Source organism: Streptomyces sp. NBC_01012, assembly GCF_045162755.1.
GTDB lineage: Bacteria > Actinomycetota > Actinomycetes > Streptomycetales > Streptomycetaceae > Streptomyces.
Map to the genome: position 1 here is coordinate 745987 of NZ_CP108688.1, position 56593 is coordinate 802579.

The following is a 56593-nucleotide window of genomic DNA, read 5'->3' on the forward strand; positions in this document are numbered from 1 at the left end:
CGCTGATCAGCACGATGGCGTTGCGCACCGACCGGCCCACGGCCACGCCGACGCCGGCCGGACCGCCGGTGGCGTGGAAGCCGTAGTAGCAGTGGGCGAGGATCACCAGCACGCTGAAGATCAGCACCTTGAGCACCGACAGGAGCACGTCCTCCGGGGAGAGGAAGAGATTGAAGTAGTGGTCGTAGGTGCCCGCCGACTGCCCGTTGAACAGGACGGTGATGTAGCGGGACGCCAGGTAGGAGGAGAGCAGGCCGATGGCGTACAGCGGGATGATGGCGACGACACCGGCGATGATCCGGGTGGTGACGAGGTAGGGCATGGAGCGCACGCCCATCGCTTCGAGTGCGTCGACCTCCTCGTTGATCCGCATCGCGCCGAGCTGGGCGGTGAAGCCGGCGCCGACGGTCGCGGAGAGCGCGAGCCCCGCGACGAGCGGGGCGATCTCCCGGGTGTTGAAGTAGGCGGAGATGAAGCCGGTGAAGGCGGAGGTGCCTATCTGGTCGAGGGCGGCGTACCCCTGGAGTCCGACGACCGAGCCGGTGGCCAGCGTCATCGCGATCATCACGCCGATGGTTCCGCCGATGACACCGAGGCCGCCGCTGCCGAAGGCGACCTCGGCGAGCAGCCGCTGCACCTCCTTGAGGTAGCGGCGCAGGGTCCGGGGGATCCAGATCAGCGCCCGTACGTAGAAGGTGAGTTGCTCCCCCGAGCGGTCGAGCCAGCCGAGCATCGACATCGGTCAGCCGCCCTTCGGGGGGACGATCTGGAGGTAGATCGCGGTGAGGATCATGTTCACCGCGAACAGGAGCATGAAGGTGATGACGACGGACTGGTTGACGGCGTCACCCACGCCCTTGGGCCCGCCGCGGGGGTTGAGGCCCCGGTAGGCGGCGACGATGCCCGCGATGAAGCCGAAGATCAGCGCCTTGAGTTCGCCGATGTAGAGGTCGGGCAGCTGGGCGAGTGCGGAGAAGCTGGCGAGGTAGGCGCCCGGTGTGCCGTCCTGCATGATCACGTTGAAGAAGTAGCCGCCGAGCGTGCCGACCACGGACACCAGGCCGTTGAGCAGGACGGCGACGGACATGGTGGCCAGCACCCGGGGGACGACGAGGCGCTGGACGGGTGAGATGCCCATGACCTCCATGGCGTCGAGCTCCTCGCGGATCTTGCGCGAGCCGAGGTCGGCGCAGATGGCGGATCCCGCCGCCCCCGCGATGAGCAGCGCCACGATGAGCGGGCTGGCCTGCTGGATCACCGCGAGGACGCTGGCGCCGCCGGTGAAGGACTGGGCGCCGAGCTGCTCGGTGAGGGAGCCCACCTGGAGGGCGATGACCGCGCCGAACGGGATGGACACCAGCGCGGCCGGCAGGATCGTGACACTGGCGACGAACCAGAACTGTTCGATGAACTCCCGCACCTGGAAGGGGCGTCGGAAGACGGCACGGACGACGGCCAGTGCGAGGGCGAAGAGCTGCCCGGTCTGCCGCAGCGGGGCGAGCAGCCGCGAGGGCGGTCTCCTCCGTCGCGCCTTCTCCCCCGGCTCCCGGGGGGCCTCGTGGGGTGGCCGTACGGGCGGCGGCGCCGTCATCGGCGCCCACCGTCCAAGGTCGGCGTGTAGCTGTTCACGATGGCCGTACGGGCGGCCTCCGGCAGCCCGCCCATCATGGAGACGACCCGCTCCCTGCGGCGCAGGGCGGCCTGCCGTGCGGGCATTCCGGGCGAGGGCTCAAGCTGCGCCGGCAAGCTGGTCGGGACGGTGTACACGTGGTCGCCACCGTTGGTCTGCTCGGCCGCGAGCGTCGCCGCGTCCTTCTCCTCCGACATGCCGATGGGGCCCTCCTTCCGGCCGGAGAGGAACTGGGCGATGACGGGTGTGTCGCTGGTGAGCAGCACCTCGCGCGGTCCGAAGGTGACGAGGTTGCGGCAGAAGAGCATGCCCATGTTGTCGGGGACGGTGGCCGCGATGTCGAGGTTGTGGGTGACGATGAGCATGGTCGCGTCGCTCTGTGCGTTGAGATCGATGAGCAGCTGCGAGATGAAGGCGGTGCGCACCGGGTCGAGCCCGGAGTCCGGCTCGTCGATGAGGATGATCTGCGGATCGAGGACGAGAGCACGGGCGAGACCGGCGCGCTTGCGCATACCACCGGATATCTCGCCCGGCAGTTTCTCCTCCGCGCCGAGCAGACCCACGATGTCGATCCGCTCCATGACGATGCGCCGGATCTCGGATTCCTTCTTGCGCGTGTGTTCACGCAAGGGGAAGGCGATGTTGTCGAAGAGTGACATCGATCCGAAGAGCGCACCGTCCTGGAACATGAGGCCGAAGAGCTTCCGGGTCTCCATGATCTCCCGCTCGGGGCTGTTCACCATGTCGACACCGTTGATGAGGACGCGGCCCTCCTCCGGTTTCAGTAATCCGATGAGGGATTTCAGGAAAACGGTCTTTCCGGTGCCTGAAGGGCCGAGCATCACGCTCACCTCACCGGCCGGAAGTGTGAGGCTGACGTCCTGCCAGATGTTCTGCCTGCCGAAGGATTTCGTCAGGCCCTCGACGACTACTTCGATTCCCATCCGGCCCCCCTTCGAAGTGATGGTGAACGGCACACGTGCACCAGGAGGCGCACGTTATGTCCGCAGAAACCGCCCGGACAAGCCGTTGAACAGCGGGAATCGCAGGACATCGATCTCTGGACGGATCACTTGTCACCGAATGACAAACCCGTTCCCAGGCCTTGTCTGTTTCTGCGCAAGCTTCCGGGTGCGAACGCCGGGACGGCTAGTCCGCCGCGGAGTGCCAGTACTCCGAGAGCACCTTTCCTGCGTTCGGCAGGACGAGTCCGGGCGCGGTGAGGCCGCCGCTGTACGTCGAGGCGTTGTTCAGCACCAGGTTGTTGTTCCCCGCGGCCGACGGCAGGCCCGTCTTGAGGTTCACGGCCCAGCTCAGGCTGCCGAACGGACCGCAGCCGGTGGCCTTGGGCACCGCGAAGGCGCTGTCGCCCTGGTCGTTCCCGGTGAGGGCGAATCTGAGCATCGCGCCGGCGGCGTCGCGCGTGCCGTCCACGTCGAAGCGCTGCACCTCGACGGCCGGCGGTGTGGTGTTCTGCGGCCGCAGGACCACCGGGTCGCTCTCGGATCCGATGTAGCACGTGGAGCCGAGGAGCGGGTTCTCCAGGCGTATACGGATGGGCAGCTTCACGATCTGCCGGCCGGTGACGAGTCCCGAGGTGAGGTTGAACTCGGTGGGGGTGCCCGCCGATTCCACCGTGGCCGTGACCTTGTTCAGCGTGGCGTCGGTGATGCTCTCGCACAGATCGCTGATCACCGGGATGTCGTCGTCCGGGCACATCAGCCCCAGCAGACCGCCGGGGATCTCGGTCGGCTCGCCGACCAGCGCGCCGCCGTCCGGCGGTACGACGGTGAACGTACCGGCGGCGGTGTCCTGGACGACACCGAACTGCATGTCGTTGGCCCCGGTCGTGGCCTCGGTGCTGCCCAGCTTGATCGAGCCGCTGGGCGAGTGCGAGGACACACAGGTGGCGACCAGCACCTCGCCGTCCGCCGCGAGCATGGCGGGATCGTCGACGGGGCACCGCGAGAAGGGGGCCCAGTCACCGTTGAGCTCCGCCCGGGCCGTGGCCGCGGAGGCGGCGGGGCCGGTGCTGAGGGGGACGGCGACCATGGCGGCGGCCACGGCCAGACCTGCGTACCGTCTCTTCGGGACAGCTCTCATCGCATCCTCAATTCCTGTCCGATACCGGGGTTTTCCTTCGTCGTTCAGCGTTCAGCCGTCGGCACGTCGGCGGGTTCCAGCGCGGGTGTGCACTTGATCTGCGGCTTGGGAGGAAGCTCACGCTCGGGGACGCACACGGCCCCCTGCATCTGCTTCACATAGCCGGACTCCCCGGAGATGGAGGCGGTGAAGAGGTCGTCGAGATCCTCACCGGCACCGCACCCTTCGAACGGGGGAATCGTGGCCTGCCCCGTGAGGGGGCCTCCGGTCGTCAGCTGGTATCCGGAGAACCCCGTCGCCGTCTGGACCACTTCACCGCGCATGGCGAGGGGAAAGTAGCCGGCCGTACGGCAGTCGGGTCCGACGTCCAGCGGCACGCCGTTCACTTTCACGTCGTAGAGACGGAGACTGAATTGCATGGAGATGGCCGTGTATCCGTGCTGCGGCGGGGGCGAGAGCACGAGATCGGAATGGATGTTCATGTCCGGGAGCCCGTCGTCGCCCACCGGGGGCGCCTTCTGGCTCATTTCCATTTTCGCGGTCGTCGGCATGAAACCGAAGGTCAGGAATGTCGCGGTGGACGGCGGGAGCTGCGGACGCCCCTCGTAGTCGACCACGACGCTCGAGTCCTGGTACAGGTGCAGCTGCCCGTCGACCAGCTCCGTGCGCTGGGGTCCTTGGGTGATCTGCGCGCAGGCGACCGGGAACTTCGATGCGCCGTTCAGCTTGGTGACGTTCGCGTAGCCCGTGACGTAGGCGACCATGCTGCGGTAGTCGGTGGGGTCGCCCGCGCAGGGCGGAGCCTCGCCGGCCGCGGGTGCCTGCGCCCCGGGTTCGACCTGGGGTGCCGCCGCGTCACGTGGTTCCCCTCCGGCTTCCTCGTCCTGCGCCGTCGGCGACGGCCATGGCTCGGTCTCCGGCGCTTCACCCTGGATGTCCACCGATCCCAGCTTCGGATCCTGGCCGTCCTGCGGGGTGCACGTCAGTTCCGGAGCCGCCTCTCCGGCCGGGCTCCCGTCCTCCTTCGTACTGTTCAGCACAACGGCCAGCTTCGCCGCGGCGAAGGTCAGTTCGCCGGGCCCCGAGGCCGTCACCTGGGGGACGTCGCCCGAGACGGCGAGTGCGAGATCCCCTTCGTCGGGCAGGGGGACCGCGTGCTCGGTCCTGCCGTTCCATTCGGCTTCGGCCGCGTGACCGTCCTGCGCCACATCGACCGCCAGCCGCGTCTCCGCCTCGACACGTACGGCATCCGGCCCCGTCAGCTCGGCCAGGACGGCTTCGGGCAGCACCAGCTCGATGCCGACCGCGCCGAGCCGCACCGCCTCGCCCGTCCTGCCCCGCTCCGGGAAGGTGGCCGAGACCCGGGCCTTCACCGGCCGCTCCCCCGAAGGGAAGTCACAGGTGAGGCCGAGCTCCGTGTCGATGTCCCGGTTGCCGACGGACGCCTGGGCTCCGGGGATCATGCCGGCCATGAGGACCGCGGCCAGAACCGCCGCGCTCCGTGCGGTGGCCCGCCCACGTCGCCCTTCCGGTACGCCGCGCATCGTCATCCTCCTGATTCCCTTCCGTCGGGCGTGCGGGCCGTCCGGCGGGCCGTCCGCCGCACGGCCCGACCGGGGCGCGGCCGTCCGGGCCGCGTCAGCTGCCGACGATGCCGTCCACGCCGTCCACGGCGTAGTCACCGGTGAACGACGGGTTCATGCCGTCCTGGATGAGACCCGCGCAGCCCGCCGTCGCGTCGGAGACGGTCAGCACGTGGTCGCCGCCGGCCTCCACCGACAGCACGTCGGTGTCGTTGGTGTAGGTCGCGTTGACCTCGCCGCTGACCGAGAAGGTGCAGGAGAGCACGGTGACTTCCGCGCTGATGTTGTCGATGTAGCCGGTGGTCACGCCTGACGCGTCGTCGTAGTCCACGGCCTGGATCCGCCAGGGCGGAGAGGTGCTCGTGACGGGTGCCACGGGGCCGAGGATGCTGGTGCAGGGTGCGGCCGATGTGCCGAAGTACGCCGATTCGATGTCGGCGACATGGCCCGGGTTGCCGGTCGCGCTGAACGCGGTACCGCCGGCACCGGCCTCGGGACAGGTCATCGGGATGCCGCCGGCCTCCAGGACCGTGTTGGTCGACACGGCCGTGAACGGCGCGGGGTCGGGCGAGACGGTCCAGGTGGTGGCCGGGACGGCCATGGCCTGGGTGGTGCCGAGCACGAGGGCGGCGGACGCCACGCCCGTGGCGATGGCGATCTTTCTGAGGGTGTTGCGCACAGTGAGTTCCTCCGATTCGACAATGCGGGTGCACTGTTGCGGGGATTCGCGCGCCGAACCCTGCATAGACGCAGGGAGCGCGACGATGAACCGAGTGGTGTGGGGGACCGTGCTGCCGATTCAGCCACACACGTTCTGTGACAGGGCGTGACGTTACTTGCGGGAAACTTGGAGCACAATCCCGGAGTCGAAATTGCCCACCGGCATTCTTTTTCCTCATCCGGAGGTCACTAATCGACGCACCGCACTTGTCACTTGGTGCGCAAATTCATCGCCACGGAGCCCGGCGGGTCCTGGCCACCGCCGCGGCTTCACCCCTCGGGCCGGGGCGGAACGCACGTACGGGGCACGGCGGCCCGTCTCCCGGTGAGCCGGCGTCCGAAAATATTGTCCGGAAGTGAGCAACAGCGTCCTCACCTGCACCGGAGCACCACAATGCAACCCTCATGTGTGCCCCTTGCACCTGAGTCCTGTCCAAGTAGTGGGCAGTTCGAGCGACTTGGTCTACCTTCGTCGCCGAAGCAAGGGGGGACAGCATGCCGAGACTCATACAGCCGCTGGACACCGGGGATCCGCTGGGGCCGCTCCCGCAGGAATTCGCCGCGATCATGCGGCCCGAACTGCCCAGCCTGATCAAAGAGATCGGCATGGAAGTCACACGTGCCTATCCGGAATACGCGCGACTGCTGAACGGCCCCAACGGCCAGACCATCAGGGTCGGTGTCGAACAGAGCCTGTCCTCCTTCGTCGACCTGGTCGCCGAGCCGACCACATCGACGACGCTCCGCGACGACATGTGCCGAAGATTCGGGCGCTTCGAGGCGTACGAGGGGCGTGGCATGGACACCCTCCAGGGCGCCTACCGGCTGGGAGCGCGGGTCGCCCTGCGCCGGGCGAAGAAGGTCGGCCGGAGCTACAACTTCTCGCCGACCCTGATGCTCAGCTTCGCCGACGCGCTGTTCGCCTATGTCGACGAGCTGGAGTCGCTGTCCCGCGAGGGGTATCTGGAGGTGCAGGCCAGATCCGACCAGCAGAGCGAGGCCATGCGCCGCCGGCTCCTGCATCTGATCCTGTCCGGCCGCCCGGTGCCGAGCACCGCGATCTCGGAGCTGTGCGAGCAGACCGGCTGGGCGCTGCCCGAACAGGTGACCCTGATCGCCTTACGCGCGCCCGCGGTCGTGGACCCCGCCGACCTCGCCCGTGACGTACTGGCCGATCTCGGCGGACCGCAGCCGCACATGCTGATGCCCGGGCCGCTGGACGACGCACGACGGCAGATGCTGGAGCGCGCGCTGACCGGCACCCGTGCGGTCGTCGGACTGACCGTGCCGACCCCGCTCGCCGCGGACTCGGTCCGCTGGGCCCGCCGGGTACTCGAACTCGTCGACGCGGGAGTCGTCGACGACGCGCCCGTCATCCTCTGCGAGGACCACCTCGTCACCCTGTGGCTGCTCTCCGACCCCGCCCTTCTGGACCAGCTCGCCGAGCGTGAACTGGCCGCGGTCTCCGGCATCAGCACCGCACGGCGCGAGCGGCTGATCGAGACCCTGCGCATCTGGCTGGACACCCGCGGCACGGCCGCCCAGATGGGCGAGCTGCTGGATGTCCACCCCCAGACGGTCCGCTACCGGATGCGCAGTCTGGAGGCCATCTTCGGTGATCAGCTCACGGACCCCGAGAGCCGCTTCTCGACCGAGGCCGTGCTGCGCGCCGCGCGACTGCGGGCCCGCGGCGGCCAGTCACTGAACTGATCGCGCATCACATCAGCCCGCGCGGAGTCAACTTACCTCCAGGTAACGCGAAATAGACGGTCAGTCCCAAACGGTTGCGACACGGAGACGTTCTCAACGAGAAACCCGGAACTGCGTCCCGTTACATAGGGAGGAGCGGCGGCCCACCGGCCGTCGGCGAGCACCGCCTCCTGGCCGACCATCCGAGAGGGAACCCCCATGACCGCTTCGCACCTCCTCGTCCCCGTGCCGATCCCGGACCGGGTCGCCGCGCTGATCGGGTCCTGCACCCCGCCGCACATTCTTCAGGCGGAGTTCGACGCCGACTGCGCCGCCCGCGAGGTGCGCAGGTTCCGCGGACCGAGGCTCTGCGTCGAGGACCAGGCCGACCGCGAGCAGGCCCTGTCCGAGCTCGCACGGGCCAACAAGGTGCTGTCCGCCCATCACCCGCGACTCGCGGTGCACCCCGACGGCAGCTGGTGACGTCTGCTTGCTTGCGCCGGGGCGACGACCGCCTTACCTTACTCAGAAGTAAGTTTACTCTGGAGTAAGGATCTGGCGTGGCCGACAACAGCAGCGGCAACCTCACCGACGAACTGTCCGGGCTCGACTTCGCGGCGGTCTCCCCGGCGGAGTTCGCGCGGATCGTCAAGGGCCTGTCGGCCAAGCAGCTCGGCGAGGTCATGCACGGTGACCTGCGCACCCGGGTGCTGGGCGAGGTCTTCGGCCGGATGCGGCAGCAGTTCCGCCCGGAAGCGGCCGGCGGGCTGGAGGCCCTGATCCGCTGGAAGATCACCGGTGAGAGCGACGAGGTCTACGAGACCTCCATAGCGAACGGCGCCTGCACGGTGCACCAGGGCCGCTCCGACGCCGAGCCCCGCACGACGCTGGTGATGGGCGACGCCGAGTTCCTCAAGCTGGTCTCGGGCAACGGCAATCCCGTGACGATGTTCATGATGCGCAAGCTGAAGGTCGCCGGCGACGTCGGCCTGGCCTCGGGCCTGACCCGTTACTTCGACATCCCGAAGGCCTGAGCCCATGAGCTACTTCTCCCTCGCCCTGACCGAGGAACAGCAGGATCTGCGCAACTGGGTGCACGGCTTCGCCGCCCAGGTGGTACGCCCCGCGGCCGCCGAGTGGGACGAGCGCGAAGAGACACCGTGGCCGGTCATCCAGGAGGCGGCGAAGATCGGCCTCTACGGCTTCGAGTCGCTCGCCGACATGTACGGGGACCCCAGCGGGCTCTCCCTCCAGATCGCCAACGAGGAGCTCTTCTGGGGCGACGCCGGGATCGGCATGGCCCTGTTCGGCACCTCGCTCGCGGTCGCCGGCATCTTCGCCTCGGGCACCCCCGACCAGCTGGCCGAGTGGGTCCCCCAGTGCTACGGCGACCAGGACGACCCCAAGGTCGCGGCGTTCTGCGTCTCCGAACCGCAGGCCGGCTCCGATGTCTCCGCGATGGCCACCAGGGCCAGGTACGACGAGGCCAAGGACGAGTGGGTGCTCTCCGGCCAGAAGGCGTGGATCACCAACGGCGGGATCGCCGAGATCCATGTGGTCGTCGCCTCGGTCGACCCCGCGCTGGGCGCGCGCGGACAGGCCGCGTTCATCGTCCCGCCCGGCACACCAGGTCTCGCGTCGAGCCGCACCATCAAGAAGCTCGGCCTGCGCGCCTCGCACACGGCGGACGTCTTCCTCGACGAGGTACGCGTACCCGGGCACTGCCTGCTGGGCGGGAAGGAGAAGCTGGACGCGCGGCTCGCCAGGGCCCGTGAGGGCGGCACCGCCAAGGGCCAGGCGGCCATGGCGACCTTCGAGGTCAGCCGCCCCACCGTGGGCGCGCAGGCGCTGGGCATCGCACGCGCCGCGTACGAGTACGCGCTGGAATACGCGGGAGAGCGCGAGGCGTTCGGCCGGCCGGTCATCGAGAACCAGTCGATCGCGTTCGCCCTCGCCGACATCCGTACCGAGATCGAGGCCGTACGCCTGCTGATCTGGCAGGCGGCCTGGATGGCCCGCAACGACCGGACCTTCGACGCGGGGCAGGGCTCCATGTCGAAGCTGCGCGCGGGCGAACTCGCCGTCGCCGCCACGGAGAAGGCGGTCCAGATCCTCGGCGGCGCCGGGTACAGCAGGGAACACCCGGTGGAGCGGATGTACCGCGACGCCAAGATCTACACCATCTTCGAGGGTACGAGCGAGATCCAGCGGCTGGTCATCGCCCGGGCCATCTCGGGGCGTCACATCCGCTGACAGCGCGGGCCGGACACGGCACGATCGTGCAGTGCGGCGGACCGTACGGGGAGGCGGGTCCGCCGCGCCGCCCCCGCCTCCCCCGACGGAGGTCCCATGCGACGCGCGTTCCCTGCGGCAACCGCTCTCGTAGCCCTGGCTCTGGCGACGTCCCCCGCGGCCGCGTCGTCAGCGGCCGCGCCCGGGCCCGGCGGATGGGAGCCGGCCCCCACTCCCCCGTACGACATGCCCGCCGGTTCCCGCTGCGATGTCCCCGTCCACAGCGAGCCCGTGGTGGACGAGGTGGTGCAACGCGTCCTGGACCGGCGGGCGGACGGCACCCCCTCCCGGGTCGCCTACCGCGGCGACCTCGTCGTCCGTGTCACCAACACGGACACCGGCGCCTTCCACGACGCGGACGTCAGCGGCAGCGCCGTCGTCGACTACCACGCGGACGGCTCGCAGAAGTGGTACGTCGCCGGTCCCGTGCTGGCGGGCATCGGCGAGAACGCCGGGAACCTGGCACGGGGTCTCTATGTGCTGGACGGCGTGTACACCATGGACATCAGCGCCACCGGCTACAAGACGGTGCACCTGGTCCACGGGTCCGCCGACGACCTCTGCGCACGGATCGGCTGAGGCTCCTCCACCCCTGCCCCGGTAGCACCTCCACATCGACTCCCGGGTAGGACGCCAGGCCCGCCACCGTCGCCGCACACTCCGACCCGATCGGCTCCCGGCCGCGGTGAAGACAGCGACGATGGTGGCGATGCCCCCGAAGGAACCGCCGATCCCGAAGAGCGTCTCCTTGCCGTAGGCCGGGCCCGGCCCCGAACGGCTTTCGGCCGACCCCAACCCGGGCGGCGCTGTTCCCGCCCAGCCCCCGTACAGTCGTCCCATGCCGATATCCTCCGCGGAGCCCGCGCCGGCCCGTTCGCTCACCGAGCTGAACGCGGCGATCCGGGCGCTCGTGCACGGTGGCCTGGGTTCCCCCGAGGCACGCCGGGAGTACGAGCGGCTCCTCGTCGAGTGGGCGACCGCGGTGCGGACGGACATGAAGGACGCGGCCTGAGGGCTGTCGCGTCATCCCTGGTGGGCACCCGGCCTTCAGGCCCCGACGGGTGTGAACCGCACCGGGAGCGATGCCGGGCCCCGGGTGAAGACGCCCTCCTCGACCGGGCTGAAGCCGTCGGCGAGCCGCAGATCCGGCATCGCGTCGAGCAGTTGGTTCACCCCGGTCTCGATCTCCGCGCGGGCCAGCAGCGCGCCCACGCAGAAGTGCCGGCCCAGGGCGAAGGCCAGGTGGTCGGCGGCGGCGGAGAACGCCGTGGTGCTGGTCAGGTCGTCACGGAACAGGTCGAAGCGGTCCGGGTCGGTGTAGCGGGCACCGTCCCGGTTGGCCGAGCCGATCAGACAGGTGACGGTGGCACCGGCCGGGACGGTGCCACCGGACAGCTCCACCTCGCCCGCGGTCTGGCGCATGATCATGTGGACCGGCGGGGTGTAGCGCAGGGTCTCGGCGAAGGCCCGGTCGATCAGGGACCTGTCCCGCCGGACGGCGGCGAGCTGATCGGGGTGTGCCAGCAGATTGGCGAAGACCGAGGCGATGGCCTTGTCGGTCGTCTCACCGCCGGCTGCGAGCAGCAGGCTGCAGAACGCCTTGATGTCCTCGTCGCTCATGCGCACGCCGTCGACCTCGGCGGCGCAGAGTGCGGAGAGCAGGTCGTCCCCGGGCCGCTCCCGGCGCCGCTGGATGACCGGGATCATGTACTCGGCGAATTCCTGACGGGTCCGCTCCCCCGCCGCCGCGACCGCCGGGTCGCCCGCCAGGTTGCCGAGGAAGGCGATGACGTTCGTGTACCAGCCGTGGAAGCTCTGGTGGTCCGCCCTGTCCAGGCCGAGCATGTCGGCGATGACCAGGACGGGGAAGCGGGTCGCGAACGCCCCGACGAGATCGGCCTCCCCGGTGTGCCGGAAGGTGTCGATGAGCTCGCGGGCATTGCGCTCGATGACGGGCAGGAACTTCTCCTGGAGGTCCGCACCGCGGAAGGCCGGGGCGACGAGGGCCCGGCGTACGGCGTGTTCCCTGCCGCCGAGCTGGAGGATCGTCCGGCCGTGTACGGGCTCCAGCTGCCAGTCGTAGTTCTCGGTGGTGAACTCCTGGGCCCGGTCCTTGAAGATCCGCTCGACGTCCTCGTAGCGGGAGACGAGATAACTCCCCGTCGCCTCGTGGTGGATGAGGGGTGCGGACTCCCGCATCGTCCGGTAGGCCCCGTAGGGATCGGCGGCGAAGGCGGGCGAGAGAATGTCGGGCGGTGAGGACGCCTGGGACACGGGTGACTCCTGTGGGGGCAGAGTTCAGGATGGCGCGGACGTGCTGCACCCAAGGCTATTGACCCTCCGTCCGCTGTCCTACCCCCTTGGGAGCATCTCTTGACCGTCACGCCGGGCGCCGCCGTACGTACGTCCGTCCTCTTCGTCACCGACCTCGCCTACGAGGCGCGTGGACGGCGCTACTGCGACGAGGACATCTTCCTGACGGCCCGGCTGCGCGAGGACTTCGACGTCGCGCTCTGCCACCCGGGGGACGCGGCCGCGCTGCTGGACGGGTTCGACGTGGTCGTCGTCCGCAACAGCGGACCGGTCCTGTACCACCAGGAGGCGTACGACGCCTTCCGGGTCCGGGCGCGGGAGACGGGGACACGCGTCTACAACTCGCTCGACGGGCGTGGGGACATGGCCGGCAAGCAGTATCTCGTCGATCTCGACCGGGCCGGCTTCCCGGTGATCCCGACCGTGGACCGTGCGGCGGATCTCGGGCTGCTCCCCCGCTCGACGGGGTACGTCGTCAAGCCGAAGCTCGGCGCGGACTCGGTGGGGCTGAGGTTCACCGACGAGCCGGAGTACGGGGGTACGGACGGCACGCTGCTCGTCCAGCCCCGGATCGACTTCCGTTACGAGGTGTCCTTCTACTTCGTCGACCACGACTTCCAGTACGCCCTCCACGCACCGCGTCCGGACAGGCGCTGGATGCTCGAACCGTATGCGCCGAGCCCCGAAGACCTGGACTTCGCGCGCCGCTTCGTGGAGTGGAACACCCTGGCACACGGGATCCAGCGGGTGGACGCCTGCCGGACGCCGGAGGGCGGCCTGCTGCTCGTCGAGCTGGAGGACCTCAATCCGTATCTGTCGCTCGACCTCGTCACGGAGAGGGTGCGTGACGTGTTCGTGGCCCGGATGAAGGACTCCCTGCGGGCGCTGCCGGCCTGACCCGTCCGGCTCGTTCCCGCATGCGCGGGGCAGGCCCGGGTGTGAGGGTGCGAAGGTGACCACTGCCAGCGAGACCGCCCCCGCCACGCAGAGTGCCGCAGCGCCACCCGTCCTCGACCCGGGACGCCGCAACATCGTCTTCGCCACGATCGTGCTGGGGATCCTGCTCGCCGCGCTGGACCAGACGATCGTGGGCACGGCACTCCCCACCATCGTCTCGGATCTCGGCGGTGCGGAGCACATGTCGTGGGTCGTGACGGCCTATCTGCTGGCGGAGACCGTGGCGACGGTGCTGGTCGGCAAGTTCGGTGACCTCTTCGGCCGGAAGCTGATCTTCCAGATCTCGGCGGTCATCTTCATCACCGGTTCGTTCCTCTGCGGCCTCGCGTCCAACATGCTGCTGCTGATCATCTGGCGCGGTCTGCAGGGCATCGGCGCGGGCGGGCTCATGGTCACCGCCATGGCGCTGATCGCCGATGTCATCCCGCTGCGCGAGCGGGGCAAGTACCAGGGGGCCATCGGCGCGGTCTTCGGCGTCGCCACGGTGGTCGGACCGCTGCTGGGCGGGCTGTTCACCGACCATCTGACCTGGCGTTGGGCGTTCTACGTCAATGTGCCGATCGCGATCGTGGTGGTCATCGCGGCCGCCCGCACGATCCCCTCCGTGCGCGCGGCCGGACGCCCCGTCATCGACTATCTGGGCATCGCGCTCGTCGCCGTGGGCGCCAGCGCGCTGATCCTCGGCACGAGCTGGGGCGGCAACGAGTACGCCTGGGGCTCACCGGTCATCATCGGTCTGTTCATCGGCGGGCTGGTCGCCCTGGCCCTCTTCTGCGTCGTGGAGACACGGGCGAAGGAGCCGATGCTGCCGATGCGGCTGTTCCGCAACCCGGTGTTCGCGGTCTGCTCCATCCTGAGCTTCATCGTGGGCTTCGCCATGCTCGGCGCGATGATCTATCTGCCGACCTACCTCCAGTACGTCGACGGGGACTCGGCCACCCTGTCCGGGGTGCGGACCCTGCCCCTGGTGGTGGGCCTGCTGGCGGCCTCGATCTTCAGCGGCAACGTGGTGAGCAAGACCGGCCACTACCGCTTCTTCCCCGTCGCGGGTTCGCTGGTGATGGCACTGGGTCTCTATCTCCTCTCCAGGATGGGACCGGGCACCGGCACCTGGCTGGAGTCGCTGTACATGCTGGTGCTGGGCATCGGAATCGGCCTGTCGATGCAGGTGCTGACGATCGCCGTGCAGAACACGGTGGACTACTCGGACCTGGGGACCGCGACATCCGGTGTGACGTTCTTCCGTACGCTGGGCAGCTCGTTCGGCACGGCGGTCTTCGGCACGATCTACGCGAACTCCCTGCGGCCGAATCTGGCGCAGGGGGTCGAACAGGCGGCGCGGGCCGGCGGCGATCCGGCCACGCTCGCCCGGGTGGCGGAGAACCCGAAGGCCGTGCACGCCCTGCCGGCGGGACAGACCGCGCCTCTGGCCCAGGCGTACGCGGACACCCTGCACACGGTCTTCCTCTGGACGGTGCCGGTGGCTCTGCTGGGGTTCGTCGTCGCACTCTTCCTGAAGGAGGTGAAGCTGCGCGACAGCGCCAGGGCCGGCTCGACGGACATGGGTGAGGGCTTCGCCCAGCCGAAGACCGGGGACGCGGCGAACGTGCTCGAATCCGCCGTGGCCAGGATCCTGCACCAGGCCGGACCCGACACGGCCCGGCGGATCGTCGCGGAGTCCGACACCCGGCTCGACACGGCGGGGGCCTGGGCCGTGATGCAGGTGGACCTCTTCACCCGGATGGTCGGCCACGCGGGCCTCCGGCTGATCGCGGCCAGGCACCGGATCCCGCCGGAGGTGCTGGTGCCCGTCTTCGACCGGATGATCGAGGAGGGGTATCTCACCGGGGACGGCCGGATCTTCACGCACACGGCTGCGGGCAGCCGTGAGGCGGCGACGATCTCGGCCGCCTGGGGCCGCTGGCTGGAGGAGCGGCTGGCCGAGGACGGCGCCCGGCCGGACGACCGTGAGCTGCGCGCCGCGGTGGACATGATCGCCAAACGGCTGCTCGCCGAGGACCTGCAACAGGAGCTGGCCCCGCCCGAGCGCACACTGACCTCGGCCTGATCCGGTCGGCGGGGCCCGGCCGCTATTCGACGAAGACCGCGGCCTCGTACACCCAGGCGCCCTGCTCACGGACGAAGCGGCTCTTCTCGTGGAGCGAGTCGGGCCTGCCGTCGTCGGTGTAGTGGGCGCGGAAGGTGACCGTACCGGTGGAGTGGAAGGCGCTGCCCTCGGTGGTGTCGAGGATCTCCAGCCCCGTCCAGCGCATCGCCGGGTCGAAGTCGACGGCGGGCGGCCGGGACGCCGGGTGCCAGGTGCGCAGCAGATATCCGGCGTCCCGGACCACGAAGGCCGCGTACCGCGAGCGCATCAGCGCCTCGCACGTCGGGGCCGCGAAGGTCCCGGCGTGCATCCGGCCGCAGCAGTCCCCGTAGGCCGCGGGCAGACCGCACGGGCACGGTGCCTCCGGGGTGATCCGCGGGGGCCCCGCCTGGGGAGCGGCAGGCCGGCGGGGTCGTGAGGTGCGTCGTGACATGCGTCCATTGTGGACGAGGCCGATCGGCGCAGGCCCATCGGCTCAGGCGGGCCCATCGGCTCGGTTCCATCGGCTCAGACCTCGAGCGCCTTGCCCCTGACCTGGCCCGACCGGTAGAGGACGAGCGTGGCGAGGGCACCGAGGGCGAACACCCCGGCCGCCCACCAGTAGGCGGTGGTGTAGCCGTGGACGCCCGCTTCGGCGATGACCTGCGGTGTGGGCCCCGGATGGTCCGCCAGGTAGGCGCTGACGGCGGTGGTCGCCATGGTGTTGAACAGGGCGGTCCCGACCGACCCGCCGATCTGCTGCATGACGTTGACAGCGGCGGACGCCACTCCGGCGTCGCGCTCGCTCACCCCGTGCGTGGGCAGGCTGATGGCGGGAGCGATGGCCAGCCCGGTGCCGAGTCCGGCCAGCAGCAGGGGCGGCAGCACATCGGCCGCGTAGGTGCTGTGGACGCCGAGGGCGGTCATCCAGATCAGGCTCGCCGCTGACAGGGCGAGGCCGAGCGGGACCAGGGGCCGGGGACCGACGCGCGGCATCAGCACGGTCGTGGTGACAATCGAGATGACCATCATGACGACGACCATGGGCAGGAACGCGAGCCCCGTACGGATCGGGCTGTAGCCCAGGGTCTGTTGCAGGTAGTAGGTGAGGAAGAGGAACACACCGAACGTGCCGGCGCCGATCACCATCATCGTCAGGTACGAGGCGCCCCGCGTGCGGTCGACGATGATGCGCAGCGGCAGGAGGGGCTGGCGCGCCCGGGTCTGCCACCGGGCGAACACGGCGAGGAGCACGACCCCGGCCACGAGCGGCAGCCAGGTCTCGGGGGCGCCCCAGGAGTGGGAGTCGGCGTTGCCGAGGCCGTAGACGATGCCGAACAGGCCGCTGGAGACGAGCAGGGTGCCGGGCACGTCCAGGCGGACCGAGCGGTCCCGGACGCCGGGGCGCAGCAGGGTCAGCGCTCCGGCCAGTGCGACGACGGCGAAGCCCACGTTGATGTACATGGTCCAGCGCCAGTCGAGCTGCTGGGTGAGGACGCCGCCGAGCAGCAGGCCGATGGCTCCGCCGGCGCCCGCGACGGCCCCGAACACTCCGAACGCCTTGGCCCGCTCGGCGGGTTCGGTGAAGGTGGTGACGAGCAGCGAGCGGGCGGCCGGTGCGAGCAGGGCGGCGAAGGCACCCTGGAGGACGCGCGCCGCGATCAGATACCCGAAGGTGTGCGCGGCGCCGCCCAGTGCGGAGGCGGCAGCGAAGCCGATCAGGCCGGTCATCATGGCGGCGCGGCGGCCGAACATGTCGGAGATGCGTCCGCCGAGCAGGAGCAGGCTGCCGAAGGCGAGCGCGTAGGCGGTGATCACCCACTGCCGGCTGCTGTCGGCGAACCCCAGGTCGGTCTGGGCGGACGGCAGCGCGATGTTCACGACGGTGGCGTCGAGCATGACCATCAGCTGGGCCAGGGCGATGACGGTGAGGACCCACCATCGGCTCCTGTGCGACTGATCTGCCGGTCGAGCGGTGTCGAGGGTGGGCGTGAGGGCCATGGCGGGCTGCCTTTCAGGGGAACGCGAGTCCCTAATGCATACTGGGTTGCGTTATCAATGTATGCGCCGCCGGGTCATTAATGCAATCCTGGATGCATTAACGCTCGACGTAACGCAATCTCCGGAGCGTTAAGATGTATGTATGACTGCGACCAAGGAGCCCAGGCGGCGCCCCGGGGGTCGGACGGCGCGCACCACGGAAGCCGTCCACGGGGCGGTGCTCGCCCTCATCGCCGAGGGCGGCGCCGCGCGCGTCCAGGTTCCCGATGTCGCCGAGCGTTCCGGGGTGCACGCCTCGACGATCTACCGCCGCTGGGGCAGTCCCGTGAGCCTCGTGCTCGATGTGGCGCTGGACCGGCTCGGCGCCGCGGCCGAGGTGCCCGCGACGGGCAGCCTGCGGGGGGATCTGCTCGCCTACGCGCGCCGGACACGCGCGGCGACCGAGGGACCCGAGGGATTCGCGCTGCTGCACGCCGTCGTCTCCGCGTGCGATCTGACCGGGAAGTCCGAGGGCGCGGGAATGCGGCATCTGCACCGCCGCGGCACGGAGATCCAGGCCATGCTGGACCGTCACCCCGGCGACGCGCCGACGCTGGAGGACGTACTCGACGGGGTGCTGGCGCCCGTCTATCTACGTGTGCTGTTCAACGCCGGCGGCATGGACGACGCCTATGTCGAGAAGCTCGTCGACCGTCTGCTGCTCGCCGGGGGCTGACCTGCGGCGGTCAGCGCTTGCGCGCCACGCCTCGATGAGCTCCAGGCTGCGGAAGAAGGTGGTGGGCCATCCGTTCGTCGACCGGGTAGTTGTCCTTACCACCGAGGAACCGGTCGTACATCCGTGCCGGATCAGGTGAGAAGGAAATCGGCCTGGCCGGACTTGGCGCCCTGGATGAAGGCGGCGATCTCGCGGTTGGAGTAGATGAGCGCGGGGCCGTCGGGGTCCGCGGACTGACGGACCGCCACCCTGCCGTCGGCCAGCTTCATGGCCTCGATGCAGTTACCCCCGTTACCACCGCTCCACGGCTTGTACCAGCCTTCGGTGCCGAGGTCGGCGGACGGCATGCCGTTGTATATGTGGTTCATCACAGCTCCTTGCGGAAGTCCCTGAGGATTTCCTTCGTGCGTTGTGCAGTTGCGGCCTGAGCCGCCATTCGGTCCATGACCTCGAGATAGGAGGCCACCTCCGGACGCGCGTCGAAGTACACCGCGCCCGTGAGGTACTCGCTGTAGACCATGTCGGGCAGCTCGGGGACCGCGAAGCGGAAGAGGACGAACGGGCCGTACGTGCCCGGGTGATGACCGGTCGCGAACTCCGCGATCTGGAGCGTCACATTGGGCAGGTCGGTCGCTTCGAGCAGCCGGTCGACCTGGGCCCGCATGGCGTCCGGGCTGCCGACGGGACGGCGCAGGACGGTCTCGTCCATCACCACCCAGAGCTTCGGCGCGTCCGCCTTGGTGAGCAGCGCCTGGCGTTCCATCCGCAGCGCCACATGGCGTTCGATGTCCGCGGGCCGGGTCTGGCCGACCGCGCCGGTACGCATGACGGAACGCGCGTAGTCCTCGGTCTGGAGCAGGCCGGGGACGAAGTGCGGCTCGTACATGCGCAGGAGGCCGGCGGCGCCCTCCAGGCTGACGTACATGCTGAACCAGTCGGGCAGCACATCGTGGAAGCGCTGCCACCAGCCCGGCTTGTTGGCCTCTTCCGCCAGTTCGACGAAGGCGTCGGTCTCGTCCTCGGCGATGCCGTAGGCCTTGAGGAGGAGCTGGACGTACGGGATCTTCAGACCGACCTCGGCGGTCTCCATCCTGCGTATGGTGCCCGGGGCGACACGGAGCACTTTCGCCGCCTGGTCACGGCTCAGGCCGACACGCTCCCGCAGATCCTGCAGGCGCTTACCGAGAACGACCTGACCCACGGTCGGGGCTGACCGCGGTTCGCTCACTTCAGACCTCCCGATGCGCTATGTGCGAGCAGTGTGCCATGCGCACGGCTCCAGGAACACAGCCACTCTGAATTTTTCAGAGTGCCCCTTGCCAAGTGTTCTTGTCAGAGGGAGAGTTGGTATCCGAACCAAGTTCGCGTGATCCTGTCCCGCCAGATGCGGGCCGGTGCGAAGCGTGACGCAGCCCCCACTGTGAGGAATTGGTCGTGGCACCTGGCAGTGCGCTCATCCCCCGGCTCATGGACCTCAGCCCCGGGGCTGAAGCGCTCCGTTACTGCTTCGCGCTGCCGGCGCACCCCGAGTCGGTGGCCGGCGCCCGCCGTCTCACGCGGGCCTGGCTGGCGGACTGGCGGCAGGCCGGGGACGCCCGGGACGCCGCGGTGCTGATCGTCTCCGAGCTGGTGACCAACGCCGTGGTGCACACGGCCAGCGCCCGCGTCGTCTGCGAACTCCGGTGCGCCGAGAGCCGGCTGCGCATATCGGTGCAGGACCAGGGGCATCAGCCCGGCGGTCCCCGGCTGTCCCTGACCGCCGAGGGGGAGCACGGACGTGGGCTGCTGCTCGTGGACTCCATGAGCAGCGCCTGGGGATCCCACGACGCCGGGAACCACTCGGGACGCATCGTATGGGCGGAGCTGCCGTACGGCTCGGAGCAGCCATGCTGAAGAACGCGCTGTCGCAGCTCCTCGGCGCCCGCCGCCCCCGCCCGGTGGGTGACGGCCTCGCAGCCGGCCGGGTCAGGCTTCCGCTGCCGCCCGCGCTGTCGGCGAGCCTCGGCTGCGACGCGGTGGGTGTGCCCGCGCGGTACGGCTTCCGGCTGATGTCTCATCTGCCGCGCGCCGGATGCGTGTTCGCCGACGCCGACCAGTGGTGGTGGATCGTGCCCTCCGGTTCGGATCTCGACCTGGACTGGCCGCAGCAGGCGTCGTACGCCGCCGGGGCCTACGTCCCCGCGGGACGCCCCCGGCTGATCCACGCGCCGGACAGCCGTACGCCCTACACACCGCCCATTCCGCTCTTCCTCATGGTGTGCCAGGTCACCGGCGTCGTGCCGTCCTGGGGTCCGTCCGGCCGGCCAAGGGCCGTACCCGCCCCCTGAGGGCGCCTCCCGGGGGACCTCCGGGTCAGGGCCGGTCGAGGTAGGCGAGTCCGGGGTGGGCATTCGTGTATCCGTCGACCAGCCGACGGGCCACGGAGACGGAGTCGACCAGCGGATGCAGGGCGAAGGCCCGCACGGCGGCCGCCCGTGAGCCGCTCTCCGCCGCTTCGAGCACCGCCCGTTCCACGGCCTTCACCGCGGTGACCAGGCCGACCGCGTGGTACGGGAGCGGATCGACGGCCACGGGATGTGCGCCGTTGGCGTCGACCAGGCAGGGCACCTCGATGACGGCGTCCTCGTCGAGCACCGGCAGGGTGCCCCGGTTGCGGACGTCGAGGATCAGCGAGGTGCGTTCGTCACGGGCGACGGCGCGCATCAGGGCGAGCGCCACCTGCTCGTACCCCCCGGACTCCAGATCGCTCTCCTCGCGCTCGCCGGCTCCGGCGACGTCCCGGTTCTCCGCCATGTACGTCGCCTCACGTTCGGCACGCGTACGGTCCCAGGTGGCCAGGGGTGGTGCGTCCGGGTCCTTCATCCGGGCGTAGAAGCCCTCCTGCTGGTCGCGGAGGAAGGCGCCACGGGTCTGCTCGGCGTCCTGGTAGGCGCGGACCGCCTCCCGGTTGAAGTAGTAGTAGTGCAGGTACTCGTTGGGGATCGCGCCCAGCGACCGCAGCCAGTCGGGGCCGAAGAGCCTGCCCTCCTCGAAGGAACCGAGCAGCGCCGGGTCGGCGAGCAGCCGCGGGAGTTCGTCGCGGCCGTCCACGCGCAGGCCACGGACCCAGCCGAGGTGGTTGAGCCCGACGTAGTCGATCCATGCCTTCTCCGGGTCCGCGCCCAGGACCCTGGCGATCCTGCGGCCGAGCCCCACCGGCGAGTCGCAGATGCCGATGACCCGGTCGCCGAGGTGCCGGGCCATGGCCTCGGTGACGAGGCCCGCCGGGTTGGTGAAGTTGATGACCCAGGCGTCGGGGGCGAGCCGGGCGATGCGACGGGCGATGTCCGTGGCGACCGGGACGGTGCGCAGCCCGTAGGCGATACCGCCGGCCCCGACCGTCTCCTGGCCGAGTACGCCTTCGTCGAGCGCGACCCGTTCGTCGGCGGCGCGGCCTGCCAGGCCGCCCACCCGGATGGCGGAGAAGACGAAGTCCGCGCCCCGCAGCGCCTCGTCGAGATCGCCGGTGGCGAGGACGGCGGGCGCGTCGTCGATGCCGGCGGCCTGCTCGGCCAGCACCCGGGCCACGGCGGTCAGCCGGTCCGCGTCCGTGTCGTACAGGGTCACCCGCGAGACGCGGCCTTCGGCGTGATCACCGAGCAGCGCCCCGTACACGAGAGGGACCCGGAATCCGCCGCCACCAAGAATTGTCAGCTTCACGCTGCTCGATGGTACGGGGCGGACGGCCGGGTGCCCCGGCCCCGGAGGCCGGGGCACCCGTAACGGTGAACGCCGACGGGGTCAGTGGCCGTTCCACCAGCGCACGACGGCCTGCCAGAGTGTCGGCCGGCCCCGCTGCGCCGGAATGGCGGGGCCGTCCCCTGCTTCCGCGTACGGCCCGGCGGCTCCGGCCGGGAGATGGCCCGCCGGTGAGGGCACGGTGCTCCGGGGGGCCGCGGGCGACGACACCTGCCAGTCGGCCTGCGCGTTCGACCGTGCCACCGCGGGCAGCGGCTCGGCGTCGATCTCCTGCTGCGGGGTGGGCGCGAAGGCGGCCGGCAGGTCCACCAGGTGCCTCGACATGAAGTTCCCCGCCCAGTGCAGCTTCTCCTCGTCGACGCCGAGCTCCAGGTCGGGCAGGCGCATCAGCAGGGCGTCGACCCCGACATCGGCGATGGCGCGGCCGATGTCCTGGCCGGGACACTCGTGGGGGCCACTGCTGAACGCCAGGTGGGCGCGGTTGCCCTCCATGCTGACGGAGAGATCGGGCCGCACCGCGGGGTCGGTGTTGGCCGGCGCGATGCCGACGATCAGGGCGTCCCCCGCCTTGATCTGCTGCCCGCCGAGCTCGGTGTCGCCCACCGCCCAGCGGCCGAGTACCGAGGTGAACGGCGGCTCGTCCCACAGCGTCTGCTCGACGGCCTCGGGCACGGTCATGTGCCCGCCGCTGAGCCTGGCCCGGAACCGGGGGTCCGTGAGGACCATGCGCAGCACGTTGGCGATCAGGTTGGTGGTCGTCTCGTAGGCGACGATCAGCACCACCCGCAGATGCTCGCTGATCTCCTTGTCGGTGAGCTGGGCGGGGTGTTCGACCAGCCAGGTCGCGAAGTCCTCGGCGGGTGCCTCGCGGCGGCGCTGGACCAGCCGGTCGAGTGCGCCGATCACGTACGCGTTGCTCGCGACCGCGGTCTCCGAGCCCCGGGTCATGTCACGGGCGGCCTGCACCAGACGGTCGTTGTACTCCTCCGGCATCCCGATGATCGCGCACATCACCATCATGGGGAGCCGCTCGGCGAACTGGGTGACCAGCTCGGCACGGCCGTCCCGGCAGAAGTCGTTGACGAGCCGGTTGGAGTACCGGTTGATGTGGCGGCGCACACCGCGGGTGTCGATGCGCGCCATGCTGTCGGTGACCGCGCCGCGCAGCCGTTCGTGTTCGGCGCCCTCGGCGAAGGAGCACACCGGCTGCCAGGTGAAGAGCGGGGCGAGGGGATGGTCGGGGGCCACACTGCCGTCCTGGAGTCCGCGCCACCGCCGGGAGTCGCGGGAGAACTGCGAGGGGGTGCGGGTCATATGGAGGTTCTCGCTGTGTCCGAGTACCAGCCAGGCGGGGACGTCGTGGTGCAGCAGGACGGGCGCCACCGTGCCGTGTTCGGCGCGCAGCTTCTCGTAGAGGCCCTCGGGATCCGCCTCGGCCTCGGGGCCGTACAGCCGGCGCAGTCCGCCGGGGCCGATCCCCATGCCGTGGGCGGGGCACTGCGGGGGCGGGACCGGTCCGGTGGCCGATCCGGGTTCGTGCTGGAAGGGGGTTGTCACAGTGGCTCCAGATAGGAGGGTCCGGGCCGGTTGGGGGACAAGGCCCGTTCAAGAGGCAGGTGCGTGCCGCCGTCAGGCGAGCGGCACGGCGAGGCTGTGCAGGTAGCGCATCAGGGTCATCAGCACATCGCGGCTCGAGGTACGCAGCCGGGCGTCGCAGTCGATCATCGGCACCTCGTCCGGCAGGTCCATGGCACTGCGGAGCGCCTCGACGGGGTGGTACGGCGCGTCGGGGAAGGTGTTGACGGCGACGACGAACGGTACGCCGCGCTCCTCCAGCCTCCCGATGACGTCGAAGCTGACCTGGAGCCGTCGTGTGTCGATGAGGACGACCGCTCCGAGCGCTCCTTCGAAGAGCCCGTTCCACAGGAACCAGAAGCGTTCCTGGCCGGGGGTGCCGAACAGATAGAGGATCAGTTCCTCGCTGAGGCTGATCCTGCCGAAGTCCATGGCCACGGTGGTGGCGGTCTTGGTCTCCACACCCACGTTGTCGTCCACGCCGACGCCGGCCTGGGTCATGGTCTCTTCGGTCGTCAGGGGCCGGATCTCGCTCACCGAGCCGACCATGGTGGTCTTGCCGACCCCGAACCCGCCGACGACGACGACCTTCACCGCGGCCGTGGCCGTGCTGGGGAGGACGTCCTCACTGCGGGGGCCCGTGATCGTGTCAGAGCTTCTGAAGTCCATGCATCACCGCTTCGAGGAGGGACCGGTCCGGGAGCGAGGCGCGGACGATGGGCGCGCGCGATTCGACCAGTTCGGTCGCCAGGAGTTCTGTCAGGAGCGAGGTGACCACGCTGAAGGGCAGGCTCAGATAGGCCGAGATCTCGGCCACCGACAGCGGCGCCCTGCAGAGCCGCAGGATCGCGGCCTGCTCGGGCTGGACCGTGGGCGACGGCTCGGCCTGCGCCACGACCATCGTGACGAGGTCGAGTGCCGCTCGCTCGCCGTCGGGAGCCCCGGTGATCACATACAGCCGTTCCGGGTCGCTCAGCTCCGGGTCGGCCTTGCGGCGTTCTCGTCGGGGAGGACTCATCCGGCCTGCCCGTCGTGGCGCGGAGGACTCGTCAGGTGCGCGCCGATCCGGACGACCATGTCACGCATCCGCGCGCCCACGAGCCCCGCGTCGACCGTCTCGCCGGCCAGGACTGCGAGGTAGGCGCCGGAGCCGGCCGCCATCAGATAGAAGAAGCCCCCGGTGACCTCGATGACGACGAGCTTCATCAGGCCGTCGCTGTAGGGGATTTCGGTGGCCACCGCGGCGGCCAGGCTCTGCAGTCCCGCGCAGGCCGCCGCGAGACGGTCGGCGACGTCGGGGTCGCCGCCGTGCCGGGCGATGCGGAGGCCGTCGGCGGAGAGCACCACGATCTGATGGATGCTCGGTACGTCGTCGGCCAGTTCCTTGAGCATCCAGTCCATGTTTCCCCGCTGCTGGATCACTTCTCGTCTCCCTTGTCCCACGCGTCATCGGACTCTGTGTCGTGCTGCGTTCCCTTGGGCACACCGTTGACGGCCTGGGTGAAGGCCTCGAGCCAGAGACCGGGAGGTGCCGAACCGCCGCCGCCCTGTCCGTTGTGACCGTTGCGCGCCACGGGTTCGGCGGCCGGCGCCGACTGCTGCGGGAGGTTGTGCGAGCCGAGGGGCGCGCGCCCCCTGCTGCGGCGCTGCGGGAGTCCGCCCTCGGTCCACTCGGTGACGACGATCTCGTCGTCACCCATGGCCGCTGCGGGGGGCGCGGACCGCGCGGCGGACGGCGCCGGGGCGGGTACGGGCGCCGGCGGGGCCGCGGACGACGTCGGCGAAGAGACGGGGCCGGTCGCGGCGGGACGCGCCTTGTGCTTGCCACGCGGCGGCACGACGTGCTGCATCTGCGACATGTCCAGCGAGCTCTGCGGCCGCGAGGTGGCGCCGATGCCGTGCGCGATGCCCGGTGCGGGCCCTGTGGTGATCATGTCGCGCGGCACGATGAGGACGGCGCGGACCCCTCCGTACGCGGACTGGCGCAGGGAGACCTGGAGTTGGTACATGCGGGCGAGCCGGCCGACCACGGCCATACCGAGGCGCGGGGACTCCCCCAGGTCGTTCATGTTGATGCCGGCCTGAGCCTGGGCGAGCATGTTCTCGGCCCGCACCCGGGCCTCCTCGCTCAGGCTGACGCCGCCGTCCTCGATCTCGATGGCGATGCCGGTCTGCACCTCGACCGCGGTGACGTGCACCCGGGTCTGGGGCGGCGAGTAACGCGTGGCGTTGTCGAGGAGTTCGGCGCAGGCGTGGATGAGCGGTTCGACCGCGGTGCCGACGATGGCGACCTTGGCGATCGAGTGCAGATCGACGCGCTGGTACTCCAGGATCCGCGACATGGCACCGCGCAGCACGCTGAACAGCGGTACGGCCTTGGGCCACTGGCGGCTGGGCCGGGCGCCGCCGAGCACGGCGATGGAGTCGGCGAGCCGCCCGATCAGCGCGGTGCCGTGGTCGATGCGCAGCAGGTCGTCGAACACATCGGGGTTGCGACCGTGGTGGTCCTCCATCTCCCGGAGTTCACTGGCCTGTCGGTGGACGATGGCCTGGACCCGGCGGGCGACGCTGACGAAGGCGCGCTGCGCGGAGTCACGCATGGCCTCCTCGTTGTCGATGATGTCGAGGACCTGGAGGACCAGGGCGCGCTGCGCCTTGGGGAGGTTGCGGTAGGACGCGTCGGCGTCGACGACGTCACGCATCACCTCCTGCGGCGAGTTGCTGGCGCGGAGCCTGCGGATCGCGGTGGGCAGGAGTTCCTTGCTGAGCCGTTCGGTCTCCTGGTCGTACGACGCGATGCGGTGTTCCAGGTAGGCGATGCGCCGTTCGTACTCGGCGCGTTGGATACGCGTCGCGCGGCGACGGCGGTTCAGTACGACGGCGAGCGTGGCGACCACGACTGTGGCGATCGCCCCGCACCAGATGACTGCCGCCCGTGTGGCTCCGGTGACCGGCACGGCGCCGGCGGCGGTCGCGGCGGCCATCAGCACAACGGGCAGGAGCGCGGCGCGCACTACGGGGATGTCTCTGTTGGTCGGCGGTGATTCAACACGGACCATCTAAACCCTCTGGCGGTTGATTCGGGAAGGTATTCGGGAGGTACACGCACTTGTGCGCATAGTTATGAACAAGTGCTCGGATTCTTCTCAACTCGACTTCACTGCGCGTGAGCCTAACCAGATCAGAACAGTGCCTCGGCATATTCGCCCAACCACCTGCGCGAGCACGCCGGCGGTAATACACTCGCCAGTTTTCGCACTCAGCGCCGTCAGACGTGCGCGGGGAGTGACGTGATGCGGGAACCGGGAGAAAGTGGACCCTTGTGTCCGACTCTGCGGGACAGCGGTTCTCCGTGGTCGCTCAGGAAGGCCGGTGAATTCCCAGCAGGAATAGGAAATAGTGCGCACACGCGAGCGATCGCGGCTGCTCCATGCGAACGAATCCGTACCTCAGAACGGGACGAGGGCACATGTGATCGAATCGGATCGAAAGTCGCAGATTCCTGAGCGACGGACGGATGTGCGACTGCTGCGGCGCGGGGTTCGCACCGACCGGCACCGCCGGGCAGCGCGTGAGAATGCCCCGCCCTGTCGTCCTCACGGTCGGTGAGGACGACAGGGCGGGGCAGGCGAGGACGGCAGGAGCGGTGGGGACGTCAGAGGCGGCCGCCGAGCCGGCCCTCCAGCTGCACCAGCAGCTCGCCGAGCTGTTCGCCGAGCTCGTTCCTGGTCTTCTCGTCGAGCCCGGAGAGCACCGACCGCTCGTAGGCGAGCTGTTCGGGCAGCAGCCGGTCGACGAGCTCCCGCCCGGCCTCGGTCAGTCCGACGTGCGCGACCCTGCGGTCCCTGGCGTCGCTGCGGCGAGCGATCAGGCCGGACTCCTGGAGGGCACGCAGCCGCTTCGTGACGGCGGCCCCGGACGAGAAGGTCTCGCGGGCCAGCTCGCCCGGGGTGAGCTCACGGTCGGTGCGCCGCATCGCGCCGAGCAGGTCGAATTCGGCACGGGTGAGTCCGGCGGCCCGCAGTGGGGCGTCCTCGGCCTGCTGAAGAAGGGCCGAGCACCGGTTGATACGGCCGATGAGTGCCATCGGCTCCGTGTCGAGCCCCGGGCTGACGGCCTGCCACTGCCGTACCACCGAGGCCACGATGTCGTCGGTCACACCGCTCCACTCGTCGGGGGCAGGGTGATCAGCCCCTGCCGCTGTGCTGTCGCCGCGAGCGTACGGTGTCCTGCCTGCTCGGCGGCCAGCAGCTCCTGCTCGGGCAGGGCGCGCTGCCACCATTCGCCCGACGCGACATCACTGGCGTCGCGCAGCTCGACGAGGCAGGCGGTCAGTCTCCTGCGCGCCGTTTCGAGCACCAGGGCGTCGGCCGTCGGGTCGGCGACCGCACGCTCGGCCCGGCGCCGGGCGTCCGCCGCCGCGGCGATGGCCAGTTCGACGCGTCCCGACGCCCGGCGGTTGGTGACGGCGATCGCGACGAGGAAGCCGACCGCGACGCCCACGAGAGTGTCCAGGGCACGGTCCCCGATGAGCCGCCCCGCCGGCTGGAACCCGCCGAATTCGAGGATCAGCAGGGCCATCGGGGTGACCGCGATGGAGCCGAGCCAGTAGTTGCGGGTGATCAGGGCCTCGGCGGCGAAGCTGAAGAACAGGACACACAGGACGAGCGCCAGCGAGCCGACCCGGGCGAGCGGGATGACCGCGGCGAAGACCAGCACCCCGAGGAGGTTGCCCACGGTCCGCTGCACGGCCCTGCTCCAGGAGAGGGCGAGGTTGGGCTGGTAGACGGCCGCCGCCGTGACGATGGCCCAGTACGGGTGGCCCACCCCGAGCGCGGCCGACACATAGCCGGCCAGTGCGCAGCCGAGGAGGGTGCGGAAGGCGACCGGCAGCACGGGCGAGCCGGGGCCGAGGGCGCGCAGCAGTCTGCGCCGGGCCTCGCGCCGGCCCCTGCGCATGCGCTGCCCGGCCCGCTCGGCATCGATCCCGAAGAGCTGCTCGACGGTGCCGGGTGCGAGGGGCGGGCTGGGGACGGGGCCACGGGAACGGGTGTCGGCCGCCCACCGGCGCAGCTCGTCCGGGTCCACGTCGGGGACATGGCCGACGGTGGGGACGTGGCCGACGGTAGGGACATGGCCGACGGCGGGGACACGGCTGTCGGTCGCGACGGTGGCGAGGGTCCGTTCGGCGTGGACGACGAGCCGTTCGAGTTCCTGGCGTACGGGGGTGGGGCGCCCGGCGGCCAGCAGGGACTGCCAGGCGGCCTGGACCGCGGTGGCGACGGCGTGCCGGGTCCGGGAGTCGGGAGCCGTCGCGTACGCCGCGGCGGCGTCGAGCGCGCGGGCGGTGGCGAGGCGCTCGGGCCCCTCCCTGCGCCACAGGACCGGTCCGGTACTGACCAGCCAGGAGAAGGCACCCGCGGCCAGCATCAGGGCCATATGACCGGGCACCTGCCCGATCTCCTGCGGCGCGAAGAGCGCGGCCGATGTGACGAAGGTGAAGATCACATTGCCGGGCGGGCCGATGCGCGTGGCGTCGCAGAAGGTCTTCTGCACGGCCGCGAGCAGCGCGCCGACCGCGATCAGCACCGGCGTCGATTCGGTGAACGAGGCGGTGACCAGCGCGACGGCGAAGCCCGCGGCCATGCCCAGGACCACGCGGAGGACGGTGTGGACCCTGCGGGCGTACGGCAGGTTGTGCCCGTAGAGCGCACAGAGTGAACCCGCCATCGTGTACATGACGAGGTCGAGGCGGTCGAGGGAGTACAGCAGCAGGTTCGGGACGGCGGAGGCGACCACCACACTCAGCGCGGGCTTGTACCAGATCTCCGCGGGACTGTTCAGCCGCAGGACACCGGTGACCGGCAGTTTGTGGACGGATGGCTTCCGGGGTCGCACGGCTGTATCACTCACTCATTTACTTTAGCAGGTGTTACACACGTAAATTACTTCCCGCGGTCCCGCCCTGCGCTCCGGTAGCCGCCGCCCACACACCGCCCTGGCATGCTGCACAACAGCGTAGGAATATGACAGCTGGTGCGCCTCGGGAGGAAACCGCCTGAAGCTCACCGAACCGGTAGCGGGCGGCCCTGCTGGGTCGAGCTGAGCACCTCGGACGTGCGGGCGGCCCCGGTGACCGTCCGGCCTACTCAGACACCCGGAAGTCCTCCACGGCGTCCGCCACCCGGCTCATCAGGCCGAAGAGCGTCTGCTGCTCCGCCGCCGAGAGCGGGCCGAGGAAGACCTGGTTCATCCCGACCGTGCGCAGCGCGAGCCGCCGGTGGGTGCGCGCCCCCTCGTCCGTGAGGCGGAGCAGGAAGCGCCGTCCGTCGTCGGGGTCACGCACCTTGTCCAGCAGCTCCCGGCGCAGCAGCCGGCTGATCACCTCGGCGACGGTGGACCGGTCGAGCCCGACCCGCTCCCCCACCGTCCGCTGGTCGAGGCCGGGCTCGGCGGTCAGGGCGTTGAGCACGGCGAACTGGGGCGAGGTGATCTCCTGCGAGACCATCGTGTTCCAGAGCAGATGGTGCGCCTGCTGAAGGCGCCGGGCCAGATGCCCCGGGTGGGTACTCAGGTCGACCGCCTGCACGGCACCGCCCTCTCTTCGTCGGCTGTCGGCCGTCCGGCCGACCGTAGGGCCGAAGATACACAGTGTACTGAGGGTCTTGACCACAACAGCGCGCCATGGGTAGCTTCATGACCATCACACTTTACTCAGTGCACTGAGCATTTCCGTTGAGCACATGCCCACCCACCGGGCATTTCCACTGAGCGTTTCAGCAATTCACGGAGCCGTGACATGACCGCACGTGACCTTCCCGCACCCCCGCTGCCCGACGGCATGAGCCAGCGGGAGATCGACGCCGAGGTGGCCAGGGCCCAGGCGGCCGCCGAGCCCGGCGCGCACCACCCGCCGCGCGACTACCCCGCCTACCGCAGCAGTCACTTCCGCCACCCGCACCGCTCGCTCATCCCCGTACGCGACCCGGAGGCGGTCGAGCTGTCGGGGCCCGCCTTCGGCGTCAGCGATGTGACCGCCCTGGACCGCGACCTCACCGCCCAGCACATCGGCGAGCCGCTCGGCGAGCGGATCACCGTCACCGGACGGGTGCTCGACCGCGCCGGGCAGCCGGTGCGGGGACAGCTCGTCGAGGTCTGGCAGGCCAACGCCTCCGGGCGGTACGCCCACCAGCTCGACCAGCACCCGGCCCCGCTCGACCCGAACTTCACCGGATTCGGGCGCTGCCTGACCGACGACGACGGCGGTTACGCGTTCACGACGATCAAGCCCGGCGCCTATCCGTGGCGCAACCACACCAACGCCTGGCGCCCCGCGCACATCCACTTCTCGCTGTTCGGCACGGCGTTCAGCCAGCGCCTGGTCACCCAGATGTACTTCCCCGGCGACCCACTCCTCCCCTACGACCCGGTGATCAGGTCGGTCACCGACCAGGGCGCGCGCGAGCGGCTCATATCGACGTACGACCACGACCTGTCCGTTCCCGAGTTCTCCCTCGGCTACCGCTGGGACATCGTCCTGGACGGACCGTGCGCCACCTGGACCGAGGAAGAAGGCGACGCCTGATGTCCATCGCACCGACCCCCTCCCAGACCGTCGGCCCCTTCTACGGCTACGCGCTGCCCTTCCCCGGCGGCAGCGAGGTCGCCCCGGCCGGGCACCCCGACACGCTCACGGTGCACGGCCATGTGCTCGACGGCCGTGGCGACCCGGTGCCCGACGCCATCGTGGAGACCTGGCAGCCCGCACCCGACGGCTCACGCACCGGCCTGCCCGGATCGCTGCGCCACGACCCCGCGACGGGCCAGGTGATCGGACGCGACGGGGTGGACTTCACCGGGTTCGGCCGGGCGCCCACGGACGCGGCCGGGCGCTGGTTCGTGCGTACGCTGCCGCCGGGCGGTGTCCCGTACCTCAGTGCCGCCGTGTTCGCCCGCGGCCTGGTCCACCACCTCTACACCCGGGTGTATCTCCCCGATCTGCTCGACGCGGCCTCCACCGCGGGCGATCCGCTGCTGGAGTCGCTGGACGCGGAGCGGCGCGCCACACTGATCGCGACACCGGCGGGCCCTCGCGCCTACCGCTTCGACATCCGTCTCCAGGGCGACGACGAGACGGTCTTCCTGGAGTTCAGCTGATGCACGAGAGCGATGCCGGCCTCCTCGCCCCCGGGCGGGCCGGCTCCCCCGCCGAGGCCGCCACAGGCGACCACGCCTTCCTGCGGGCGATGCTGGACGCCGAGGCCGCGCTGACCCGGGCGCGGTCCGCCACCGGGCTCGCCCCCGACCGGGCGGGTCCCGCGGTGACCGCGGCGGCGGACGCCGGCCGCTTCGACGTACGGGAGCTGGCGCTGCGGGCGCGGTCCGGCGGCAACCCGGTGATCCCGCTGGTCGCCGCGCTCTCCGCGGCCGTCGACGAGGAGCTGCGGCCCTTCGTGCACCGGGGCGCGACCAGCCAGGACATCCTGGACACGGCGGCGATGCTGATGGCGTCCAGGACCCTGGCGCTCGTCCTCGACGACCTGGGGCTGACCGCCGACGCGCTGGAGCGGCTGGCGGCCGGGCATCGTGACAGCCCGATGCCCGGCCGCACCCTGACCCAGCACGCCGTGCCGACGACCTTCGGCCTCAAGGCGGCCGGGTGGCGGGCTCTGGTGCTGGACGCGCGGGACCGGCTGCGGGCGGTGCGCGCCTCGCTCCCCGTCCAGCTCGGCGGCGCGGCGGGCACACTGGCGGCCTTCACCGCCGACGCCGGCCAGGCCGCGGGTCCCCGTCTCGTCGCCGCCTACGCCCGGGACCTCGGGCTGGCCGAACCGTCGCTGCCCTGGCACACCCTGCGTACGCCGGTCGCGGACCTGGCCGGTGCGCTCGCCTTCACGGCGGGGGCGCTCGGCAAGACGGCGGCCGATGTGCTGACGCTGTCCCGTACCGAGCTCGGCGAGCTCGCCGAGGGTTCCGGCGGCGGCTCCTCCGCGATGCCGCACAAGGCCAACCCGGTGCGGGCCACCCTGATCGCCGCCGCGGCCCGCCGCGCACCGGGCCAGGCGGCCACGCTGTACGGCTCGCTCACCGCCGAGGACGAGCGTCCTGCGGGGGCCTGGCACGCCGAGTGGGAGCCGCTGCGCGATCTGCTGCGCCTGGTCGGCGGCGCCGCGCGGGACGCGGCGGAACTCACCGCTGGACTCCAGGTGTTCCCCGCGGTCATGCGGAGCCATCTGGGGCTGACGGGCGGGCTGATCGTCTCGGAGCGGCTGGCCGCCGTCGCCGCCGGCCGGGTCGGGCCTGCCCGTGCCACCGAGATCCTCACCGAGGCCGCGGTCCTGGCACGCGAGGAGGGCCGGCCGCTGGCCGACGTCCTCGCGAGTGAGCCCGCGTTCGACGGCCTCGATCTCGCGGAACTGACCGACCCCGCCCGGTACACCGGCTGCGCCGGGCTCCTCACCGACCGCGCTCTGGAGCGCCGATGACCACGACACCCGACCGTCTCCTCCACCATCGCGCCGAAGGGCCGGCGAGCGGTCCCCCGCTGCTGCTCGGCCCGTCGCTCGGCACCTCCACCGCCCTCTGGGACGCGGTCGCCCCGGAGTTGTCCGCCACCCACCGGGTCCTGCGGTGGGACCTTCCCGGGCACGGCGGCTCCCCCGCCGCCCTGATCGGCCCCGGGGCGCGGGTCGACGATCTGGGCGCCCTGGTCCTGGACCTCGCCGACTCGCTGTCCCTGGACCGGTTCTCGTACGCCGGGGTGTCGCTGGGCGGGGCGGTGGGCCTCTGGCTCGCCGTCCATCACCCGGAGCGCGTGGACCGACTGGCCGTCGTCTGTTCGTCCGCCCACTTCGGCGACCCGGGACCCTGGCGGGAGCGCGCCGCGCTCGTACGCGCCGAGGGGCTCGGCAAGGTCGCGGAGAGCGCCGCGGGACGCTGGTTCACGCCGGGCTTCACCGAACCCCGGCTGCTCGACGATCTCCTGGGCACGGATCCCGACGCGTACGCCGCGTGCTGCGACGCGCTCGCCGAGTGCGATCTACGGCCCGGTCTCGCCGGGGTGCGCGCGCCGACGCTGGTCGTCGCGGGCCGCCAGGATCCGGCGACGCCACCGGCGCACGCCCGCGAGATCGCGGACGGGATCCCGGACGCCGCGCTGACCGAACTGCCGGGCGCCTCCCATCTGGCTCCCGCCGAACGCCCGGAGCCCGTGCGGGAGGCGCTGCGCGCCCACTTCGCGCCCCGGGAGCGCGGGAGCGGGACGGTGGTGCGCCGGGAGGTACTCGGCGATGCGCACGTGGACCGCGCCCAGGCGGCGACCTCGGAATTCACCGCGCCCTTCCAGGACTTCATCTCCCGCTACGCCTGGGGCGAGATCTGGAGCGACCCGACGCTCTCGCGACGGGAACGCAGCCTGATCACCATGACCGCCCTGGTCGCGCACGGCCATGACGGCGAGCTCGCGATGCATGTCAGGGCGGCCGTACGCAACGGTCTCAGCCCGCGGGAGATCGGCGCCGCGCTCCTGCAGACGGGGGTCTACTGCGGGGTCCCGGCGGCGAACTCGGCGTTCGCGGTGGCCGAGCGGGTGCTGGCGGAGCTGAGGACGGAGCGGGAGGACGGCGCGGACACCGGCCGGTGGACACGGACACTCCGATAGACACGGACACTCCGGCAGGCACGGACACGGGAGGGCGCCCGGTGCTGCCGGGCGCCCTCCCGTGATCTCCGTGGCGGCTCAGCCGAGGCCGCGGGAGTCCTGCTTGAGTGCGGTGTCCACGGTGAGCGCCGTCGCCACGACGAGGCTCAGCAGCGGCTCGGGGAGCTGGTAGTGGATCTGCAGCACGTAGTTGTCGGCCGTGGTGAACATGGTCTTGGCCAGGCCCTCCCAGGTCTTGGTGATCCTGGCGACCTCGGCGTCGTTGTGGTCGACGATGGCGAAGTTCCACGCGCGCCAGTTCTCGGCCTTGATCGCACCGACCTGCTGGCCGTTGACCGTCATCGCAAAGTTGATCTTGCCGATGGCGTTCTGCTGGACGATCTCGCCCACGGGCTGCCCGTCGGGGCGCTGGACGATCACCTTGGACTTGATGAACTTCGCCGGCCGGGTCAGGAGCAGCTGAGGCTGCCCGTAGGCGTCGCGGATCTCCAGGCGGTGCGTGAGGTACTGGTCGACGCTGGAGACGAACCTCAGCACCTTGCGCATGCTGCTCTGGCCGACCTCGACCACCGTACCGATGGTGTTGCCCTGCTGGTCGAAGACGCTGTACTCGTTCGTGACCTCGATCAGCTTGGCCTTCTGGTTCACGACCAGGACCTGCTGGTTGAACAGCGAGCCGCCGCTGGGCACGCCCTGCTGAGGGGCCGCCTGCTGGGGCTGCTGCGGCTGCTGGGCCTGCTGCGGCGCGAACTGCTGGGCGGGCGCCTGCTGCTGCGGGGCGAACTGCTGCTGCGGCGGCACGGCGGAGTTCGGCTGGGCGGTCTGCGCGGGCGCCTGGCCCTGCGCGGCCGCCTGCCCCTGAGCGGGGGCCTGCCCCTGAGCCGGTGTCTGTCCCTGGGCGGGGTGCGTGTGCTCGGTCCATCGGGAGCCGTCCCAGTAGCGCAGCAGCTGAGGCGCGCCGTGGGGGTCCGGATGCCAGCCCGCTGGTACGTTCGATTGCGTCGTCACCCGGGCAGACTATCGCGCCGACCTGTGGGCCGAACTCCTTGAAAGTTCATCCACCCCTTACGATGACGGGGATGAGCAGCGCGAGCGGATGGACCCACCGGCGACGGAGCGGCAACGCCCCGCTCGTCGCCCCGGTCTGGGCACTGCTGCTCGTGGCGGCGTTCTTCTGCTGGTCACCGGCCGCCACGGCCGCACCCCACGGGGCCCCGTCCACGCCGGCCGCGGCCGGCGCCACGGCCTTCACCCCGGCGCCCGTGGCCACCGTCTCGGTCGTCGTCGTGGACTCCCCCGGCGAACGGGGCATGGGCACTTCCTGCCATGGAACGGCGGACCACTCGACGGCCGTCGTACTCCCCGGCCATCCCGCGCCCGCATCCCTGCCCTGTCCTTCGGTGGCGCTCAGGACCGCCCCGCTCACCGGTGCCTCGGTCATCAGGGGCCCGTCGAACGACAGCGTGGGCGCTGTCGACCAACTGCTCCTTCAGGTCCAACGGATCTAGGGACTGTCCGAAGGCCATGCCGGATCCGCCCTTCGCGCCACCGATGCGCGGGAGGCGGCACACCCGTATGCCCTCCTCCTTCCCGATCCGCTGAACCCGAGGACCTGACATGCCTTCCGCAAAGAAGCAGAACAGCCCCGCCGCCGCGCGCCGCGCCAAGCTGGAGGAGGCCCGCCGCAAGGAACGGGCCCGCGAGCGCCGCAGCCGCCTCATCACCATCGGTGCGGCCGTCGCCGTGGTCGCCGGCCTCGTCGCCGGTGGCGGCTATCTGATGTCGGCCACCGACAAGAAGGACAAGGCCGACGAACAGGCCAGGACCTCGCCCGTCACCGGCGAGAAGTCCTGGGACGACCTGCCCCGGAACCACGTCGGGACGCCGGTGAGCTACCCGATGAACCCGCCCGTCGGCGGTGACCACGACCCGGTCTGGATGAACTGCGACGCCGATGTCTACACCGAGGCGATACCGGACGAGAACGCCGTCCACTCCCTGGAGCACGGCGCCGTCTGGGTCACGTACAACGACAGGGCGAAGGCCGCCGACATCGATGCGCTCTCCGAGCGCGTCGGCAGGACGCCGTACTCCCTGATCAGCCCCGTGGCCGACCAGAAGGACCCGCTGATGCTCAGCGCCTGGGGCAAGCAGCTCACTGTGAAGAGCGCCACCGACGCCCGCGTCGCGCAGTTCTTCACCAAGTACGTCCAGGGTCCGCAGACCCCTGAGCCGGGTGCCGCCTGCTCAGGCGGGGTCGCCGAATGACCTCGGCGGCCTCGCGCGGGCCCCGTTCACTGGTGTGGGCGGGGGCCGTGGTGTTCATCGTGGCCGTGGGACTGGTGCTGCTGATGGTCCTGCGGCCGTCGGCGGCCGAGGTGCCCGGCGCACCCACCGAGAGCTCGGCCGATGTGGGGTTCGCCCGGGACATGTCGGTCCACCATCAGCAGGCGGTGGAGATGTCCTTCATCGTCCGGGACCGTACGAAGGACGAGGACGTGCGCCGGCTCGCGTACGACATCATCAACACCCAGGCCAACCAGCGGGGCATGATGCTGGGCTGGCTGGAGACCTGGGGCAGGCCCAGGAGCTCGGAACGGCCGCCGATGGAGTGGATGGGCCACACGGTCGTACCGTCCGACGGTTCCCTCATGCCGGGCATGGCGACGGACACCCAGCTGGACCGGTTGCGCACCGCCGACGGCAGGGACGCCGACGTGCTGTTCCTGCGGCTGATGAGCGTCCATCACAGGGCCGGGGCCGAGATGGCGCAGGCGGCGGCCGGTTCGGCGGGCACGGACGAGATCAGGGGCCTGGCTGCGGGGATGGTGCCCGCCCAGAAGTCGGAGATCTCGCTGATGGCGGACATGCTGAAGGCCAGGGGCGCAAGACCCTGAGCCCCTGGGGCGGGTGGTCAGCGACGGGCATCGCATAGGCTCGTCGCCGATATGAAGAGCTACCTCGCACCCCTGGGGTCCAAGGCCGACAAGGACACCGTGCGCCGCCACAACCTGAGCCTCGTGCTGCGCGCCGTGCGGGACGAGGGTGAGGCGGGTGAGGCGACCAGGGCCGGAGTGTCGGCACGCGTCGGGCTCACCAGGGCCGCGGTGTCCTCGCTGGTCGAGCAGCTGCTGGACAGCGGTTTCGTCACCGAGACGGGCAAGACCTTCAGCGGTCAGGCCGGGCGCCCGGGTACGGCGCTGAAGGTGGCGCGCACGGGGCCCGCGGGGTTCGGCGTGGAAATCAACATCGACTACGTGTCCGTGTGCGTGGTGGATCTGGCGGGCACCGGACGGGTACGGCAGACCGAGCACCTGGACAACCGGGGCGCACCGCCCGGTGAGGTCCTGGCGCGGGCGGCGGGGATCGCCGCCCGCACCCTGGACTCGGCGCGCGAGCAGGATCTCCACCCGGTCGGTACGGCGCTGGCGCTGCCAGGACTCGTCTCGGGCGGTTCGGTGCGCCAGGCCCCGAACCTGGGCTGGAACCAGGTCGCGGCCGAGGAGTTGTTCGCGCAGGCACTCGCCGGTCTGCGTCCCGGCACCGCACCGCTGCCCGTGCGCTCGGAGAACGAGGCGAATCTCGCGGCGCTGGCCGAGCTGTGGTTCGGCGGACTCGACGCGGTCCGCAGCTTCCTCTATCTGACGGGCGAGATCGGTGTCGGCGGGGCCCTGGTGCTCGACGGCGAACTGCTGCGCGGCGCGCACGGGTTCGCCGGGGAGATCGGCCATGTGGTGGTGGACCCGGCGGGCCCGGAGTGCCGGTGCGGTTCGCGTGGCTGTCTGGAGCAGTACGCGGGCCAGTCGGCTCTGCTGCGGGCGGCCGGCATCGACGAGTCGGCGGGCGGCGCTGCGGGAGTGATGGAGCTGGAGCGGCGGGCGCAGGCGGGTGACCCGGTGACGCTGGCCGCCGTGGCCGACGCGGGCCGGATGCTGGGGCAGGTGCTGTCCGGCGCGGTCAATCTGTTCGACCCGGACGCGGTGGTGCTCGGCGGGATCTACCGCGGCCTGATGCCGTGGCTGTCGCCGCCCGCCGACGAGGAGTTGACGGGCCGCGTGGTGTCCGGCCTCTGGTCCCGGGGCGGGGGCAGGCTGCGCGCCTCGTCCGTCGCGGGCGACGCGGCACGGGGCGCGGCGGCGCTGGTGATGCAGGACGTACTGGCCGACCCCGCGGCGTACGCGCTGCCGGCGCCGGTGGACTCCTGACTCCTGACGGCGGGCCCCGATGATGCCGCCCGGGGGGCCCGGTGGTGGGCCGGGCGCCCCGGGGGTGGGTCAGCGGACGTTGAGGAGGTGTTCCATGGCGAGTTGGTCGAGTGCTTCGAAGGCCATGGAGCGTTCCGCGGCGGTGTTGGTGTCGAAGTCTTCGTAGGCGGTCCGGTCGGCGAGCAGGGCCGCCAGGCCGTCGTCGGCGGTGGGCTGTGCGAGTTCGTGGAGGCGGGAGGCGGTGAGGGCTTCCTGGACGGCGGCGTCGGCGCGGAAGGCGGCGGCGCGTTCCTTGAGGATGAGGTAGTTGCGCATGCAGTTCTTCGCGGATTCCCAGACGCCGTCGATGCCGTCGGTGCGCACGGGCTTGAAGTCGAAGTGGAGGGAGCCGTCGTAGCCGGCGTTCTCCAGGAGGTCGACGAGCCAGAAGGCCTGGCGCAGGTCTCCGGCGCCGAAGCGGAAGTCCTGGTCGTACTTGATGCCGGACTGGCCGTTGAGGTCGAGGTGGAAGAGCTTGCCCGACCACAGGGCCTGGGCGATGCCGTGGGGGAAGTTCAGTCCGGCCATCTGCTCGTGTCCGGTCTCGGGGTTCACGCCGACCATCTCGGGGCGTTCCAGGCGCTCGATGAAGGCCAGGGCGTGTCCGATGGTGGGCAGGAGGATGTCACCGCGGGGCTCGTTGGGCTTGGGCTCGATCGCGAACCGCAGGTCGTAGCCCTGCTCGGTGACGTAGTCGCCCAGCAGGTCGAAGGCCTCCTTCATCCGGTCCAGTGCCACCCGTACGTCCTTGGCGCCGCCGGACTCGGCGCCCTCCCGGCCGCCCCAGGCCACATACGTCCGGGCGCCGAGCTCGGCGGCCAGATCGATGTTGCGGATGACCTTGCGCAGCGCGAAACGCCGCACGTCACGGTCGTTGGAGGTGAACCCGCCGTCCTTGAACACCGGGTGGGTGAACAGATTCGTCGTGGCCATCGGGACCTTCATCCCGGTGCGTTCCAGGGCGTCCTTGAACCGGCCGATCAGCCGGGCACGCTCGGCCTCGGAGGACCCGAACGGGATCAGGTCGTCGTCATGGAACGTCACACCGTGCGCACCGAGCTCCGCGAGCCGCTCCACCGACTCCACCGGATCCAGCGCCGGACGCGTCGCGTCACCGAACGGGTCATTGCCACGCCAGCCCACGGTCCACAGACCGAAGGTGAACCTGTCCGCCGGGGTGGGAGTGAAGCGATCGCTCATGGTGTCTCCGCCTTCGCCTGCCTGCGGTCCGGGGTCGTCGTCGGCACCCCGAGCCAATTTGTTCACTGACATGATTAATTATGCACACGACGCCGGGCCGACGTAACCCCCCGGGAGCCGGAGCGGGGGCAGCCCCTGTTCCGGACGCCCTCGATCACGTAATTTGTTTGTCGCACTCCCAAAAGAGTGCCGCCACCACCGGAAACACCGGGCCCCCGCACCGCGGGAAACCGCACGAGAAGAGGTAGCCCATGCCGCCGCGTACCGTCGTCATCGGCGTGGACAGCTCCACCCAGTCCACGAAGGCTGCAGTCACCGACACCGAGACCGGTGAGCTGCTCGCCGTCGGCCGCGCCCCGCACGTCGTCACCGGTGAGGGCGGCGCGCGCGAGACCGATCCCGAGGTCTGGTGGCGGGCGCTGTGCGACGCCGTGACGGCCGGACTCAAGGAGTCAGGTCTCTCCGCGTCCGCCGTCACCGGCATCGCCGTCGCGGGACAGCAGCACGGACTCGTGACCCTCGACCGCACCGGCCGCCCGCTGCGCCCCGCGCTCCTGTGGAACGACACGCGCTCCGCGCCCCAGGCCGCCGCGCTCGTCGCCGAGCTGGGCGGCCCCGACGCGTGGACCGCGCGCACCGGCACGGTGCCCGTCGCGTCCATGACGGCCACGAAGTGGCGGTGGCTGCGCGAGAACGACCCGGAGAACGCCGAGGCGACGGCGGCCGTGCGGCTGCCCCACGACTTCCTCACGGAGCGGCTCGCGGGAGTGGCGGCGACCGACCCGGGAGACGCCTCGGGCACCTGCTGGTACTCCACCGCGACGGGCGCCTACGACCCGGAGCTCCTGGACCGTCTCGGCCTGGACAGCTCCATGCTGCCCGAGGTCGCCGCGACCGGCGGGACCCGCATCGGTTCCCTGACCGAGTCCGCGGCGGAGGCGCTCGGCCTGCCGGCCGGGATCGCCGTCGCGGCCGGCACCGGCGACAACATGAGCGCCGCGGTGGGCCTCGGCCTGGGCGGCGCGGGGCTCCTCGACCACCCGGTCCTGAGCCTCGGCACCTCGGGCACGGTCTTCGCCGCCTCCCTGACCCGTCCCGCGTCCACGGCGCTCTCCGGCTTCGCCGCGGCCGACGGTTCGTATCTCCCGCTGGCCTGCACCCTCAACTGCACCCTGGCCGTCGACAAGGTGGCCACCCTGCTCGGCCTGCACCGTGACGACGCGACACCCGGCGGCGAGGCCGTCCTCCTTCCCTACCTGGACGGCGAACGCACCCCTGACCTGCCCACGTCGTCCGGGCTCCTCACCGGCCTGAGGCACGACACCACACCGCAGCAGCTGCTCGGCGCGGCGTACGAGGGGGCGGCGTTCACCGTGCTGCGGGCTCTCGACGAGCTGCTGCGGGCGTGCGGACTCGACCCGGCCGACCCCGAGGTCGCCGGGCGGCCGCTGCGGCTGATCGGCGGCGGCGCGCAGGGCCGCACCTGGGTGGAGACCGTGCGGCGGCTCTCCGGCCGGCCCCTGATCGTGCCGGGCAGCGGCGAGCTGGTCGCGCTCGGTGCGGCGGCGCTGGCCGCTTCCGCGGCGGGCGGCGGCGACCCGGTCGCCATCGCCACCCGCTGGAACGCGAAGTCGGACGACGCCGAACTCCCGCAGGTGGAGCGGGACACGGAGGCCTGGGAGCGCATCGGATCGGTGCTGGACAAGGCGTCGGAGCCCTTGCTCGGCGGTTGAGCCCCGACCCTCAAGGCGCCTTCGGCGTACGCGTTTTGGGGATGACTGCGGATCTTCAATAGGATCCGGCGATGATCATAAGAAAACGGTTGACGGCCGGGGTGTGCGTGCTGCTCGCCACCCTGGCCGCCGGGTTCGGCACCGCCGTTCCGGCCGCCGCCGACGAACCCTCCACCACCGCGTCACCCAAGGTCGAACTCGTCCTTGATGTCAGCGGTTCCATGAGCGCCCGCGACATCGACGGCGAGTCCCGCATATCCGCGGCCAAGCAGGCGTTCAACAACGTCCTGGACGCGGTCCCCGAAGAGGTCGAGCTCGGCATCCGTACGCTCGGCGCCGACTATCCCGGTGACGACCGCAAGGTCGGCTGCAAGGACACCAAGCAGCTCTACCCGGTCGGCCCGCTCGACCGCACGGAGGCCAAGACCGCCGTCGCCACCCTGACCCCGACGGGCTGGACCCCGATCGGCCCCGCCCTGCTCGGCGCGGCCGACGACCTCGACGGCGGTGACTCCACCCGGCGGATCGTCCTGATCACCGACGGCGAGGACACCTGCGGCCCGCTCGACCCCTGCGAGGTCGCCCGCGACATCGCCGCCAAGGGGATCCACCTGGTCATCGACACGCTGGGCCTGGTGCCCGACGCCAAGATCCGGCAGCAGCTGACCTGCATCGCCGAGGCGACGGGCGGCACCTACACCGCGGTCCAGAGCACCGACGAACTCTCCGGCCGTGTCAAACAGCTCGTGGACCGCGCCGCCGAACCCGTCATCACCCCGGTGGCCACCGAGGGCGCGGGCAGCTGCTCCGCGGCCCCGGAGCTCAAGGCCGGGCTCTACACGGACCGTCAGAAGGTCGGCGAGCACCGCTGGTACCGGGTCGACGTCCCGGCCGGCCAGGAACTGCGCGCCTCGGTGAGCGTGTCGGCGGACCGCGCCGTGAACGACGACTACGGCGTCCTGCTGCGCGCCCTGACCACGCACGGCCGTGAGATCGTCCGGGGCTCGGAGTCCGGCACGGGGCGTACGGACGCCATCTCCGCAGGGCTGCGCTATCCGAAGCCCGAGCAGGACGACGCCGAGGACACCGACAACGCGGACGGTGAGCCCGCCGCCGAGACCGTGTGTCTCCAGCTCAGCAACTCCTTCTCCACGCCCGCGTCCGCGAAGACCACGCCCGGGATGCCCGTCGAGCTGACCATCGATCTGGTGGACGCCCCCGACGAGGCCTCCGACGTCGCCGCGTTCGGCCTGGGCCGCGGCTGGTGGCTGCTCGGTGTCATGGTGCTGACCGGCCTGATCGCAGGTCTGCTCTTCGGCTGGATCTCGCGCTGGCGCGTTGCCGTATGGAGGACCAACTGATGCGTACCACCCGCAGAAACACCCTGAGGCGCGGCTGCGTGGGCGCGCTGCTGGCTGCCGTCACCCTGCTCACGTCGGCGGGCGCAGCGGTCGCCGACGACGACCCGTCCGACGATCCGTCGGCGAGCGCGAGCCCGGCCGACGGCGAGTCGTCAGGCCCGACGGAGGCCGGCACCACCTTCCGTACCGCCACGGCGATGCGCCAGGACCAGACCGCCACCGCCGAGGCCTCCACGGGTGACTATCTGTACTGGGCCTTCCCCGCGGACTCCGGACAGCGTCCCACCGTCCGCGCGAAGGTGAACCTGCCGAAGAGTGAGGCCCGGCACGGCGCGTCGACCTGGCAGGTCGACGTGTACGACGGGCTCCGCCGCCGGCAGTCCTGCATGTACGGCCACCAGACCAGGATCGCGGCGCCCGAGGCGGGCACCGTCGAGCTGTCCTGTGTGCTGCGTACGGTCCGTGCCTGGTCCGAGCCGTGGGCCTCCGACCCGCTGCCCGGCACCTACTACGTACGTCTGACCGTGGTGAACCTGGCCGATGAGGACCTCGGGCTGCCGGTCACCGTCGAGACCGAGGTGACATCGGCCGACCAGGGCGGCGCCCACGACGTGGACGGCTCTCTCGGCGAGCCCCTGGTGCCGGGCGTCTCCGTCGCCTCGGCCCAGGGCGCCGCGGCCCCCGCGGGCAGCGAGCCGGAGGACGGCTGGTCCTCGGGCTGGTGGACCAGCCGCTGGCTGTGGACCGTCGGCGGCGGTGTACTCGCCGCGCTGGCGGCCGTGTTCGGCCACTCCCTGACGCGTGGCCGGGGCCGGCCCTCCCACGTCCCGCCGGGTCACACGGGTCACTGACCCTCCCGACACCCCGGATCCGAGGGCCGCAGGCGACCGCCTGCGGCCCTCGGGCGTCCCGGGACCCGGTACGCCCACGCTCCAGCCGGACCGGGAGGTCATCGCGACCGTACGGGCGCGCTGAACAGCGCCGACGGGTGAAGCCGACCGGGGACACTTGACCTCAAGTTTGCTTGAGGTCCTAGCGTGCCGCGCATACCGACTTCCCCGGAGGCACCGCATGGACATGGAAATCACCGCCTGGCACTCACTGCACAGCACGGTGAACGCGCAGCAGGACCGCAGGCCGTTCTCCAGGGCCACGCTCCGACGCATCGCCGCGTTCGCCCGGCCGCACCGGCGCCGGATCCGCCGCTTCCTGCTCCTCAGTGTGGTCACCGCGCTCCTCGCGGTGGCCACACCCGTGCTGGCGGGGAGGGTCGTCGACGCCATCGTGCGGGCTGAGGACCCCGGAACGGTCGCCCGCATCGCCCTGCTGATCGCTCTGATCGCCGTGGCCGAGGCCGGACTCGGGCTCCTCACCCGGTGGCTTTCGGCGACCCTGGGCGAGGGGCTGATCCTCGATCTGCGTACCGCCGTGTTCGACCACGTCCAGCGGATGCCCGTCGCCTTCTTCACCCGCACCAGGACCGGCGCGCTGGTCAGCCGGCTCAACAACGATGTGATCGGCGCCCAGCGTGCCTTCAGCAACACGCTCTCCGGCGTGGTCTCCCATCTCGTCACCCTGCTGCTGACCATGGCCGTGATGCTCACGATCTCCTGGCAGATCACGCTGCTCGCCCTGGTGCTGCTGCCGGTGTTCGTCGTCCCCGCGCGCCGGATGGGTACCCGGATGGCCGCACTCCAGCGGGAGGCCGCCGCCCACAACGCCACGATGGGCACCCGGATGACCGAGCGCTTCTCGGCGCCGGGCGCGACGCTCATCAAGCTCTTCGGCCGACCCTCGGACGAGTCCGCGGCCTTCGCCTCCCGCGCGGACCGGGTGCGTGACATCGGCATCCGTACGGCGATGCTGCAGTCGGCGTTCGTCACGGCCCTCACCCTGGTATCGGCCCTTGCCCTCGCCCTGGTGTACGGGCTCGGCGGCTACTACGCGCTGCGCGGCAGCCTGGAGCCAGGCGCCGTCGTCGCGCTGGCGCTGCTCCTGACCCGCCTCTACGCACCGCTGACGGCACTGGCGGGAGCCCGGGTCGAGGTGATGAGCGCGCTGGTCAGCTTCGAGCGGGTCTTCGAGATCCTCGACCTCCGGCCGCTGATCGACGAGCGCCCCGACGCGCGCAGGGTCCCGGACGGGCCGGTGTCCGTCGAGTTCGACGGGGTCTCCTTCGGCTACCCGTCCGCCGACAAGGTCTCCCTCGCCTCGCTCGAGGAGGTCGCCACACTCGACCCGGGGGACGGCACCCAGGTCCTCCACGACGTCTCCTTCACGGCGGAGCCGGGCCGGACCGTCGCCCTCGTGGGGTCGTCCGGAGCGGGGAAGTCGACGCTCGCACAGCTCATCGCCCGGCTGTACGACGCCGACGCGGGCGCCGTACGGCTGAACGGCGTCGACGTACGCGATCTGACGGCCGACTCGATCCGCGACACGCTCGGCATGGTCACCCAGGACGGGCACCTCTTCCACGAGTCGGTGCGCGCCAACCTGCTGCTGGCCCGCCCGGAGGCGACCGAGGAGGAGATCTGGGGCGCACTGCGCCGCTCCCGCCTGGACGGCCTGATCGCCTCGCTGCCCGACGGCCTCGACACGGTCGTCGGTGAGCGCGGCTACCGGCTCTCCGGCGGTGAACGCCAACGGCTCACCATCGCCCGGCTGCTGCTGGCCCGTCAGCGCGTGGTGATCCTGGACGAGGCGACCGCGCACCTGGACTCCACATCGGAGGCCGCGGTGCAGGAGGCGCTGGCCGAGGCGCTGGAGGGCCGTACGGCCGTGGTGATCGCCCACCGGCTTTCGACGGTGCGCCACGCGGACCTGATCCTGGTCGTCGAGGACGGCCGGGTCGTCGAACGGGGCACGCACGAGGAGCTGCTGGCCGCCGGAGGACGCTACGAGGAGCTGCACCGCACCCAGTTCGAACACCCGGGGACGGAGGAGGCGGCCCCCGCCGCCCTCTGATCCCGGGACCCGTGCCGCACGCCGGTGACACCATGATCCTGTTACCGAGTGGGGACAGAACCCCGATGAACGACGTCCGACCCGGCCCCCTCTCACAGGGTGCAACGAACGGAACAGCCCAAGGGGGACTTCGGTCATGAACACGCGCCACATCGCCCGCACCGCCCGTTCCACCGGCCTGGTGGCCGTCGCCGCCGCCGCGGCGCTCGCGCTGACCGCCTGCCAGAGCGGGGGCACCGACGCGGCCGCCGGCCCGGACAAGAAGGACTCGACCTCCGCCTCCGCCTCCACGTCAGGGAAGGGCGAGGACACGTCCGAGGTCGGCACCCTGTCCGAGAAGTCCGAGGCGGGCACGGGGTCCCCGGTCAGCACCGAGCCGCTGCCGGACGGCAGCACCGCCAAGATCTACGAGCTCGGCAGCCAGCACTACCGTGCCGACCTCGTCGACGACGGTGAGGTCTTCGCCTCGCTGGAGACGGACGAGCACGACGCGGGGCTCGACGCCAACGACATGTTCGTCGTACTGACCCGGGGCGGCCGGCTGAACTCCTGGATGGGCGGCGGACAGACAGGACCCGGCACCTTCGACCTCGCGGGCGGCTGGAAGGCCGAGGTCACCAAGACCGGCACCAACGGATTCCGCGCGGAGATCCTCGGCAACGAGGGAGCGGTCGAGGGCACGCTGACCGCGAAGGACCACGACGCCGGGGTCGACGCCAACGGTGTGGGCATCGTCCTCACCGCAGGCGGCGTGATCAGTGCCCACGAGTAGACGCCGCCCGCCGGTGCGGCCTGTCGGCGTTGCCTGCCCGGGCGGCCCGCTCGTAACGTGACCGGGGTCCGTCGAGCCGGCCGGACCTGACCAGGCCGCACCGCTGAAACCGGGTACGTATGAGTGAGTCACAGTCCGCCTTCGGGGCCTGGCACCGGCCGATGGCCGCCCGCCTCGCCGACGAGGAGCACCGCACGGCGACCGTGCTGGAGCTGTTCTTCGACCTGTGCTTCGTCACCGCCGTCGCCCAGGCGTCGGAGGCGTTCGAGCACGAGCTCGCCGAGGGGCACGTCGGGCACGGGGTCCTGGGCTACGCGATGGTGTTCTTCGCGATCTGGTGGGCCTGGATGAACTTCACCTGGTTCGCCTCCGCGTACGACACCGACGACGTGCCGTACCGGCTGCTGACCCTGGTCCAGATCGCCGGTGCCCTCGTCGTGGCCGCCGGTGCCGACGAGGCCCTGCGGCACGAGGACTTCACGGTCATCACCTGGGGCTACGTCATCATGCGCCTGGCCATGGTCACCCAGTGGCTGCGTGCCGCCCGCGCCGACCCCGAACGACGGCGCTCCTGCCTGCGTTACGCGGCCGGCATCCTGGTCGTGCAGGTCGGCTGGGTGGCCAGGCTGGCCCTGCCGGACGACTGGGGCCTGCCGGCGTTCGCCGTCCTCGTCCTGGCCGAGATCGCCGTCCCCGCGTGGGCGGAGAGCTCGGCCATGACGACGTGGCACCCGCACCACATCGCCGAACGGTACGGCCTGTTCACCCTCATCGTCCTCGGCGAGACCATGACATCGGCCACCGCGGCCGTCCGTACGGCACTCGACGAGGAGACGACGCTCGGCGACATCGCGCCCCTGGTCGTCGGCGGCGTACTGACCGTGTTCGCCCTGTGGTGGCTCTACTTCTCCCAGAACGCCCCCCGCCGGCTCACCGGCCTGAGGTCGGCGATCCTCTGGGGCTACGGCCACTACGCCGTCTTCGCGTCGGCCGCCGCGGTCGGCGCGGGACTGGCGGTCGGCGTCGCCCACGCCAGGGGGCACGGCCATCTCTCCGACCACGCCGCGGCCGCGGCGTTCACCGTTCCGGTGGCCGTCTTCATCACCCTGGTGTGGCTGTTGCACCACCGGGCGGCCGAACTCCGCAGCCGTAACGACCTCATCCACCCGGCGGCCGTCGTCGCCGTGCTGGCCATGACGTTCACCCCGGTCGCGGTCCTGGCCACGGGCCTCCTGGCCGCCGCGCTCGTCGCCGCCACCCTCGCGGTGGCGGCTCGTGCGCGCGGCGGCCAGGAGCCTTAGCCCGTGTCCGGGAGCCGGCCGGTCAGTCCTTCAGCCACTTCTTCCAGGTGTCCGGGTGCGTCTTGATCCAGCGGGCCGCCGCCTCGTCGGGCGTCAGCCGCTCGGAGGCGATCATCTTGGACACCTCGTTCTGGTCGTTCTCCGACCAGGTGAACTTCTTGAGGAAGTCCGCAGCGTCCCCGCCCCGCTCCGAGAAGTCCGCGTTGAGGTACTTCTGGAGCGGGGTCGTCGGGTAGGCGCAGTCGATGTCCGCGGGGTCCTTGGCGCCGCAGGCGTCTGAGTACTCCGGGAGCTTCACCTCGACCATCGGCACGTCGTTGAACAGCCACTGCGGCTGGTACCAGTAGCTGAGGAAGGGCTTCTTCTCCTTGGCGAACTGCTGCATCTGGGTGATCTGGGCGGCCTCTGACCCCGCGAAGACGACCTTGTAGTCCAGGCCGAGATTCTTCACCAGCGCCTTGTCGTTGGTGACGTAGGACGGCGAACCGTCCATCAGCTGGCCCTTGTCACCGCTCTCCGCCGTGCGCAGTTCGTCGGCGTACTTGTCGAGGTTCTTCCAGTTGGTGACGTCCGGGTGCTCGTCCGCCCAGTACTTGGGGACGTACCAGCCGATGTGCCCCGTGACACCGAGGTCACCGCCGGGGACGATCGTCTTCTTGTCCTTGACGTACAGCTGCTCCTGGTCGGGGTGGCCCCAGTCCTCCAGGATGGCGTCCACGCGGCCCTGGCTGAGGGCGTCCCAGGCGGGCACCTCGTCGGTCTGGACGAGGTCGACGCGGTAGCCCAGCTGGTCCTCCAGGATCTTCTGCGCGACGGCCACGTTGGCCTGCGCGCCGACCCAGGACTGGACGGAGAGCGTGACGGTCTTGATGTCGGCCGGGGCCGCGAACGGTGAGGCCTGCTTCGTCATGTCCGCCGCGCCGCAGCCGGTGACGGCCAGCAGCGCGCCGGCCGACGCGACGATCGCGGACGTACGGAGCCGGGCTCGGATACGGGTGCGAGCCATGTCAGCTCTCCTTCCGCTGGCGGCGGGCGGTGGGCTGGGTGACACGGTCCAGCATCAGTCCCAGGCAGACGATGGCGGCGCCCGCGACGAGGCCGGTCGCCAGGTCGCCCTGGGCGAGGCCGAACACGACCTCGTAGCCGAGCGCGCCGGAGCCGACGAGACCGCCGATGATGACGACCGCGAGGACCAGGACCACGCCCTGGTTGACGGCCAGCAGCAGTGCGGGCCTGGCCAGCGGGATCTGGACCTGGCGCAGTTGCTGGCCGCTGGTGGCGCCGAGCGAGCGGGCGCACTCCATCGCGGCGGGGTCGACGCCCCGCAGGCCCTGGGTGGTGATGCGGACGACGGCGGGCAGCGCGTAGACGACGGCTGCCGCTGCGGCGGGGGCGCGGCCGACGCCGAAGAGGGCGACGACCGGGATGAGGTAGACGAACTGCGGCATCGTCTGGAAGACGTCGAGGACGGGGCGCAGCATTCGTTCGAAGCGCAGGCTGCGCGCGGCGCCGACGGCGATGGCGAAGCCCAGGACCAGGGTGACGGCGACGGCCGCGATGACCTGGCTGAGCGTGTCCATCGACAGGTCCCAGACCCCGAGTACCCCGATGGCTGCCATGGCGAGTACGGCGGTGAGCGCGGTGCGCCAGGTGCCGATGGTCCAGGCGAGGGCGGCGACGATCAGCAGCACGGCCCACCAGGGCAGGCCCTGCAGTCCGCTGCGGAGCGGGTTGAGGATCCAGTTGGTGAAGTCGGCGGCCCAGTCGGCGGTTCCGCCGATGAGGGGAATGCCGGTGTAGAGGTGGTCGACCATCCAGTCCTTGGCCGTGTTGACCGGCTCCGCGATGGCGACGACGCCGCCCTCGGGCCAGATGCGGCCGCCGCTGAAGCGGCCCACGACGGCGACGACGGCGGCGATCAGGGCGGCGAGCCCCCAGCCGCGTACGCCGCGCAGCGCCTCGGGACCCGTGGGCTGCGTACCGATCTTCCGGCCCGCGGCCTCGGTCGTACGGTCGAGGACGACGGCCAGCAGCACGATGGGGATGCCGGCGGCGAGCGCGGCGCCGACGTCGACGGAGGACAGTGCCTGGTAGACGCGGTCACCGAGACCGCCCGCGCCGATGACGGAGGCGATGACGGCCATGGACAGCGCCATCATGATGGTCTGGTTGAGGCCGAGGAGCAATTCCTTGCGGGCCAGCGGCAGCCGGGCGCTCAGCAGGCGCTGCCGGCCGGTCGCGCCGAGGGAGGCGACGGCCTCCATGACGCCGGCGTCGGCGCCGCGCAGTCCGAGTGCGGTGAGCCGGGCCATCGGCGGAGCCGCGTAGACGACGGTCGCGAGGACCGCGCCGGGCACGCCGATGCCGAAGACCAGCACGACGGGCAGCAGATAGGCGAAGGCGGGCAGCACCTGCATGGTGTCGAGGACGGGGCGCAGGACACGGAACGTACGGTCCGAGAGTCCCGCGGCGAGCCCGAGGAGCAGGCCCAGCACGACGGACACGAGGACCGCGACGACCATCAGGGCGAGGGTCTGCATGGTCGGCACCCACATGCCGAGCAGCCCGCAGACGAGGAAGGAGAGTCCGGCGGTCAGCGCGAGGCGCCATCCCGCCGTGCGCCAGGCGACGAGCGCGGCGACAGCGGTGACACCGGCCCAGCCCAGGGCGAGCAGCGCCAGGTAGACCGCGCGTACCGACAGGACGACGGCGTTGCTGATGTGGCCGAAGAAGTAGAGGAACAGCGGGTGGCTGTCGCGGTTGCCGATGATCCAGTCGTTGACCTCGCCGAGGGGTCCGGTGAGGTCGACGGTCAGGGCGCCGGGCCAGACTCCGCCGCCCCAGCGCGCGTGCGCGAGAGGGACGGCTACGGCGGCGATCACCAGCAGGACGAGGATCTTGCCGAGGGCGGGCCGGCTGCGCAGGGCGGCGACGGGGCCGCTCCCCGGGGGGCCGGACGCGGTACGCGCGGTGGCTTGGGCGGTGGCCATCAGACGGTCACCTCACGGGCTGCCGAGCCCTCGTCCGCCCCGGCCACCACACCCAGCAGCGACGCGTGGTCGACGACGCCGAGCAGCTTGCCGCCCTCCATCACCCGGGCGACGGGCTCGCCCGATCGTGCCACGGCCTCGATGGCCTCGGAGACGGTGGCGCCGGGCCGGACCGACGGGCCGTTGCCGCTCTCGCCGGAGACCGGCGGGCGCATGGCGGTGGCGACGGTGAGTACCTGCTCGCGCGGGACGTCCCGGACGAAATCGCGTACGTAGTCGTCGGCGGGCGAGCCGACGATCTCCTCGGGGGTGCCGAGCTGGACGATACCGCCGTCGCGCATCAGCGCGATGCGGGTGCCCAGGCGGAGCGCCTCGCTGAGGTCGTGGGTGATGAAGACCATGGTGCGGCCCTCCTCGCTGTGCAGCCGGACGACCTCGTCCTGCATCTCGCGCCGGATCAGCGGGTCGAGCGCGCTGAAGGGTTCGTCGAAGAGGAGGACGGAGGGGTCGACGGCGAGCGCGCGGGCGAGGCCGACGCGCTGCTGCTGACCGCCGGAGAGCTGCGCGGGACGACGGTCCTCGAGGCCCGCGAGGCCGACCTTCTCCACGAGTTCGGCGGCCTTGGCGCGCCGCTCGGCCTTGCCGAGGCCCTGGATCTCCAGGCCGTAGGCGACGTTGTCGAGGACGGTACGGTGCGGAAGCAGACCGAAGTGCTGGAAGACCATGGCGGCGCGGTGGCGGCGCAGTTCGCGCAGCCGGGTGGTGTCCATCGCCAGGACGTCCTCGCCGTCGATGGCGAGGGAGCCGCTGGTGGGCTCGATGAGCCGGGTCAGACAGCGTACGAGGGTGGACTTGCCGGAGCCCGACAGGCCCATGACGACGAAGACCTCACCCTTCTCGACGTCGAAGGAGACATCGCGCACGGCGGCGGTGCAGCCGGTGCGCTCACGCAGTTCGGCGGGTTCCAGGTCGGCGTACTCGCTGCCGGGGATGCGGTCCGCCTTGGGCCCGAAGACCTTCCAGAGGTTCTTGACGCTGAACACAGGGGTACTGGCTTCGGTCATCGGACATCGTCTCCGGTGGTCGGGGTCGCTCGGAGCAGTTCGGCGCACTTCTCGCCCACCATCAGGACGCCGATCATGGGGTTCACCGCGGGCATGGTGGGGAAGACGGACGCGTCGGCGATCCGGATGCCTTCCAGGCCCTGGATCCGCAGCTGGGGGTCGACGACGGCCGCGGGGTCGCCCTCGGCCCCCATCCGGCAGGTGCCGGCCGGGTGGTAGACGGTGTGGGCGACCTTGCGGGCGTACTCGCTGATGTCCTCGTCGGACGTGACCTCGGGCCCGGGGCACACCTCGCGCTTGAGCCAGTGGGCCAGCGGTTCGGTCTTCGCTATCTCGCGGGCGAGCTTGATGCCGTCGACCAGGGTACGGCCGTCGTGGTCGTCCTCGTCGGTGAAGTAGCGGAAGTCCAGGGCGGGCTTGACCTCGGGGTCGGCGCTGGTGAGGTAGAGCCGGCCGCGGCTGCGCGGCTTGGGGATGTTGGGGGTCATCGACACACCGTGCTCGGGCTTCTCGTAGCCGAGGCGCTCCGGGTTGTCGGTGAAGGGGATCTGGTAGAAGTGGAACATCAGGTCGGGGCCCCGGGATTCGGGGTCCCTGCGCACGAACAGGCCCGCGTCGGAGTCCATCGCGGAGTTCTCGGGTATGGGCCCTTCGGTCTCCCAGACGATCACCGACTCCGGGTGGTCGAGCAGGTTCTCGCCGACGCCCGGTGCGTCGTGGACGACGGGGATGCCGAGCTCGGTGAGGTCGTCGGCGGGGCCGATCCCGGAGTGCATCAGCAGCCGGGGGGTGTCCACCGCGCCCGCGCAGACGATGACTTCACGGGTGGCCCGCAGAAGGCTCTCCTGGCCGTCCTTGGTGCGGATGTGCACCCCGGTGGCCCGGTTGCCGTCGAACTCCAGGCGGTACGCCCAGGTCTCCAGCAGGATCGAGAGGTTGGGGCGGTCGCCGGCCTCGATGTGCGGATGGAGGTAGGCCACGGACGCGGAGGAGCGTTTGTTGTTCTCCGGGTGGTAGGCCAGGTCGAAGAAGCCGACGCCCTCGTGGAACGGCTTCCGGTTGAAGCTCTCCACACGCGGCACGTCGGCCGCGGTCCTGGCGGCCTCGACGAAGTCGCGGGCGATGGCGTTCCGGTCCTTCTCGTCGACCGGCACGATGTTGTTGCGCAGCCGGGCGAAGTAGGGGTCCATGGCGGACGCGTCCCAGCCGTCGGCCCCGGCCTCGGCCCATTCGTCCCAGTCCCCGGGCAGCGGCTTGAAGCTGATCAGCGTGTTGTGCGAGGAGCAGCCGCCGAGCACCCGGGCGCGGCTGTGCCGGATGTGGGAGTTGCCGCGCGGCTGTTCGGTGGTGGGGTAGTCGTAGTCGAGGTCACCGCCGAGCAGGCCGAGCCAGCGGCGCAGCGTGAGGACGTCCTGCCGGTCGATGTCGGTGGGGCCGCCCTCGATCACCGTGACGGTGACGTCGGGGTCCTCGGTGAGGCGGGAGGCGATGACCGAGCCGGCCGTGCCGCCTCCGACGATCACGTAGTCGACAGGTTCGGGGCGTGCGGTGCTGGGGGACGGGGGCATCGGTCACTGCTCCTTCTGCAAGGTGCTTGCGTGTTGCGTGGTACGTGTTGCCGCGTGGTACGTGGCGCCGTGCGGTGTCGCGAACGGCCGGGCGGGGAGGGCGGATCGCGCTGTTCAGCCGGCGAACCAGCGCTGCGGCCGCGGGTTCAGGTTCTGGTAGATGTGCTTGGACTCGCGGTACTCGGCGAGACCGGTGGGGCCGAGTTCACGGCCCGTGCCGGACTTCCCGAAGCCGCCCCACTCGGCCTGCGGGAGGTAGGGGTGATAGTCGTTGATCCAGACCGTGCCGTGCCGCAGCCGGCCGGCGACGCGTCGGGCTCGGCCCGCGTCGGTGGTCCAGACGGCGCCCGCGAGACCGTAGTCGGTGTCGTTGGCCAGCCTGACGGCCTCTTCCTCGGTGCGGAAGGTCTCGACGGTGAGGATCGGGCCGAAGGTCTCCTCGCGGACCACCCTCATCTCCCGGTGGCAGCCGTCCAGGACGGTGGGCCGGTAGAAGTAGCCGCTCGCGGGCCTGATGTCGGAGGGCTCGGGGCGTGCTCCGCCGGAGCGGACCACCGCGCCCTGTTCGCGGGCGGACGCGACGTACGCCTCGACCTTGGCCAGCTGCTGTGCGGAGACGAGCGGGCCGCATTCGACACCGTCGACGGTGCCGCGGCCGAGCCTGATCGCGTCGGCGCGGCGGGCGAGTTCGGTGACGAAGCGCTCGCGGACGGACTCCTCGATGATGAGGCGGGCGCCGGCGGAGCAGACCTGGCCACTGTGGAAGAACGCGGCGTTCAGCGCCTGGTCGACGGCGGTGTCGAAGCCCTCGTCCGTGGCGCACGCGTCGGCGAACACGACGTTGGGGTTCTTGCCGCCGAGCTCGAGGGCGACCTTCTTGACCGTGGGGGCGGCGGCCTGGGCGACCTTCGTGCCGCTGGCGAGCCCGCCGGTGAAGGAGACCAGGTCGACGTCCGGGTGCTCGGAGAGCCGTGCGCCGACGGGGTCGCCCGCGCCGGTGACCAGGTTGGCGGCGCCGTCGGGCAGCCCGGCCTCGGCGAGCAGCCTGATCAGGTGGACGGTGGACAGCGGGGTGACCTCGCTGGGCTTGAGCACGAAGGTGTTGCCCGCGGCGAGGGCCGGGGCGATCTTCCAACTGGCCTGGAGCAGCGGGTAGTTCCACGGGGCGATGAGGGCGCAGACACCGACCGGCTCATGGACGACGACGCTGTGCACATCGGGATCGCCGGCGTCGACGACCCGGCCGCCGCTCTCGTTCATGACGAGGTCGGCGAAGTAGCGGAAGGCGTTGGTGACGTCGTCGACGTCGACACGGCCCTCCTCCAGGGTCTTGCCCGTGTCCCGGCTCTCGGTGATCGCGATCTCCTCGCGGTCCCGCTGCAGGAGCCCGGCGACCCGGCGCAGCAGCTCGGCACGCTCGGCGACGGGCCTGTGCGGCCACGGACCGTCGTCGAAGGCGCGGCGGGCGGCGGCCACGGCTGCGTCGGTGTCCTCGGTGCCGCCCTCCGAGACCAGGGTCAGGACGGTGGCGTCCGCGGGGTCGAGGATCTCGCGCGTCGCGCCGGACGCGGCGGCGCGCCAGATGCCGTCGATGTGGAGGGTCTCCAGGGCGGCCGTGGGACGGTCCGACGAATGGGGAGCCGACATGTGGTGATCTGCCTTCCGTGCCTGATTGCTCCGCACCGGTCCGGCCGAGCACTGACGCGCGGTGGACCGGGGTACGGCACCAGCACAGTTCTGGACCCTTTCCTCTCCGGCCGAATGTATGCCGAGATATTCACTCTGAGTGATGTGGCTCACTGAGCTACCCCGGGTAACAGGGAACCGGGCCCACATGGCACCCGGCACACCGGATGAAACCTGTGAAACCTGTGATGCCGACCGGCACTTTCCTGCCACCGGGGACGGACGAAGAAGCACCCCCGTCCGGGACGCCGCCCGCCCGACCCCAGGTCGACGGCGGATCGGAGGTTGATCGGAGGTTGGCCGGAACAGCCGCGTTCATCCTCACGCCTTTCACAGGGAACGCTCCTAGCGTCGCGTTCATGACAACAACACCGATCACGCCCCACGACGAGCCGGACAACTCCGCCGTCTCACACATCCTGTCCCGACGCCGTCTGTTCGCCCTGGGCGGGGCCGTCGCCCTCACCGGGATCGGCGCAGCCGGCCACGCGACCGCACGGAGCGCCGCCGCCGGCACGGAGACCCTCAGCAGCGCGCGGGCAGCCGCCGTGGCCGCCGATGCCTGCATGCAGCTGACCTCCGAGTCGATCGAGGGCCCCTACTACGTCGACTACGAGCTCTTCCGTGAGGACGTGGTCGAGGACCGCACCGGCATCCCGTTCACTCTCACCCTGCGCGTGGTGGACACCGAGACCTGTGAGCCCATACCCGACTCCGCCATCGAGATCTGGCACTGTGACGCTTCCGGCGTCTACTCGGGCTTCACGGACGCCGGCAACGGCGGCGGCGGTGGCGGTGGCGGCGGTGTCAGCGCCCAGGGCGTCCCGACGGACGACCTCACCTGGCTGCGCGGCATCCAGATGACCGACGACGAGGGCCACGTCACCTTCAGGACCGTCTTCCCCGGCTGGTACACCGGGCGTGCCGTCCACATCCACACCAAGGTGCACACCGGCGGCACGCGGACCTCCGACGGCTACGAGGGCGGGCGCACCTGCCACACGGGACAGTTCTACTTCGAGGAGGACGCGGTGATCGCCACCGAAGGCATCTCCCCGTACGCGGAGAACACCGTCACCCGGGTCACCCTCGACGAGGACATGCTCTACCCGGGGACCGGCACGGTGGGAGGTCTGCTCGACCTCACCTACGACCCCGAGGACATCGAGCAGGGCGTCACCGGCTCCATCACCATGGCCGTGGACCCCCAGGCCACCAACGAGGGCTGATGCGAGGGCCGTCGGCGGCAGGACGGCTGTCCCGCCGCCGACGGCACCCGCCGGACCCGGGCGGATGGTTCAGGGGACGGAGACGGTTCCCGCCCCCTCCCCCGCCGCACCGGACTCCTCGATGACCACGCGGTAGCCGCGCTCCGTGCCCTCAGCCGTGACCCGCGTGCCCGCGTCGTCCCGTACGACGTGGAAGTCCGCCGCCGTGGAGCCGGACAGGTCCGGCACGGTGACCGTGCGCTCGTCAGGTCCTGAGCCGAAGATCCGCAGGGTGAGGCCGTCGAGCCAGTCGCCGTCGGGGCGCTGGTCGTCGGCGCCCCACGGCAGCACCGCGCCGTCCCGTACCAGCAGGGGCAGGCTGTCGAAGCCGTGCGTCTCGTGCCGCCAGCCCGGGCCGGTCACGCGCTCGCCGGTGAGCA

General features: G+C 71.0%; 54 protein-coding genes and 1 pseudogene (2 of these 55 running past the window's edge). 26 read left to right on the forward strand and 29 right to left on the reverse strand.

The features are described 5' to 3' along the window. From OG623_RS03310 to OG623_RS03335, 6 genes are all read right to left on the reverse strand, one after another. Positions 1 to 739, reverse strand: partial view of an MlaE family ABC transporter permease gene (locus tag OG623_RS03310; protein WP_406144108.1) — the 5' portion only. 65 nt of this gene lie to the left of the window's left edge; the window shows 739 of its 804 coding nt (coding positions 1–739); it begins with the start codon at positions 737 to 739; its stop codon lies beyond the left edge, outside the window. 3 nt (positions 740 to 742) lie between these two features. Next, positions 743 to 1591 (reverse strand): MlaE family ABC transporter permease, encoded by an 849-nt coding sequence (locus OG623_RS03315; RefSeq protein ID WP_406144109.1) that lies wholly within the window; start codon positions 1589 to 1591, stop codon positions 743 to 745. Further along, complete coding sequence (locus OG623_RS03320) at positions 1588 to 2574, reverse strand: ABC transporter ATP-binding protein (protein WP_406144110.1); 987 nt, start codon at positions 2572 to 2574, stop codon at positions 1588 to 1590. Before OG623_RS03320 ends, OG623_RS03315 begins: the two co-directional genes overlap by 4 nt. 205 nt (positions 2575 to 2779) lie before the next feature. Beyond that, positions 2780 to 3733, reverse strand: a complete 954-nt coding sequence (locus OG623_RS03325) for a hypothetical protein (protein ID WP_406144112.1) — start codon at positions 3731 to 3733, stop codon at positions 2780 to 2782. A gap of 44 nt (positions 3734 to 3777) precedes the next feature. Continuing rightward, complete coding sequence (locus OG623_RS03330; protein WP_406144113.1) at positions 3778 to 5277, reverse strand: DUF6801 domain-containing protein; 1500 nt, start codon at positions 5275 to 5277, stop codon at positions 3778 to 3780. A 94-nt stretch (positions 5278 to 5371) separates the two neighbouring features. Then, the gene (locus OG623_RS03335; RefSeq protein ID WP_406144115.1) at positions 5372 to 5995 is read right to left on the reverse strand and encodes a hypothetical protein; all 624 of its coding nucleotides are present in this window, start codon (positions 5993 to 5995) and stop codon (positions 5372 to 5374) included. 536 nt (positions 5996 to 6531) lie between these two features. Here OG623_RS03335 and OG623_RS03340 point away from each other — a divergent pair. The 6 genes from OG623_RS03340 (at position 6532) to OG623_RS03365 (ending at position 11029) form a co-directional block, all read left to right on the forward strand. Then, the gene (locus OG623_RS03340) at positions 6532 to 7746 is read left to right on the forward strand and encodes a PucR family transcriptional regulator (RefSeq protein WP_406144117.1); all 1215 of its coding nucleotides are present in this window, start codon (positions 6532 to 6534) and stop codon (positions 7744 to 7746) included. A 198-nt stretch (positions 7747 to 7944) separates the two neighbouring features. Further along, positions 7945 to 8208, forward strand: coding sequence for a hypothetical protein (locus OG623_RS03345; protein ID WP_406144119.1), 264 nt, complete (start codon positions 7945 to 7947; stop codon positions 8206 to 8208). 77 nt (positions 8209 to 8285) lie between these two features. Further along, positions 8286 to 8759, forward strand: coding sequence for an SCP2 sterol-binding domain-containing protein (locus OG623_RS03350; protein ID WP_406144121.1), 474 nt, complete (start codon positions 8286 to 8288; stop codon positions 8757 to 8759). A gap of 4 nt (positions 8760 to 8763) precedes the next feature. Continuing rightward, positions 8764 to 9978: an acyl-CoA dehydrogenase family protein gene (locus OG623_RS03355; RefSeq protein WP_406144123.1), complete on the forward strand. Its 1215-nt coding sequence runs from the start codon at positions 8764 to 8766 to the stop codon at positions 9976 to 9978. 96 nt (positions 9979 to 10074) lie between these two features. Then, a complete protein-coding gene (locus OG623_RS03360) occupies positions 10075 to 10596 on the forward strand; it encodes a hypothetical protein (RefSeq protein ID WP_406144125.1) in 522 nt (173 codons plus the stop codon). Positions 10597 to 10855: 259 nt separating this feature from the next. Next, complete coding sequence (locus OG623_RS03365; protein WP_362894446.1) at positions 10856 to 11029, forward strand: hypothetical protein; 174 nt, start codon at positions 10856 to 10858, stop codon at positions 11027 to 11029. 35 nt (positions 11030 to 11064) lie between these two features. On the opposite strand, the gene OG623_RS03370 is transcribed toward OG623_RS03365, so the two are convergent. Next, positions 11065 to 12291, reverse strand: coding sequence for a cytochrome P450 (locus OG623_RS03370; protein WP_406144127.1), 1227 nt, complete (start codon positions 12289 to 12291; stop codon positions 11065 to 11067). 99 nt (positions 12292 to 12390) lie between these two features. Between OG623_RS03370 and OG623_RS03375 the strand changes: the two genes are divergently transcribed. Then, on the forward strand, positions 12391 to 13227 hold the full coding sequence (locus tag OG623_RS03375) for a hypothetical protein (RefSeq protein ID WP_406144129.1): 837 nt from the start codon (positions 12391 to 12393) through the stop codon (positions 13225 to 13227). A 55-nt stretch (positions 13228 to 13282) separates the two neighbouring features. Then, complete coding sequence (locus OG623_RS03380; protein ID WP_406144131.1) at positions 13283 to 15355, forward strand: MDR family MFS transporter; 2073 nt, start codon at positions 13283 to 13285, stop codon at positions 15353 to 15355. Between the two features lie 22 nt (positions 15356 to 15377). Here the strand turns inward: OG623_RS03380 and OG623_RS03385 are convergent, their stop codons facing one another. Together OG623_RS03385 and OG623_RS03390 are read right to left on the reverse strand one after the other, a co-directional pair. Beyond that, complete coding sequence (locus OG623_RS03385) at positions 15378 to 15827, reverse strand: YchJ family protein (protein WP_406144133.1); 450 nt, start codon at positions 15825 to 15827, stop codon at positions 15378 to 15380. Between the two features lie 74 nt (positions 15828 to 15901). Further along, positions 15902 to 17374 (reverse strand): MFS transporter, encoded by a 1473-nt coding sequence (locus tag OG623_RS03390; RefSeq protein ID WP_406144135.1) that lies wholly within the window; start codon positions 17372 to 17374, stop codon positions 15902 to 15904. 142 nt (positions 17375 to 17516) lie between these two features. Between OG623_RS03390 and OG623_RS03395 the strand changes: the two genes are divergently transcribed. Further along, positions 17517 to 18089 carry a TetR/AcrR family transcriptional regulator gene (locus OG623_RS03395; protein WP_406144137.1) on the forward strand — a complete coding sequence of 191 codons (573 nt, stop codon included), beginning with the start codon at positions 17517 to 17519 and terminating at the stop codon, positions 18087 to 18089. A 19-nt stretch (positions 18090 to 18108) separates the two neighbouring features. Here the strand turns inward: OG623_RS03395 and OG623_RS03400 are convergent. The 3 genes and pseudogenes from OG623_RS03400 to OG623_RS03410 form a co-directional block, all read right to left on the reverse strand. Beyond that, positions 18109 to 18210, reverse strand: a pseudogene (locus OG623_RS03400) (SAM-dependent methyltransferase); the annotation flags it as partial. Between the two features lie 10 nt (positions 18211 to 18220). Next, the gene (locus OG623_RS03405) at positions 18221 to 18457 is read right to left on the reverse strand and encodes a DUF397 domain-containing protein (RefSeq protein ID WP_406144139.1); all 237 of its coding nucleotides are present in this window, start codon (positions 18455 to 18457) and stop codon (positions 18221 to 18223) included. Then, positions 18457 to 19317, reverse strand: a complete 861-nt coding sequence (locus OG623_RS03410; protein WP_406144141.1) for a helix-turn-helix domain-containing protein — start codon at positions 19315 to 19317, stop codon at positions 18457 to 18459. The genes OG623_RS03405 and OG623_RS03410 overlap by 1 nt, the downstream gene beginning before the upstream one ends. A gap of 206 nt (positions 19318 to 19523) precedes the next feature. Here OG623_RS03410 and OG623_RS03415 point away from each other — a divergent pair, with 206 nt between their 5' ends. Beyond that, complete coding sequence (locus OG623_RS03415; protein WP_406144143.1) at positions 19524 to 19982, forward strand: ATP-binding protein; 459 nt, start codon at positions 19524 to 19526, stop codon at positions 19980 to 19982. Next, positions 19976 to 20416: a hypothetical protein gene (locus OG623_RS03420; protein WP_406144145.1), complete on the forward strand. Its 441-nt coding sequence runs from the start codon at positions 19976 to 19978 to the stop codon at positions 20414 to 20416. Before OG623_RS03415 ends, OG623_RS03420 begins: the two co-directional genes overlap by 7 nt. Before the next feature lie 25 nt (positions 20417 to 20441). On the opposite strand, the gene OG623_RS03425 is transcribed toward OG623_RS03420, so the two are convergent. From OG623_RS03425 to OG623_RS03465, 9 genes are all read right to left on the reverse strand, one after another. Further along, entirely contained in the window at positions 20442 to 21788 is a 1347-nt protein-coding gene (locus OG623_RS03425; protein ID WP_406144147.1) for a 6-phospho-beta-glucosidase, read from the reverse strand. An 81-nt stretch (positions 21789 to 21869) separates the two neighbouring features. Next, a complete protein-coding gene (locus OG623_RS03430) occupies positions 21870 to 23384 on the reverse strand; it encodes a cytochrome P450 (protein WP_406144149.1) in 1515 nt (504 codons plus the stop codon). A 72-nt stretch (positions 23385 to 23456) separates the two neighbouring features. Further along, positions 23457 to 24071, reverse strand: coding sequence for a GTP-binding protein (locus OG623_RS03435; RefSeq protein WP_406144151.1), 615 nt, complete (start codon positions 24069 to 24071; stop codon positions 23457 to 23459). Then, positions 24052 to 24420, reverse strand: coding sequence for a DUF742 domain-containing protein (locus tag OG623_RS03440; RefSeq protein WP_406144153.1), 369 nt, complete (start codon positions 24418 to 24420; stop codon positions 24052 to 24054). The genes OG623_RS03435 and OG623_RS03440 overlap by 20 nt, the downstream gene beginning before the upstream one ends. After that, entirely contained in the window at positions 24417 to 24824 is a 408-nt protein-coding gene (locus tag OG623_RS03445; protein ID WP_362894421.1) for a roadblock/LC7 domain-containing protein, read from the reverse strand. Before OG623_RS03445 ends, OG623_RS03440 begins: the two co-directional genes overlap by 4 nt. Beyond that, positions 24821 to 26461: a sensor histidine kinase gene (locus tag OG623_RS03450; protein ID WP_406144155.1), complete on the reverse strand. Its 1641-nt coding sequence runs from the start codon at positions 26459 to 26461 to the stop codon at positions 24821 to 24823. Before OG623_RS03450 ends, OG623_RS03445 begins: the two co-directional genes overlap by 4 nt. Before the next feature lie 596 nt (positions 26462 to 27057). Continuing rightward, positions 27058 to 27561, reverse strand: coding sequence for a MarR family winged helix-turn-helix transcriptional regulator (locus tag OG623_RS03455; RefSeq protein ID WP_406144157.1), 504 nt, complete (start codon positions 27559 to 27561; stop codon positions 27058 to 27060). Next, entirely contained in the window at positions 27558 to 29315 is a 1758-nt protein-coding gene (locus tag OG623_RS03460; protein ID WP_406144159.1) for an FUSC family protein, read from the reverse strand. The genes OG623_RS03455 and OG623_RS03460 overlap by 4 nt, the downstream gene beginning before the upstream one ends. Positions 29316 to 29547: 232 nt before the next feature. Continuing rightward, positions 29548 to 29991 carry a MarR family winged helix-turn-helix transcriptional regulator gene (locus OG623_RS03465; RefSeq protein ID WP_406144161.1) on the reverse strand — a complete coding sequence of 148 codons (444 nt, stop codon included), beginning with the start codon at positions 29989 to 29991 and terminating at the stop codon, positions 29548 to 29550. Positions 29992 to 30201: 210 nt separating this feature from the next. On the opposite strand from OG623_RS03465, the gene pcaH reads away from it, so the two are divergent. Genes pcaH through pcaD form a run of 4 tightly spaced genes read left to right on the forward strand, consistent with a single transcriptional unit; the run spans position 30202 to position 34062 of the window. Continuing rightward, positions 30202 to 30987, forward strand: a complete 786-nt coding sequence (pcaH, locus tag OG623_RS03470; RefSeq protein ID WP_406144163.1) for a protocatechuate 3,4-dioxygenase subunit beta — start codon at positions 30202 to 30204, stop codon at positions 30985 to 30987. Further along, complete coding sequence (gene pcaG / locus OG623_RS03475; RefSeq protein WP_406144165.1) at positions 30987 to 31559, forward strand: protocatechuate 3,4-dioxygenase subunit alpha; 573 nt, start codon at positions 30987 to 30989, stop codon at positions 31557 to 31559. Before pcaH ends, pcaG begins: the two co-directional genes overlap by 1 nt. Further along, the gene (gene pcaB, locus OG623_RS03480; RefSeq protein WP_406144167.1) at positions 31559 to 32887 is read left to right on the forward strand and encodes a 3-carboxy-cis,cis-muconate cycloisomerase; all 1329 of its coding nucleotides are present in this window, start codon (positions 31559 to 31561) and stop codon (positions 32885 to 32887) included. The genes pcaG and pcaB overlap by 1 nt, the downstream gene beginning before the upstream one ends. Continuing rightward, positions 32884 to 34062, forward strand: coding sequence for a 3-oxoadipate enol-lactonase (gene pcaD / locus OG623_RS03485; RefSeq protein ID WP_406144169.1), 1179 nt, complete (start codon positions 32884 to 32886; stop codon positions 34060 to 34062). The genes pcaB and pcaD overlap by 4 nt, the downstream gene beginning before the upstream one ends. Positions 34063 to 34140: 78 nt before the next feature. On the opposite strand, the gene OG623_RS03490 is transcribed toward pcaD, so the two are convergent. After that, a complete protein-coding gene (locus OG623_RS03490; protein WP_406144171.1) occupies positions 34141 to 35070 on the reverse strand; it encodes a phospholipid scramblase-related protein in 930 nt (309 codons plus the stop codon). A 71-nt stretch (positions 35071 to 35141) separates the two neighbouring features. On the opposite strand from OG623_RS03490, the gene OG623_RS03495 reads away from it, so the two are divergent. The 4 genes from OG623_RS03495 to OG623_RS03510 all read left to right on the forward strand — a co-directional run bounded on the left by OG623_RS03495 (position 35142) and on the right by OG623_RS03510 (position 38267). Continuing rightward, positions 35142 to 35570, forward strand: a complete 429-nt coding sequence (locus tag OG623_RS03495; RefSeq protein WP_406144173.1) for a hypothetical protein — start codon at positions 35142 to 35144, stop codon at positions 35568 to 35570. Positions 35571 to 35679: 109 nt separating this feature from the next. Further along, entirely contained in the window at positions 35680 to 36330 is a 651-nt protein-coding gene (locus tag OG623_RS03500; RefSeq protein WP_406144175.1) for a DUF3105 domain-containing protein, read from the forward strand. Further along, entirely contained in the window at positions 36327 to 36959 is a 633-nt protein-coding gene (locus OG623_RS03505) for a DUF305 domain-containing protein (RefSeq protein ID WP_406144177.1), read from the forward strand. The genes OG623_RS03500 and OG623_RS03505 overlap by 4 nt, the downstream gene beginning before the upstream one ends. Before the next feature lie 51 nt (positions 36960 to 37010). Beyond that, a complete protein-coding gene (locus tag OG623_RS03510) occupies positions 37011 to 38267 on the forward strand; it encodes an ROK family protein (RefSeq protein ID WP_406144179.1) in 1257 nt (418 codons plus the stop codon). 69 nt (positions 38268 to 38336) lie between these two features. On the opposite strand, the gene xylA is transcribed toward OG623_RS03510, so the two are convergent. Further along, positions 38337 to 39506 (reverse strand): xylose isomerase, encoded by a 1170-nt coding sequence (gene xylA, locus OG623_RS03515; protein ID WP_406144181.1) that lies wholly within the window; start codon positions 39504 to 39506, stop codon positions 38337 to 38339. A 251-nt stretch (positions 39507 to 39757) separates the two neighbouring features. Here xylA and xylB point away from each other — a divergent pair, with 251 nt between their 5' ends. The 6 genes from xylB to OG623_RS03545 all read left to right on the forward strand — a co-directional run bounded on the left by xylB (position 39758) and on the right by OG623_RS03545 (position 47637). Further along, a complete protein-coding gene (xylB, locus tag OG623_RS03520; RefSeq protein ID WP_406144183.1) occupies positions 39758 to 41239 on the forward strand; it encodes a xylulokinase in 1482 nt (493 codons plus the stop codon). A gap of 71 nt (positions 41240 to 41310) precedes the next feature. Then, the gene (locus tag OG623_RS03525) at positions 41311 to 42600 is read left to right on the forward strand and encodes a VWA domain-containing protein (protein WP_406144185.1); all 1290 of its coding nucleotides are present in this window, start codon (positions 41311 to 41313) and stop codon (positions 42598 to 42600) included. Further along, on the forward strand, positions 42600 to 43451 hold the full coding sequence (locus OG623_RS03530) for a hypothetical protein (protein ID WP_406144187.1): 852 nt from the start codon (positions 42600 to 42602) through the stop codon (positions 43449 to 43451). Before OG623_RS03525 ends, OG623_RS03530 begins: the two co-directional genes overlap by 1 nt. Before the next feature lie 220 nt (positions 43452 to 43671). Beyond that, on the forward strand, positions 43672 to 45564 hold the full coding sequence (locus tag OG623_RS03535; RefSeq protein ID WP_406144189.1) for an ABC transporter ATP-binding protein: 1893 nt from the start codon (positions 43672 to 43674) through the stop codon (positions 45562 to 45564). A gap of 136 nt (positions 45565 to 45700) precedes the next feature. Next, the gene (locus OG623_RS03540) at positions 45701 to 46336 is read left to right on the forward strand and encodes a hypothetical protein (protein ID WP_406144191.1); all 636 of its coding nucleotides are present in this window, start codon (positions 45701 to 45703) and stop codon (positions 46334 to 46336) included. Positions 46337 to 46455: 119 nt separating this feature from the next. Then, the gene (locus tag OG623_RS03545) at positions 46456 to 47637 is read left to right on the forward strand and encodes a low temperature requirement protein A (protein ID WP_406144192.1); all 1182 of its coding nucleotides are present in this window, start codon (positions 46456 to 46458) and stop codon (positions 47635 to 47637) included. Positions 47638 to 47659: 22 nt separating this feature from the next. Here OG623_RS03545 and OG623_RS03550 read toward each other — a convergent pair whose 3' ends face one another. From OG623_RS03550 to OG623_RS03570, 5 genes are all read right to left on the reverse strand, one after another. Next, the gene (locus tag OG623_RS03550; RefSeq protein WP_406144194.1) at positions 47660 to 48643 is read right to left on the reverse strand and encodes an ABC transporter substrate-binding protein; all 984 of its coding nucleotides are present in this window, start codon (positions 48641 to 48643) and stop codon (positions 47660 to 47662) included. Between the two features lies 1 nt (position 48644). Then, a complete protein-coding gene (locus tag OG623_RS03555; RefSeq protein ID WP_406144196.1) occupies positions 48645 to 50627 on the reverse strand; it encodes an ABC transporter permease in 1983 nt (660 codons plus the stop codon). Beyond that, the gene (locus tag OG623_RS03560; RefSeq protein WP_406144198.1) at positions 50627 to 51691 is read right to left on the reverse strand and encodes a glycine betaine/L-proline ABC transporter ATP-binding protein; all 1065 of its coding nucleotides are present in this window, start codon (positions 51689 to 51691) and stop codon (positions 50627 to 50629) included. The genes OG623_RS03555 and OG623_RS03560 overlap by 1 nt, the downstream gene beginning before the upstream one ends. After that, positions 51688 to 53259, reverse strand: coding sequence for a GMC family oxidoreductase (locus tag OG623_RS03565; RefSeq protein WP_406144200.1), 1572 nt, complete (start codon positions 53257 to 53259; stop codon positions 51688 to 51690). The genes OG623_RS03560 and OG623_RS03565 overlap by 4 nt, the downstream gene beginning before the upstream one ends. 114 nt (positions 53260 to 53373) lie before the next feature. Then, entirely contained in the window at positions 53374 to 54906 is a 1533-nt protein-coding gene (locus tag OG623_RS03570) for an aldehyde dehydrogenase family protein (RefSeq protein WP_406144202.1), read from the reverse strand. A gap of 398 nt (positions 54907 to 55304) precedes the next feature. Between OG623_RS03570 and OG623_RS03575 the strand changes: the two genes are divergently transcribed. Then, positions 55305 to 56174 carry an intradiol ring-cleavage dioxygenase gene (locus OG623_RS03575; RefSeq protein WP_406144204.1) on the forward strand — a complete coding sequence of 290 codons (870 nt, stop codon included), beginning with the start codon at positions 55305 to 55307 and terminating at the stop codon, positions 56172 to 56174. A 69-nt stretch (positions 56175 to 56243) separates the two neighbouring features. On the opposite strand, the gene yicI is transcribed toward OG623_RS03575, so the two are convergent. After that, on the reverse strand, positions 56244 to 56593 hold the end of the coding sequence (yicI, locus tag OG623_RS03580) for an alpha-xylosidase (protein ID WP_406144206.1). The gene runs 1918 nt beyond the window's last position; only the last 350 of its 2268 coding nucleotides appear in the window; its start codon lies off the right edge, out of view — the gene reads right to left on this strand; its stop codon occupies positions 56244 to 56246.

What these genes read in the sequence shown, in the direction of transcription:
- OG623_RS03315 (WP_406144109.1), bottom strand. Translation starts at nt 1,591, where the DNA reads ATGACGGCGCCGCCGCCCGTACGGCCACCCCACGAGGCCCCCCGGGAG.
- OG623_RS03320 (WP_406144110.1), bottom strand. Translation starts at nt 2,574, where the DNA reads ATGGGAATCGAAGTAGTCGTCGAGGGCCTGACGAAATCCTTCGGCAGG.
- OG623_RS03325 (WP_406144112.1), bottom strand. Translation starts at nt 3,733, where the DNA reads ATGAGAGCTGTCCCGAAGAGACGGTACGCAGGTCTGGCCGTGGCCGCC.
- OG623_RS03330 (WP_406144113.1), bottom strand. Translation starts at nt 5,277, where the DNA reads ATGCGCGGCGTACCGGAAGGGCGACGTGGGCGGGCCACCGCACGGAGC.
- OG623_RS03340 (WP_406144117.1), top strand. Translation starts at nt 6,532, where the DNA reads ATGCCGAGACTCATACAGCCGCTGGACACCGGGGATCCGCTGGGGCCG.
- OG623_RS03345 (WP_406144119.1), top strand. Translation starts at nt 7,945, where the DNA reads ATGACCGCTTCGCACCTCCTCGTCCCCGTGCCGATCCCGGACCGGGTC.
- OG623_RS03355 (WP_406144123.1), top strand. Translation starts at nt 8,764, where the DNA reads ATGAGCTACTTCTCCCTCGCCCTGACCGAGGAACAGCAGGATCTGCGC.
- OG623_RS03360 (WP_406144125.1), top strand. Translation starts at nt 10,075, where the DNA reads ATGCGACGCGCGTTCCCTGCGGCAACCGCTCTCGTAGCCCTGGCTCTG.
- OG623_RS03365 (WP_362894446.1), top strand. Translation starts at nt 10,856, where the DNA reads ATGCCGATATCCTCCGCGGAGCCCGCGCCGGCCCGTTCGCTCACCGAG.
- OG623_RS03385 (WP_406144133.1), bottom strand. Translation starts at nt 15,827, where the DNA reads ATGTCACGACGCACCTCACGACCCCGCCGGCCTGCCGCTCCCCAGGCG.
- OG623_RS03390 (WP_406144135.1), bottom strand. Translation starts at nt 17,374, where the DNA reads ATGGCCCTCACGCCCACCCTCGACACCGCTCGACCGGCAGATCAGTCG.
- OG623_RS03395 (WP_406144137.1), top strand. Translation starts at nt 17,517, where the DNA reads ATGACTGCGACCAAGGAGCCCAGGCGGCGCCCCGGGGGTCGGACGGCG.
- OG623_RS03405 (WP_406144139.1), bottom strand. Translation starts at nt 18,457, where the DNA reads ATGAACCACATATACAACGGCATGCCGTCCGCCGACCTCGGCACCGAA.
- OG623_RS03420 (WP_406144145.1), top strand. Translation starts at nt 19,976, where the DNA reads ATGCTGAAGAACGCGCTGTCGCAGCTCCTCGGCGCCCGCCGCCCCCGC.
- OG623_RS03435 (WP_406144151.1), bottom strand. Translation starts at nt 24,071, where the DNA reads ATGGACTTCAGAAGCTCTGACACGATCACGGGCCCCCGCAGTGAGGAC.
- OG623_RS03440 (WP_406144153.1), bottom strand. Translation starts at nt 24,420, where the DNA reads ATGAGTCCTCCCCGACGAGAACGCCGCAAGGCCGACCCGGAGCTGAGC.
- OG623_RS03450 (WP_406144155.1), bottom strand. Translation starts at nt 26,461, where the DNA reads ATGGTCCGTGTTGAATCACCGCCGACCAACAGAGACATCCCCGTAGTG.
- pcaH (WP_406144163.1), top strand. Translation starts at nt 30,202, where the DNA reads ATGACCGCACGTGACCTTCCCGCACCCCCGCTGCCCGACGGCATGAGC.
- pcaG (WP_406144165.1), top strand. Translation starts at nt 30,987, where the DNA reads ATGTCCATCGCACCGACCCCCTCCCAGACCGTCGGCCCCTTCTACGGC.
- pcaB (WP_406144167.1), top strand. Translation starts at nt 31,559, where the DNA reads ATGCACGAGAGCGATGCCGGCCTCCTCGCCCCCGGGCGGGCCGGCTCC.
- pcaD (WP_406144169.1), top strand. Translation starts at nt 32,884, where the DNA reads ATGACCACGACACCCGACCGTCTCCTCCACCATCGCGCCGAAGGGCCG.
- OG623_RS03495 (WP_406144173.1), top strand. Translation starts at nt 35,142, where the DNA reads ATGAGCAGCGCGAGCGGATGGACCCACCGGCGACGGAGCGGCAACGCC.
- OG623_RS03500 (WP_406144175.1), top strand. Translation starts at nt 35,680, where the DNA reads ATGCCTTCCGCAAAGAAGCAGAACAGCCCCGCCGCCGCGCGCCGCGCC.
- OG623_RS03505 (WP_406144177.1), top strand. Translation starts at nt 36,327, where the DNA reads ATGACCTCGGCGGCCTCGCGCGGGCCCCGTTCACTGGTGTGGGCGGGG.
- OG623_RS03510 (WP_406144179.1), top strand. Translation starts at nt 37,011, where the DNA reads ATGAAGAGCTACCTCGCACCCCTGGGGTCCAAGGCCGACAAGGACACC.
- xylA (WP_406144181.1), bottom strand. Translation starts at nt 39,506, where the DNA reads ATGAGCGATCGCTTCACTCCCACCCCGGCGGACAGGTTCACCTTCGGT.
- xylB (WP_406144183.1), top strand. Translation starts at nt 39,758, where the DNA reads ATGCCGCCGCGTACCGTCGTCATCGGCGTGGACAGCTCCACCCAGTCC.
- OG623_RS03525 (WP_406144185.1), top strand. Translation starts at nt 41,311, where the DNA reads ATGATCATAAGAAAACGGTTGACGGCCGGGGTGTGCGTGCTGCTCGCC.
- OG623_RS03530 (WP_406144187.1), top strand. Translation starts at nt 42,600, where the DNA reads ATGCGTACCACCCGCAGAAACACCCTGAGGCGCGGCTGCGTGGGCGCG.
- OG623_RS03535 (WP_406144189.1), top strand. Translation starts at nt 43,672, where the DNA reads ATGGACATGGAAATCACCGCCTGGCACTCACTGCACAGCACGGTGAAC.
- OG623_RS03540 (WP_406144191.1), top strand. Translation starts at nt 45,701, where the DNA reads ATGAACACGCGCCACATCGCCCGCACCGCCCGTTCCACCGGCCTGGTG.
- OG623_RS03545 (WP_406144192.1), top strand. Translation starts at nt 46,456, where the DNA reads ATGAGTGAGTCACAGTCCGCCTTCGGGGCCTGGCACCGGCCGATGGCC.
- OG623_RS03550 (WP_406144194.1), bottom strand. Translation starts at nt 48,643, where the DNA reads ATGGCTCGCACCCGTATCCGAGCCCGGCTCCGTACGTCCGCGATCGTC.
- OG623_RS03555 (WP_406144196.1), bottom strand. Translation starts at nt 50,627, where the DNA reads ATGGCCACCGCCCAAGCCACCGCGCGTACCGCGTCCGGCCCCCCGGGG.
- OG623_RS03560 (WP_406144198.1), bottom strand. Translation starts at nt 51,691, where the DNA reads ATGACCGAAGCCAGTACCCCTGTGTTCAGCGTCAAGAACCTCTGGAAG.
- OG623_RS03565 (WP_406144200.1), bottom strand. Translation starts at nt 53,259, where the DNA reads ATGCCCCCGTCCCCCAGCACCGCACGCCCCGAACCTGTCGACTACGTG.
- OG623_RS03570 (WP_406144202.1), bottom strand. Translation starts at nt 54,906, where the DNA reads ATGTCGGCTCCCCATTCGTCGGACCGTCCCACGGCCGCCCTGGAGACC.
- OG623_RS03575 (WP_406144204.1), top strand. Translation starts at nt 55,305, where the DNA reads ATGACAACAACACCGATCACGCCCCACGACGAGCCGGACAACTCCGCC.